We start from the raw sequence: 57,671 nt of genomic DNA on the forward strand, positions 1-57,671 counted from the left end.
TCCCATGCGTTGCAGATAGGCGATCAGCGCCACGATCTCCGCATTGCTGGCGGTTTCTATCTTATCGGTTTTAAGGCTTTTTTTGATGCTTTCGGCCTGTTCCATCAAGGCTTTGTTGGCCTGCTGATCGAATCCTTCGGGATAGGGAACGCCCATTTTCTGCATGGCCCTGATCTTGGCGGGGGTGGATGCTGTATCGATCTTATCGTCTAGCAGCCATGGATAAGCGGGCATGATAGATCCGGGGCTCATGATCCTTGGATCGAGCATGTGGTTGTAGTGCCAGCTGTCAGGATACTTGCCGCCTTCGCGCGCGAGGTCCGGGCCTGTTCTCTTCGATCCCCACTGGAAGGGGTGATCGTATACGAACTCACCTGCTTTGGAGTACTCACCATATCTCGCTACTTCATCTCTGAATGGACGGATCATTTGCGAGTGACAGGTATAGCAACCTTCTCTCACATAGATGTCACGGCCCTGTAACTCAAGCGGGGTGTAAGGTTGAACGCTGCTGATAGTTGGCACGTTCGATTTCACCAGAAAAGTGGGAATAATTTCAAGCGCACCGCCAATACCCACTACTATGAGGCTCATCACCAGCATGGTCATTGGTTTCTTCTCGATCCAGCGGTGCCAGTATTCGCGAACCGGTGAATGTTCTTTAACGATGGGAGCTGCTTCTGCTGCTTCGTTTGCAATGAACTTACCCTGCTTCACAGTTTTGTAGAGGTTGTAAACCATCATCACAGCACCAATAATGTAAAGGGTACCACCAATACTGCGGGTTACATACATTGGAATGATATGCGTAACGGTTTCGAGAAACTGGAATTTCAGTTGTCCTTCTTCTGTGAAGGTTTTCCACATCTGCGCCTGCGCAAATCCAGCCCAGTAGAGAGGAATGGCGTATACGAGTATGCCGATGGTGCCGAGCCAGAAATGGTTGTTGGCGAGTTTCTTAGAATAGAGCTGCGTGCCGTACATTTTCGGAATAAGGTAGTAGAGCATACCAAATGCCATGAAACCATTCCATCCGAGACCGCCGATATGCACGTGTGCAATGGTCCAGTCGGTGAAGTGAGAAATGGCGTTCACACTTTTGAGACTCATCATCGGCCCTTCGAAAGTGGCCATGCCATAACAGGTAACTGCCACCACAAAGAATTTGAGTACGGGTTCTTCGCGCACTTTGTCCCATGCGCCGCGGAGCGTGAACAATCCATTCAGCATACCACCCCATGATGGAGCGATGAGCATGATGGAGAATACCACACCAAGGCTCTGAGCCCAGTCTGGAAGCGCGGTGTAGAGCAGGTGGTGCGGACCAGCCCAGATGTAAATGAAGATGAGCGCCCAGAAGTGAATGATAGATAAACGATATGAATACACCGGTCTGTTAGCGGCTTTCGGCAGAAAATAATACATCAGGCCGAGAATAGGCGTAGTGAGAAAGAATGCCACGGCATTGTGGCCGTACCACCATTGCACCAATGCATCCTGCACGCCTGCATACCAGCTGTAGCTTTTCATAAAACTTACCGGCAATTCGAATGAGTTCACAATATGCAGCATGGCAACGGTAACCCAGGTGGCGATATAAAACCAGATGGCAACGTATAAATGCTTCTCTCTTCTTTTGATGATGGTACCAAACATATTGATACCGAAAACAATCCAGATGAGCGTGATGGCAATATCGATGGGCCATTCCAGTTCTGCATATTCTTTACCGGTGGTATAACCGGCCAGCAGTGTAATGGCTGCCGCAACGATAATGCCCTGCCATCCCCAGAAGTGAAGCCAGCTGAGTCTGTCGCTGTACATGCGGCTTTTGCAGAGACGCTGCAACGAATAATACACACCGGTGAAAATACAGTTGCCCACAAATGCGAAGATCACTGCATTGGTGTGCAGTGGACGAACCCTACCGAAAGTGGTGGGAGCGAGGTTGAGTGAAGTGCCGGGAGCATAGAGCTGGATGGCTGCATACAGCCCGCCGAGCATTCCTACGATACCCCAGAACAGGGTTGCATAACCGAACCATTTGACGATCTTGTTGTCGTAATAAAATTTCTCTAACTGCATAACGTTTTGTTTCAGGAGTCAGTGAGGCTGTTAAGAATTATTGGTTGTCTGAATCTGTTGCGGATGCTGGTTTATCGTCGAAGAGGATGCGCAGCGGCGGCGAATATTCATCATCGTACTGTTTGTCTTTGATGCTCCAGCAGAAGGCTGCGAGGAAGATGCCTGCAATGCTTACACTGGCGATGATCAGGAGGATTATTACACTCATACCTTCGGATTGATGCTCAAAAGTAGAATGCGGGCTATGCCTGTGAAATGATTACACTTATATGACAAACTGATTTTAATCAGGTATCTGATCGGCTCAGAGTTTCCATCGCGATGCAATGAAATTGCTGCATCCGAAAGTGAGCAGTACAATGCTGAGGCTGCTTGCAGGCATGAGTATTGCCGCGATCAATGGAGATAAGATGCCCTGTACTGCAAAGCAGATGCCGACAATATTGTAGAGGATGCTCATTATAAAGCTGGCCAGCACGATGTTTCTGTTGGCTTTGCAAAGTTGGATGAAGAGCGGGAGTTTATGCAGTTGCGATGCTTCGAGAATGGCATCGCTGGCAGGAGTGAAGTTGTTGCTGTCTTCTGTTATGGCGATACCTATATTGCTTTGTTTGAGAGCCCCGGCATCGTTGAGGCCGTCGCCGATCATCATCACCACTTGTTTCTTTTGTTGCAGTTGCTGAATGCAATGCAATTTGTCTTCGGGTTTCTGATCGAAGAGCAACAGCGCCTCATCGCCCATCAGATGCTGCAAATACTGGCGTTCAGCGCTGTTGTCTCCGGAGAGTACAGAGAGCTTCTTATGCTTGCCTAACTGGTTTACAAGATCGGGAATGCAGGGGCGGTAACGGTTCCGCACACGGAAGAAACCGGTTAATTGCCCGTCTATGGCGAGATACACCGATGTGCCTGCATTGTTTGCGGAGGTAACACCCACATGCGCGGATGAACCCAATGTAATCTGATGACCCAGCACAAAACCTTCGATGCCATATCCGGGTACTTCGCGGTACTGATGAACCGGCAGATTATTTTCTGCATTGAAATATTGTGCAATGACCTTGCTCAGCGGATGTGTTGATTGTGCAGCCAATGCTGTAACGGCTTGTTGCAGATCGAGGGGTAACAGACTTCCCTCAAATACAACATCCTGTTCTTTGGTAGTGGTGAGAGTACCGGTCTTATCGAAAACAATATGATTGGCATTGGCGATATCTTCGATGGCCTGTGCGCCACGGAGATAGAAGCGGTTGCGACCGAGAATGCGGAGCACATTGCCATTGGTGAAGCTGTTGCTCAGCAGCAATGCACAGGGGCATGCAACGATGAGCACTGCAGTGATTACATTCCAGACTTTGCTGCTGTCGGTGAAACCCCAGTAGATGGCTGCGATGGCAGTGATGCTGAAAACGATCACGGTAAACCATTTACTGAGCAGGTGTACGAAAGAGATATTTTTTTCCTGCGGTTCTTTTTTGAATTCGTCGCGGAGCCAGAGTTTGGTGAGGTATCCCTGCGCCACTTCTTTGATCACTAATAATTCAATGGCATTGCCGGTTTGCTTACCGCCGGCATAGAGCAGTTCTCCCATTTCTTTCTGCACTGGAATCGATTCTCCCGTTACGAAGCTGTAATCCACGGCTGCATTGCCTTTGGTGAGAATGCCATCGGCGGGGATGAGCTCCTGATTATGGATCAGTAAAGTATCGCCGGGTTTGATGTCGGGGAGAGCAGTAGGAATTTTCTTGCCATCTTTCAGAACAGTGACGGCAATGGGGAAGTAGGATGTGTAATCGCGGTCGAAGGAAAGTTGCTGGTAGGTTCTATCCTGCAACACACGGCCGAGCAGCATAAAGAAAACGATGCCACTCATGGAGTCGAAGTAGCCGGCGCCGGTTCCTGAGAAAACTTCGTACAAACTTCTGGAGAATGTAACCAGGATGGCGAGTGCGATCGGGGCATCGATATTGAGAAAGCGGTTTTTCAGTCCGTTCCATGCTGCGGAGAAAAACGGCTGCGCACTAAAGAAAAATACCGGCAGCGCCAGCAAAACGTTGATTGTCCGGAATGCAGACTGCAGGCTTATTTCAGCGTTCTCCAGACCAAGGTATTCCGGGAAGCTGAGCAGCATGATGTTGGCGAAAGAAAATCCAGCCACGCCCAGTTGATAGATCATGCGTTTTTTTATCCGGGGTGGCTGGTGTTGCAGATCGTGTAAAGAGATGTATGGTTCGTATCCGATTGAGTTCAATAGTTCGGCGCATTCGCGCAGTGTGATCATCCGGTGATCAAATACGATGCTCACTTCTTTGCGGGTGAAATGCACACGGGCACTGATAACACCTGGATTGAGCTTGTGCAGATTTTCGAGCAGATACAGGCAGCTGCTGCAATGGATGGAAGGAAGATAGAAAGTTACATGCGTCTGGCGATCGTCTTCAAAACTGATCAGCCGTTGCCGGATGCCGGCTTCTTCGAGGAAAGCAAATTTATCTTTTCTTATTTCGATCCGTTGGTTGATGCCCGGTTGCTGATTGAGATCGTAGTATTCGCAAAGACCATTATCATTGAGCAGACGATACACCATTTTGCATCCTTCGCAGCAGAATGTCTTCTGCTGGAATGTGATCTTTTCAGATTTGCATGCTTCGCCGCAATGAAAACAGATTATTTTGCTGGTGGTGATTGTTGCGCCCATACCGGAGATTTACGCTGCGAATGTAGCAACACAGTGGTTCTGAGGGTTTGACACCACTCACATGGTTTCCTGATTTTCGTCATATTTACCATATGATGCCGGTTAAATCTGTAATTTTAGCGCCATGAAAACGATACTGGTGATCGATGATAACAACGATATCCGCGAGAACACTGCGGAGATCCTTAGCCTGGCAGGTTATCGGACATTTACGGCGGAGAATGGCAAGAAAGGAGTGGAGCTGGCAAGCCGTGAAAAACCTGACCTAATCGTATGCGACATCATGATGCCCGAACTGGATGGATACGGCGTGCTGCATCTGCTGAAGAACAGACCGGGCACCGGGAATATTCCGTTCATCTTTCTCACAGCAAAAACGGAGCGGGGCGATTTCCGGAAAGGCATGGAAATGGGCGCCGACGATTATATCACTAAACCCTTCGATGATATCGAACTGCTGAAAGCCATCGAGACACGCCTCAAAAAAATGAGTGTGATAGAAGCGCAGTATTCGCAGGGAGAACAGGGGGCGAATGAGTTGCTGAAAGAATTGAAAACTTCCGGACTCATCACCCTCGATCCAACCGAATACGGCAGCGAACGCATCCCTAAAAAAAGTATCGTTTACAACGAAGGCAAACGCCCGAAGTTCTTATACCATCTGAAGAGTGGAAAGATCAAAACATTCCGGCTGCACGAAGATGGGAAGGAATACATCACCAATCTTTACAGTGCCGGTGACTATCTCGGCCATGTGGCGCTGCTGGAGAACAACTCCTACGATGATACCGCCGAAGTACTCGAAGAAGCGGAAGTGGTAATGATCCCCAAGGATGATTTCCTCACCGCCGTGTACAACGATATGGGCATCGCTACGCGCTTCATCAAACTGATCTCCCGCGACGTGAAGGAGAAGGAAGAAAGACTGCTGCGCCTGGCCTACGATTCGCTCCGGAAGCGGGTTGCGAGGGCATTGATTGATATTCATCAGAAGTTCAATGGTAACCAGCCGGCCCAACAGGCCATCGATATACCCCGTGAAGATATTGCCCAGTATGTGGGCACGGCAACGGAAAGCCTGATCCGCACCCTGAGCGATTTCAAATCGGAAAAACTGATCGAGATCCGGGAGGGAAAAATACGCATACTTCAGGCGGAAAAACTCAGCAACCTCTTGTTCTAAAAGTATATTTTTGCCGCATGGTTTTACTTCAGGTTTCCGGCATTCAAAAGAAGAACGAACGCGGCTTCGAATTAAAGGACGTTAGTTTCAGCCAGCAGTGGTATCAGCAGATAGCCATTGCGGGTGAAACGGGTTCAGGCAAGAGTACCCTGCTGAAAATTATTGCAGGTCTCGCGCAGCCCGATGCCGGAGAAGTGATCTACGATGGCAAAAAAGTAATTGGACCGAATGATCAGCTGATTCCCGGTCACCCAAAAATTGCCTATCTCTCACAGAATTTTGAACTGCCGCATTACCTGCGCGTGGAGCAGGTGCTTGAATACGCCAATAAACTCACTCCCAAATCTGCAGAACAATTATTTGAGATCTGCCGCATCAGCCATCTGATGAAACGCAGAACAGATCAGCTTTCCGGCGGGGAGCAGCAGCGGATTGCAGTTGCGAGGCTCCTGATCGGATCGCCCGGATTGTTGTTGCTGGATGAGCCGTATTCGAATACGGATATGATCCATAAGCAGTTGCTGAAAGCCATTATCGGAGATATTGCGGAGCAGCTGAAGATCTCGATAATGATGGTGTCGCACGATCCGGTGGACAGTCTTTCGTGGGCAGATGAAATTCTGCTGATGCGCGATGGAAGGATCATTCAGCATGGAATGCCGAAGGAAGTGTACCGGCATCCTGTAGACAATTATGCTGCAGGATTATTAGGCAAATACAATGTATGGGAGGATAAGAATGGCATGCAACGGATAGTTCGTCCGGAAGACCTGCATCTTTCCCGCAAGCATATCAGTGATGTGAAAGGAACAGTGCAGCATATAGTTTTCTGCGGAAGTTATTATGATGTGGAAGTGTATACGGAGACGAGGATGTTTACGGCGAGGATGATGAATCCGAATATCGAGGAGGGGGATATTGTGACGATCAGTCCGGCGCAGATGCTGAACCAGTAAGGGGTTCAGGTTTCATTCAAAATATTGGCTTCGCGTGCGAAGCCTTTTTTATTGCTGGTAAAAAAGAAAACCCGCCACTGACTTTCGTCTGCAGCGGGTTTTATTGCGATGATAATTATTCAGTTTTATGCACTGCAGGTTACGCAACCTTCTTCCATAGTGCAGGTTGGTCCCTGTACATCTTCACTTCCTTCGATCACTTTCAGTGAATGGCTGTCTGTAAGCGGCTCAACCATTTTACCACCTTGTTTTTCTACAGTGAACTGAACGGCTTGTGTAGCTGCTTTTGTACGCAGGTAGTACATACCGGTTTTCAGTCCGCGTTTCCATCCGTAGAAGTGCATGGAGGTGAGTTTGGCTGCAGTTGGCGTATCAACAAACAGGTTGAGAGACTGGCTCTGGCAGATATAAGCGCCGCGGTCGGCAGCCATATCGATCAGGTTACGTTGTTTGATCTCCCAAACAGTTTTGTAGATCTCCTTGATGTTATCAGGAATGCCATCGATCTTCTGAATTGAACCGTTGAGTGTGATGATCTTGTTTTTCATATCATCATTCCAGAGATTCAGTTCGATCAGATCTTTCAGCAGGTGCTTGTTCACTACTACGAACTCTCCGCTCAGTACGCGGCGAACGTAGATGTTGGAAGTGTATGGTTCGAAGCACTCGTTGTTACCGAGGATCTGAGAAGTAGAGGCTGTAGGCATCGGAGCAACCAGCAGAGAGTTGCGAACGCCGTGTTTCATCACTTCGGCTTTCAGCGTGTACCAATCCCAGCGCAGCGAAGGTTCAACGCCCCAGAGATCGAACTGGAACTGTCCTTTTGAAGCAGGAGAGCCCGCGAATGTTTCGTAAGCGCCTTCTTTGATGGCGAGGTCTTTCGATGCAGTCATTGCAGCGAAATAGATGGTCTCGAAAATATCCTTGTTGAGTTGTTTCGCTTCGTCGCTTTCGAATGGAAGGCGAAGGAGGATGAACACATCAGCAAGCCCCTGCACACCGAGACCGATTGGACGGTGACGGAGGTTGGAAGTTTCAGCTTCTTTAACAGGGTAGTAGTTATAATCGATGATCTTGTTCAGGTTCTTGGTTGCTTCGTACGTAACCTCGTAAAGTTTATCGTGGTCGAATTTGTTATCGATCACAAATCTTGGCAGTGCCAGAGAAGCGAGATTACAAACAGCAACTTCATCAGGAGAAGTGTATTCCAGGATCTCTGTGCAGAGGTTGGAACTGCGGATGGTACCGAGGTTCTGCTGATTGGATTTGCGGTTTGCAGCGTCTTTGTAAAGCAGGTAAGGTGTACCGGTTTCGATCTGTGCATCGAGGATGGCAAACCAGAGGTCCTGCGCTTTTACAACACGTCTTTGTTTGTTCTCGCTTTCGTATTTAGCGTAGAGTTTTTCAAATTCTTCGCCCCAGCATTCGTGGAGGCCTGGTGCTTCGTGCGGGCAGAACAGGCTCCAGTCGCCGTTCTCTTCCACACGTTTCATGAAGAGGTCGGGGATCCAGAGGGCGTAGAAAAGATCGCGTGCGCGGAGCTCTTCTTTACCGTGGTTCTTGCGGAGATCGAGGAATTCGAAAACATCGGCATGCCATGGTTCGAGGTAGATGGCGAAAGCGCCTTTGCGTTTGCCACCGCCCTGATCGACATAACGTGCAGTATCGTTGAATACGCGGAGCATTGGGATGATACCATTGCTGGTACCGTTGGTGCCGCCGATATAGCTGCCTGTAGAGCGGATGCCGTGGATAGACAATCCGATACCACCAGCGCTCTGAGAGATCTTGGCGGTTTGTTTGAGCGTATCGTAGATACCATCGATGCTGTCTTCTTTCATGGTGAGGAGGAAGCAGCTGCTCATCTGCGGCTTTGGAGTGCCGGCATTGAAGAGTGTGGGCGTAGCGTGTGTAAACCAGCGCTCGCTCATCAAATGGTATGTTTTGATAGCGCTATCGATATCTTCTTTGTGAATGCCGATGGCTACGCGCATGTACATATGCTGCGGGCGTTCCACCACTTTGCCATCTACTTTGAGGAGGTACGATTTTTCGAGTGTTTTGAAACCGAAGTAGTCGAAGCTGTAATCGCGATCGTAGATGATGGTAGAGTCCAGCAGTTCGTGGTGTTGCTGAATAACATCCCAGACATCGTCTGCGATGAGCGGAGCAGCTTTGCCTGCTTTGATGTCTGTGCACTCGTAGAGGAGTTTCATGGTTTCGGAGAAACTCTTTACGGTGTTCTTATGCAGGTTGCTGATGGCGATACGGCTGGCGAGCAGTGCATAATCAGGATGCTTCACGGTGAGTGAGGCAGCTGTTTCTGCAGCGAGATTATCGAGCTCGGTAGTGGTAACACCATCATAAAGGCCTTCAATCACTTTCTTCGCTACGTCGATGGAGTTTACAAAGCGTCTGTCGAGGCCGTAGCAAAGCTTCTCAACGCGAGCGGTAATCTTGTCGAATTTGACAGATTCCTTTTTTCCGTTTCTTTTAACTACAAACATGAGCTGAGGTATTAATGGTTGTAAGTAAGTATTTCCCTGTGATCCTATATGGTATGGTTAGAAGTCTTCTTCGAGAGAGAAAGTGTTTGCGTCCTTTCCTCCACCCATCACACCTGATTTCTGGTAGTCTCCCACGCGTTTTTCGAAGAAGTTTGTTTTTCCTTCGAGTGAGATCATTTCCATGAAGTCGAACGGATTGGTGGCATTGTACATTTTTTCACATCCCAGTTCCACGAGCCAGCGGTCTGCAACGAACTCGATGTATTGCTGCATGAGGCGGGCATTCATTCCGATGAGGTCTACGGGGAGTGATTCCGATACGAACTCTTTTTCGATGCGCACGGCATCTCCGATGATCTTGTACACCTGGTCTTTAGGCAGCTGGTTGTTGAGCATGCTGTAGAGCAGACAGGCGAACTCGCAGTGGAGGCCTTCGTCGCGGCTGATGAGCTCGTTGGAGAAGGTGAGGCCTGGCATGAGGCCGCGTTTCTTCATCCAGAAGATAGAGCAGAAGCTGCCGGAGAAGAAGATACCTTCAACAGCGGCGAATGCTACGAGACGTTCAGCGAAAGATCCGTTTTCGATCCAGCGCAGCGCCCATTCCGCTTTCTTTTTCACGGCTGGTACGGTATCGATGGCATGGAAGAGGTGGTATTTCTCCTGCGGATCTTTGATGTATGTATCGATGAGGAGTGCATAGGTTTCGGAGTGGATATTCTCCATCATGATCTGGAAGCCGTAGAAGCAGCGTGCTTCGGGCAGTTGCACTTCGCTCATGAAGTTAACGGCGAGGTTCTCATTCACGATACCGTCACTGGCTGCGAAAAATGCCAATACGTGTGAAATAAAGTGACGCTCTCCATCGTTCAGGGAAGCCCAGTCTTTCAGGTCTCCGCTCAGGTCAATCTCTTCGGCTGTCCAGAAACTGGCTTCGTGCTTCTTGTACATTTCCCATACACGTGGGTAGTTGATGGGAAGAATCACAAACCTGTCTTTGTTTTCCTGTAGAAGAATTTCGTTTTCGTATTGCATACTATCGCTTTTTAATTCACATTTAATTCGCGTTGGAGGTAAGTGACAGCGATAGTAATCCTATTACTTCATTTTTGGGATGAAGTACAGGTTTCTATCATAGTTATGCATTTACCTTTAATGCGAAGGATTCAGCACAGATCATACCGGCAGGTATCCTGACTTGTTATAGTCCGTTCTTAGCGGATCCACCGTTGGAGCCGGTTCTCACATGAGTGAGGCGGCCGGTGAACTTACAGTTGCGCAACAGTCCATGATTTTCACATGGTTCCCCTGAAACTGCCCAGGCTGATGAAAAGAAGCCCGGCAAACCGGTACAATTGCGTTAATGAGCCGACTGCAAACGTAGCATCCGGGGTGGCGAAAGTCAAATTAACTTAATCACATGGTGTGTATAATTATTGGGGGTAATCCGGAAGCTCAGGAATGATGCGGATTACGACTGGTGTGGGTTTGCGCGATGCATGGTGGGGGCGGTTTTGGGGGTGTGGATAAGCTGTAACGTGCATGGCTGCTGACTGATAACCGGATAGTGGTAAATAGAAACCCTTATGTCAATGTTAAGTTTTTGGTACTTTGCGGAAAATAAAGAATATACTCCCGAATTCATAACAACCTGCCTTGGAAAGAGAGGAAATTTATAGAAGATATTCTATCACTCATTTCAGCAATTCCTCCAAGTTTCTCCCCCTCTGCAATACATGCTGCTGTTTACACAGCAACAGGTTTTTTATTCAATAACTGTATCCTTTGTCTAGCGACAGGATCAACATTCTGAAATTATTTGCTATGATCAAGAAAGCCTTTGTAAGAGGTACAAGCCTCTTATTGGTGGTGCTATTCCTATATGCATCGCTGTCTAAACTCAGTGATTACGGTAAGTTCAGAACCAATATTGCTGAGTCGCCATTCATTGGGCGATTTGCAGGCGTATTAGCCTGGTTTATTCCTGCTGCGGAGATTTACATATCCATCATGTTACTGTTTGCTGTAACGAGGCTGAATGGCCTGTACGCATCGTTTGTGCTGATGCTGGCATTCTCGGTATACATCGCATTGCTGCTGGGCTCCGGATCAGAAGTTCCCTGCGAATGCGGTGGCATACTCAATGAGATGAGCTGGGAAACGCATCTCGTATTCAATTGCGTGTTTACTGCATTAAGCGGATCTGCTGCTTTGCTGGAGCGGAGACGTTTACGACAGGTGCGGCCTGCCGCGTAAAAAAAGAACCAACCCATACCGAATTCCAAAAAGCCTTGTCTTATGCAAAAAGAGATTTTTTATCGCCTGGTTCGGATAGACCAGCTGATACGCATCAAAGCCACGGGTACGCCCGTAGAGCTTGCTGATAAACTGGGAATCTCCGAACGAAGCGTATATGAATACCTCAATCTTATGAAAGAATTAGGAGCGCCGATCAAATTCAGCAGCTACCGCCAAACTTATTATTATGATGAAGAAGGAACATTCAATATTTCCTTTCTTCCAAAGGATTACAATTCCAAAGCAGGATGATTGTTAACCTTCCACTGCTGTATAACTGCGGTGGTGGAAAGTAAATTAGTAGCGGAGGAATTGCTGGTTATTAACTGAACTAAAATTTGCTGGCTATGAAAGCTGAAACAAAAACCGGGGTTAATGAATTGCCATTGGAAGAAGGCGAGAAGAAAGGGAAGGCTGAGAAGAAGGCGGGGAAAAGGATTGGGTATAATTATATAATTGTGAAGAGCCTGAAGGAACATAAGAAGAATGATGTGGTGAAGTGTTTGTATATAAAGGGCCTTACCAGGTTTGGCTTCTGTGTAATTAAAGAAGGAACGTTTGGTGATTCTAAGGATAAGCATGGCCGTGATATTAAAGATCGGCTGCTATGGCAGAAAGAGCTGCATGAAAGTCTGCATGGCAAACTTAGGTTACCGAAATATCTGGGCAGCTTTGAAGAGAATGGGAATTATTATCTGGTGATTGAGTTGATTAAGGGAAAGTCGATCGGGACACTTGTTCGAAAAGCTGGGCCTGATTTACGGAATTCACTGATTAATGGTGATAAAGACGGTCATTTGTATATAGGTTATCTGATTCAGATAGCTGCGTTGCTTGAAAAGCTTCACCGTGAAGAAATCGTTCACAGGGATGCTACCTGCGGAAATTTTATTATTTCAGGTTCGGGAAGGGTTTCAATGATCGATATGGAATTAAGTTACTCACTGCTTCGTGGTTTTCCTGATCCTCCTTTTGAGCTGGGTACGCCAGGATTTATGTCACCTCAGCAAATGGAAAATCAGGTGCTTCCCTGCAAGTCCGATGATGTTTTTGCATTCGGAGCAATGTTCCTTCAGGTATGGACGGGTATTTCTCCGTCAAAGTTAACGCGCCCACCAGCGGAAGAACTGGAAGGTAGGGTGAAGTTTTTAATACCGGATCCCGGGCTTGCAGAGCTTGTGATTAAATGTCTGCAATATGATCCATTGCAACGGCCATCGATTTCAGAAGTCAAAAAGAATCTAACAGCTTATAAAAAGTCATACTCAAAAACGAGCGCTTCATCTAATTCAGGAGCTGGGCTTCCTGCGATCGGGAAGGTGCATGAAGTTGTTCAGCAGGGAATTCACACCATGAACAGTGCATTGCTGGCAGACAAAGAGAAAGGATGGTTTGCACAAAATCAGCAAACTGTCAAAGACGATCGCAGCAAAATTGATAAAGAGTATTTTGTAAGCTTTCAGTTTGGTGTATCGGGGCCACTTTATTTTCTAGCCAAAGCAATGGTTAGTGGATTTGATGTCAGCGGTTCAATGTCGAACGTAGAAAAGGCATTGAAACTAATTGAAAAAAAATATATCAGAAGGGAAGAAGTAGCTCCTGGTTTATATTATGGAGCAGGTGGTGTTGCCATTGCATTGCAGACAGCTATTCATCATGGCCTTATTGGCGGAAGTTATGATGAGTGGATTGGTCAATTGCTGAATAATACTTCCAATGATCCTGGACTGATCAACGGAAGAGCAGGGCAGGGCCTAGCTTTATTGGGCTGCTTAACTGACAATAGAATGGAGGTCGCTTCTAAGAGATTGTCTCAGGATGCCTCTTTTCTTACTGAAGTAATTAAACCGCATGGCTATTGGTCCATTATTTATGAAAAGAAACTAAAAGCTTATCCCGGACTTCTTTTTGGGAATGCAGGTACTCTCTATTTCTTACTTGAGTATGCTAAATTTTCACAAGATGCAGCAACATTGGAGCTCGCAGAAAATGGATTAACGTGGCTGATCAAAAAAGCAGTCGCAGAGAAAGGCAAAGTTAAGTGGAAGTCACCATCTGGCCATGGTATCGGGTATGGACTTGCCGAGGGGGCGGGTGGAATAGCAATGGTGTTTTTGAAAGCCTATGAGGTAACGGGGAAACAGGTGTATCGAAACTATGCTGAAAACGCTTTATTGTCAATTCCTGCTGAATTAACTGATAACTGTCTTACACAAGATACCGGGCTCTCTGGTATTGGAGAAGTTTACCTTGAAGCATTCAAGGTGTTGAAAGATGAACAATGGAAAAACAGAGCTGGATGGATAGTACAGCTAATATTGAATACAAGCATTTCCCATGACAAATACGGCAGGTATTGGTTGGCCGATCAGGAGAGGCATCCTATAGCTGGTTTTATGATTGGTAATAGCGGCATTTTGCATTTTCTGATGAGGTATTGTTATCCGGAAAACAATGCGTTTCCCTTGCTTGATCCATCTTCTGTTAAATTATCAGTTGCAAAACCTGAAAAATTTTTACAACAACTACATCCTACATCAATATGAACTTTCTCAAACTGGCAGATGGAGTATCTGGTTTGTTTCCCAGAAAAATAAAGATCGATCTGATCAGATCTAGCACCGGACAGAAAGAGGATAGCCTGGTAATACGGGAAGATTTGATTCCTGAGACATTCAATAAGCCCACTTTGCTGGAAATAAAAAAGCATATATGGAGAGTAGTGGATGCTAAAGTTACCCGTGATGGTAGCTATTTTTTTTCAAAGCGACTTCAATTGTATGTTGAAGATCCGGATCAGTTTCAAATTGGAGATAGATTTATGGTGCCATCCCGTCCGGCAATTTTCCCATTTATGCAGGAAACTAATGTTACCGATGAACAAACAATGCTGCATATTGACGAATGGAGGGAATTTGAGTTCCTTCCAGTTAAGATGGCTTCTGCAATTCATGAAGAAATTCTTAGTATCGAAGCGATATTGAATGCAGAAACAAATGCAAACACTTTACTGGGTTATGATCGCTTTCTCAACAGGAATGCTCTTTTTGATAATGCCCTGCAGATTTCTGTTGATGATTTTATAGAAGTCACAGAGGGATTTATGAAGGGAAAAGTTTGTGTCAAAAGTAGGGGTGTCGTAGAAAATAGTTTTGTTATAGAATCAAGTTCAGCTACATATTACGGCCTCTGCACAGAAGGTATGATAACTGAATTGTCGATGTTGTATTTCGACAGCGTAGATGATGAATTAATAACCTTGCTTACTACATTTAACCTGGTGGCAATCGATTGGAGTGGGGCAAAAATTTATATGGAACCTACCAACGACAGGGAAGAAACTGCGATCAAAATTTAAGCATTATCCAATCTTGTGATACTCGCCATTAGTAAAAACTCTGTAGAATTTATTCTTCATTACCATCAAGCCCTCTGAAAAATTGTTTGCGTGATCTGTATTGACATTTATTACTTTTCCATCAAAGAAAAAGGTAATGGTTTCAAGCATGGTGTGGCCTGTAATTATATGCTTCGAGTTATAGAATTTCAGTGTGTTTTTAACTAGAGACTTGTCTGCAACTCCATTGTAATACCCGCGATACCAAAATGGTGATATGTCTGCGGAAAATAAAGTGTGCAATGTGTTATCAGAAAGGAATTCAGGGAATTTGTGGGAGTAATATGGTCTGGCCAGGGCGTTTATTTCAGATAGCGACAATCTGAGATCAAGTAATTCTCTTGATACTCCTCCGTGAACAAACAGGTAGTTGCCAATCCGTTCAATCACATTTTTTGATTGCAGCCAGCGCCAGAGTTCATCATTGGCATAGTACAGAGCGGCTGGTGGATCAGTAAGCGAAACTGTTCCGACAGCATATCGGGGGTGAACATAACGCCAATCGCCATTCATATTCATGATCTCGTGATTGCCGAGAATATAATGAACATGCCCGCCGTGCCTTTTCGCTTTTTCTTCAAGCCCGTAAATCAGCCAGAGGCATTCAGTTACTTCTTCGCCACGATCGAAGCAGTCTCCCAATATAACTACGTGTCCACTACCGTAAAGCCATTCCATTTTTTGAGAGATCACTCCTCCGGCTACCAGTAATTTAAACAAAGGAGCGAAATTGCCTTCAATGTCTGAGACTACAAACAATTGCGAAGGCGTTGAATACTCGCATGCTTCGTTTTTGGGAATTTCATGCATTCTGAAAGTAAAGTAATGCAGATCATCTTTATAGTTCGGAACCTGAATGGATATTTTGAATGGCGATACCATGGGATAAAGTTAGTTTCTGGTTTATGATCCGGAGAAGAACTCTTTCAGATCGGATTTAATAGTCTCAGGAATGGAGCTGACCCTTTTGAAAGCCTTCTCTCCTGAAGTGTAGTAAATGGTAGGCTTGTTGTTAACCAACCTTAACACTCTTGCGTGATTTATAGAATCTAAAAACAAGCGGTTTGTTATGGGAGGGATATTTCCTTTTCTGTCTTTAAAGAACTTATTCATGGAATCATATCCTTCAGTGGCTGATAAAATTATGTAATGCCGGTAAGGCAGATTGATGCCATGACTGATTATGCTGTCGATAGTTTTTTTTCTGCAGCTTGGGCAGCTTACTTCCAGGGGCAGAAGCAGAATTGCAAGAGAATCTTTTCTAACATTTTCCGGAATGATATTGTTGGTTACGGCCATAAGACCTTTGAAGATCTGTTCCTGTTTTGTTTGTTCTGTGATCAACTCAATACTGGTATGCTTTGGAGATTCTTTGCAGCATACGATGAAGAGTGTAATAGAAAAGATGAAAAGTTTCATAAAGTAACTTTTTAAGGGTTTATTTTTTGAGAGAAGCCATCCCACTACTGTCAATGTACTCTGCATATTCAACTCTAACTAAACTCACATATGGTTTTCTGTTATTGTCCACGCGCGCAAAAAGTTGTCCATCTCTCGTAAAGAACAGTGAAAATAAATCGATATGATCAGGTGCGGGTGCTTCGCTAATGATTTTGAAGTTCTGGTCGAGAATGATCATGCTTCGGGATCTGCTTCGGTTCTTTGCATATACAGACGAGTCTGAAAGTTTTTGTTTGGCCATTCTCAGGTACCATTTTTTTGCGGGGTCATAGAACACCGGTCCATACGAATAGCGAATGGAATATTCATAATAACTTTGTCCATCTTCAATATCTTTTTTGGATACAGGCTTGATGTCTTCGGTCTGGAACTTGCTTCTGGCATTATAAGATTTATGATATTCAGCAAGATTGGTTTCATAAAGGCTAGTATCAGCAGGGAAGCTGAAAACGAAGTTTCCTTTTTCATTCAGACAATAGCCATAGCGTAGAAAAGAGTACCCGTAATAATCAGAAGTATATACTTTGGGAAGGTTATAATATGATTTCTGATCGTTTAGGGAAAGATCAAATCCCTCTATCAGTTTATACCGCTTCAAAGCTGGCAATGAGTTTTCAGCCACAGCCTTGATATTATTGGTGTAAAGTATATGCCCTTTGATTATTAAAGGGGTTTCGTTTGAGAATGCCAATGATTGTCCTTTTGGTATTTCGATCTTATTCTTAATTCTGCTACTTGTATCAAAAAGAACAATATGTGTTCTTGTACATATGATAATGCTGTCGAAGTTTCTTACACAAACCGATGTTTTTTCGAGTTTAATTCCTGTAAGCCATTTTTTCAAAGGAATTGCTTTGATAATGTTACCTGAAGGAAAAGTATACAGTGTCAGGGTGAAAGTTGCCTTATCAAAGGTTGCAACATAAGAACTGTCGTTCATTGTAAAATAGCTGATCGATCCCAGCCCCGTAGTTGTTCCCTCCGCTAAAGGCAGGTTAATGGTGTCTGTGGTAGAATGTAAAGACATATTTCCATATGTTGGTACCTGATATATGGGTTGGGGTTGCAGCGCATCGGAACTACAACTATGGAGAGAATAAAACAGGGTCAAAAATATTGGCGCCAGAAATATCTTTTTCATAAAGCTGAATTTATTCTATTGTGATCTTTAATAAAGTTAAAGAGGGCTGGTGCAGTTTTAATGCAGTTGAATGTTACCTGTTATTGCAACTTGCAGGGTTCAATTCAAGTGAAAAACCTCCGGGATCTTTTTTAGTAGGAACAATCGCGGCAGTAATAGCGGACGTACTTAAGAGTTCTAAACCTAAAACCAGGAATTTGGGAATTTGCACTTTTTTCATAAGACTTTTTATAGAGCATTGGATAATTTAAAAAGGCAACTGATTGCATAGAATACAATCAGTTGCCTTTTTAAAGAAATTATCCAATCTTATGATAATCAGATTAGATTCTTACCAGGATGCTGGTAGTATCAACAGCACCAACTGTAACACTGAGAGACGTATTGCCTCTGGTTGTAACTTGTTGACCCAAACCATTAATTGCAACAGTAGTAATAGCACCACCAGTAGTACCGGTTACATTGGCAGCAGTAACAGTCTTATGGCAATGTGCAGCAACAATAAGCGTAACACAAGAGAATACATTAGCAATAGCACCGTCACCACCACTGAATTGACGCAGAGTACCATTGTTCAGTGAGTTGGCTTGCTCAGGAGCTGGTTTAGAAGGTACAATAGCAGCAGTGAGAGCAGAAGCGCCTAATAGTACGAGGCCCAGCGCAGAAAAACGACGAACTGATTTCTTTTCCATAAAATAGTTTTTTAATAATTCGGTAATTACGTTCTGTAATCAATGGCCATTAGACTACAACACGAAATTATTGTTCCTTACTGCAATTAGCTTGCAGTACAAGATTACGTTTTATGAAATTGTTACTTTCTTATTCAGGCTGCACTTAACCTGCAGTGTAATATTAAGAGAGTCAATAAAAGAAACACCCTGATACAAAAGTTTGTATCAGGGTGTTTCTTTTATGCATGCATTTTTTTTCAGAATATAGCCTGATCAGAGTTGAATGAGCATGCTGGTTGTGTCTTTCCCGTTGCCCAGAATACTCAATGATGTATTCCTGGCGGTGGTATACATACGGCCGTGAACCGTTATCATAATAGTATCATTGTTGGCATCCCAACTGGTGCCAGACACATTGTTGAGTGTTTTCGTTGCATGGCAGTTGGCAAATGCTACCAGTGTTACGCAGGAGTAAATTTGTAGGTATGGACCATCTCCTCCACTGTATTGCCGAAGGGTTCCGTTATTCAGGGAATTCAACTGATTGGCTGTGGATTCTGACCTGGCAAAATTTGTAATTATTGCTGATGCTGTCAAAAGTGCAAGTCCTAATAGTGAATAATGTTTTCCTGCTTTTTTTTTCATATGATTGCTTTTAGCTGATTCGTCAATTTCGAATGTGTAATAGAAGTTGTGCCGCACTTGCGAAATTATCCATACCCACTGCAATCAAAATGCAGTTTAATAATCACTGTTTTACGAAATTGTTATTTTTGTTTGCATCATAGATCAGGGTTAGTTTTCCTTCCTGATTGGTTCTGTAAAAACGTTTTCCGTTTATCAACAAGGCTTCAGAATTACCTGCTGCGTGATGAGTATCAGTATTGAACAATTTGCCATTGAATAAAGAAGATATTGTGTCTGAAATAATAGTATGCCCTGTAATGATATGATCAGCTTTATAGAATTTTAACGTGCTGTCTAACTGTTGTTCAGTATGATCCTTGTAATAGTAGCCTCTGTACCATGTTGGACCAACACCTTTTACAATAAGCAGGGTGTCTTCAGTTTTTCCCACATAGTTGATGTCGTAATATGGCCTGGCTATGTTGTTTATTTTTTCTACGGAATAATTCAATCGTGTTACAGCGGCCGAAACACCACCATGTACAAAAATGATATTGCCAATCTTCTCCATTATATTTTTTGATCTGAGCCATCTGCCGAGTTCGCTCTTGCTACTGTACATATCTTTCAATGTCTGTTTGGCTGCAATTGCATTGTCTAAGTATTTTTTTTGTGTGTATTTATGTTCCCCCTGAAGGTTCATTATTTCATGATTGCCAAGAATGAAATGAATATATCCACCTGCGGCTTTTGCTTTTTCTTCAAGAGCATAAATTAACCAGAGACATTCGGTTACTTGTGTACCCCGGTCAAACATATCTCCTGCAAACACCAGGTGCCCATTGCCGAAGGTCCAGTTTTGTTGATCGTCAATCACGCCATTTCCTCTCAGGAGAGCTGTGAGTACGGGAAGATTTCCTTCGATATCTGACAGTGCCAGCAACTTTTCTGGCTGAGCATATACAGATGGTTGCAATACTACTGATTGTTGAAGGGGGATGTTATAAGTCTGATTCAGGTAATTGATGGTAGAAATGCTTGTTGTTTTTTCGGCAGATAATATTTTTTTGTCTGCCTGGTTGTTTAGAAAAGACCAACTGATAATACTGTCCTTTCCTTCATGCAGAATGTAGGGGCCATCTTTCATATCAGAGAGGAGCTGATTGATCAGCGTGGTCATTCCTTTTCCCTGATCTTTTCTTGGATCCATTTGATTGACATCATAAGGAACGATTCTGCCTTGAGGATTAATCAACAGTAAGGAAGGATAGCCCTCTATTGTCAATCCTTTAATAAGGTCGTGTGTCGAACCTTTACCTTCTGTATATAGGTGAATCCCTTTGCCTGAAACATATTCTCCTTCTTCAATGCTTTTGGTCCATTGTGAAAAATTCTTATCAATGGAGATACTTACAAATACCACGTTGGTATCTTTGCTGAATTTTTCTTCAATGTTTTTCAATGCGGGTGCCATTTGTACACAACCTGTACAACCTGTGAACCAGAAATCAATTAGCGCTACTTTATTGTTGAGTTGATAATTAGAGAATTTGTTTCCGTCTTTGTCTGTCAGTGAAAATGATGGGATGTATCGGCTGCCGCTTCTTTTTCTGTATTTGACCTCTGCTTTTTTAACAGCTTCCTTGTAAGCATCATATTGTGATGTGTTATAGTAATCCTGAAGCAGTGAATCAATCCGGCTATTAAAACCCACTTCGCCAAGCAGTCCATCTTTATCCCAAAATGTAAAAGCCATCATTCTTTCTTTCATCAACCCCTGAAAGTTTTTCTTGATGTCGTTATAAATTGCAAAATAATATTCCTCCTGACTGGAGCAAGGCATTTGATCGTCTGGGCTTGTTTTGAAGAACTTATGATACTTTCGATAAACATTCAGTTTCATGATATACCAATGATAGTAGAGGTCTACCTGATTATAAGGAGTTTTCATCAACCATTGTGAGGAAGGATTGATCATAACGGAATCGTAAATATTACACAGATCTTTATTGGTCAATCCATATTTGTTGACCGCTGTATTTCCCAGTCTGATGAAGTTGAATTTCCAAAGCCTTCTTTTTTCTTCTTCCAATAAGAAAAGTCGTTTGATTTCATTGTAGGCCAATGATGTGATTTCCGGGCGATATACCTCCATAATGGAAAGTATGAGTGAGATCCTTTTATTCAGGTATTGATTCCATTTGAAAAAGTCTTCTAACGAGGTGGGGGGGTGTTTATGGCTGCTCAAGGTTCTTCGTTCTGGTAAATTTTCCAGGCTGTCCAGTACCTCCCTGAGTCTGAAGGTTAGTTCCCAGTTTGCAGCTCCCTTGCCAGTGAAACGGAGTTTATTGTTAACATGCCTGATTGAAATGCTATCGCCCGATTCAGAAATTACTCCATAAAATTTATAGTCGGCAATGAAAGGCCCTTTGATAGTTGTTGGTTTATTGGTAGGGATATTCCATTTGATTTTTCCTTCAGCGAGATTGCCTGTGACAGTATCCAAGTCATAATCTTTACTTGTTATTACATCTGAAACAAATGTATACAGTTGTTTCATTTCGGGGTTAAAACCCGATGGAAGATCTCCTTCAATGATCACCCTGTTCATTCTGGCATTGGGGAACTGAGCCGTTGTTGTGGCTGATAAAAGAATCATTGGTAGTATCAGATAGAAAAATATTCTCATGACCTGTATGGTTGATTAATAATCTTTGTTTTGCTGAAGGTTAGCATATCGAACATCCTGCAGTGGTAATGGAGATATTGCTTTATTACTTGGGTATTCAAGATTAGCGGCGCCTGAAATAAAAGCATCTTTTCTATGAACTCCCTGTTGCAATCTTTGAAGATCAAACATTCTTAAGCCTTCAAATGAGAGCTCTTTTCTTCTTTCTTTATAAATTGAATCAAGAAGAGCAGTACCAGTTGTTTCCAGAGGTACCCCCAGGGGATTGGCTCTTACTCTTATTGAGTTAAGTAATTCGCGGGAAGTTACCTCGTCTCCGGTTTTTGCTGCGGCTTCGGCAATTGTGAGAGCTACTTCGGAAGATCGGACTATGGTTTGATAATAGTCGCAAAATGGAGCAGGGTGTAGCTTGGCTACGCCAACCGGGTACTTGGTGACCACCCACATTCCATCTATTGACGTAACCCAGTTCAAACGGATGTCGTCTGGGTTTTCTGTAAGTATTTCTGTTATATCATTGGTTGCTGCGAATTGTCCGAACCTTAGATAAGCGCCCATAAAGGTTGCCCCTATTCCGGCACTGCCTTTGATGAAAACGGGCGATAATTGAAATAGAACCTCCGATTTGCCGGGAGCCTGAAGGGTAAACATTTTTTCAGGGTAACCGGCAGCAATTGACATCAGCGGAACCTTCTGATATACATCTTTTGCAAGTTTGAGGGCCATTGCATAATCTTGTTTGAACAGATATACTCTTGCGAGCAGGGCTTTGGCAGCAAGGTGATTCATCAATCTGGCGTCTGTAAATTGTTCGGGCATTAGCCTGATAGCTTCCTGCAGATCTGCAATTACACTGTTATAATTTTCTGCTACAGTGGCCCGTTGCATGGGTTTTGTAATATCTGAATTGGTAATGTATGGTATGCCAATATGAGTTGCATTTTCAGAATATGAGTAAGGTTGGGCAAAAATATTCATCAGTTTGAAATGAATCATTGCGCGCAATGCGTATACCTGGCCTTTCAGATTGTCAGATTTTTCAGAACCTTCATTTCTATATTTATTGATGTCTTCAATAACAAAATCGCAGGATCGAATGATCTGATAGCTTGATTGCCATTCACCATTCATTGCAGTAGAATTTGAGCTGACTGCATTTTCCGGATTGAGTTCTGCTTTTTGTGACCAGGAATAATGCGCCAGAAGATCGGGGTTTTCAAGGGAAACAGGCTTCACGTTGTCAGATACTATATCAGCATATAAGCTACCCAGGTTGCCCAAAAAATCTCTGTCGAGCATCAAATACACACCATTGACGAAATGCTCCATGGTATTAAGGTCTTTCACATAAGTTTGTCTGTTTAGGGAACTTGTATCTTCGAGTTCAACAAAGCTTTTGCTGCAAGACAAAAGACTCAGAATAAAGAAAAATAATATAAGCTGTTTCATTTTATTACTTTAGATCCAGAAAGATTGATTTGTAACTAAAAACCGACCATTGCTCCTATGCTGAATGAGCGTGCGAGCGGGTAAAGCAAAACGCTAGAGCCGAATGCGTTGATATTCTCGGGATCTCCGTTTGAGTATTTTGTCCATACAGCGAGGTTATTTCCCTGCACATACAATCTCAAAGAACTCATGTGAAGTTTGCTGATCATTTTTACCGGGAAAGTATAAGCTATATTAACATTCGACAATCTCAGAAAATCTCCATTATACAGGTATCTTGTTGAAGGCTCTCCGCCGTAATCAAATTCGAGACCAGGATAAGTGGGAATCTGCTTAACTCCATTCAGAAGCCGTCTGGGGTTGGGCGAGTTAGCACCGGTTTTTTTCCAGCGATTCTGTGCAGAGCTGATCTGATTCATATATGGCAAGGCTCCATCATTGATCAGTGTTCTGCCTGCTTCAAAATAAATTTCAGATCCATACTGATAATACAAGTTAAAAGAGAGTTCAAAACCTTTGTAGGTTAGTGTGTTGATCAGTGATCCAACTCCATCAGGTTGCGCATTTCCAACTATTTCTTTTTTAGCTGCCTTATAATCTTCGGTGGGTTTGCCACTGGAAGAATCTATCCATTGAGGTCTTCCGTTGCTGGGATTCACACCTGCCCATATAGGTAGATAGAAACTATTGTATTCTTTACCTACTTCGTTTACAAGATTACCATTGCCGAAAACTGTAAGGGAAGGGTAGAACGATTTGGTGAGTCTGTTTGTATTTTTACTCCAGTTTCCGGTAAGAGTCCAGCTGAAATCTCTTGTTCTAACCGGGGTAACGGAGAAACTCAGTTCAATGCCTTTATTTGAGATATCTCCAATATTGTCTGTGAATGTACTATATCCTGTTGCGCCTGGAATCAAAATATCATAGGCAATCAGGTTATTTGTTTTCCTGTTATAGAAATCAGCCTTAAGCATAACTCTATTGTCGAGCATACCTAATTCAACTCCAATGTTCATTGTTTTGGTAGATTCCCATTGAATACCAGGATTGGACGGGGAAGCACTTCCCTGAGTCCAGACCGCGGTAGATCCGAGATAATTGTAGATAACAAGGGGATCAAACCTGATTCCATCCGTGATTGCGGAAGAGTTGCCGGATGAACCGTAACTTCCACGGATCTTGAACAGATTCAACCACGGCAATGCTTTTTTTATGATTGGTTCTTCACTTACCAACCAGCCGGCTCCGACAGACCAGAATGTGCCGAATTTTGCATTCTTTCCGAATTTAGAAGCACCATCTGCGCGGATGCTTCCACTTAGAAAATATTTTTCTTTGTAACCATAAGAAAATTGTCCAAAATAAGAGAGGAGGGTTTGTCTGAATTTTTTACCAAAGGTCTGAATATTAGTACCTCCTTGTATTTCTTCAAGAGAAGGGTTAGACCCAAAGCCCTTGATATTAGAATTCAGATAGCGGTCAGTTTTAATTTGTGCTTCCTGACCGGCAAGAAGTTGAAGCTGGTGATTGGGGGCAATCTCTTGAGAAAAGAGCAAAGTGTTGGAATTGATCAGGCTTATTGATCTGTAGTTTTCATCAGTAATACGACCCAATCCTGCTGCTGTATCACCTTGAATAATAAAATCGGGATGGATCTTTTGCTTAGCCTCATTCAGGATAAAATTAAAGCCAACTTTAGAGTTGAAGGTAAGTGATTTGAAAGGAGTAATGCTTGCTGTTAACGCAGAAATACCTCCATAAGAAGTGTTTCTATTGATATTCTTTTCAGCGGCCGCTACAGGGTTGGGAAGCGAATTTCTTACACCCCCAATTCCATATCCCCAGATAAAGTTATTAATGTAGTTGCCATTCATATTTTTGATGGGGAGCAAAGGAGAAATGTACATTTCGGAACCAGTATTGTTACTGTAGTTCTGAACAGAATAAGCGAAGGAGGTATTCAATCCTAATTTGAACCAGGAGGCAAGCCTGTTTTCCACATTGAATCTCATTGATTTTCTGTCGAAATCAGTTTTGCTTACAATGCCGTTTTGTTTTGTGTATTCGAAGTTCAGATAGAAAGTAGTCTTTGCTGTACCTCCTGATATGTTGAGTTCATTCGATGTGGTGATCGCGCGATTATCATAGATTGCATCGATCCAATTGGATGCCGGATAAAAACTTGTGTCGCCAGGTGATTTTACAATGGTTGGAAATTTCTTATATAGGTCTGTTCTGATACTGTCATCAGAAGCAGTAGGGAAGGAGTTCCGGTAAGTTTCCATTATCATGTCGAGATACTGTTGCTGATTTAAGACCGAAGTGTTTTTTTCTATTCTGGTGGAAATATCAGTCTGATGTCTAAAGTTGTAATTGGTTTTACCTGCTTTACCTTTCTTGGTGGTCACAATTATTACACCATTACTTGCTTTAGAGCCATATAGTGATGCGGCAGCGGCATCTTTCAATACAGATATGCTTTCAATATCCGATGGATTAATCAATGACATCGGATTTGTTACTGAAGGGCGTCCCTGGTTTTGCATCGAACTCGAACCCATAGGGTCCTGGGTTACGGGCACTCCATCAATAACTATAAGTGGATTTCTGAACGTTTCACCAAAAAGAGGATTTCCACCCGTAGCTACTCCTCTCAGAACAAAATTAGCCGGAGCTCCACCGGGCTGGCCTGATCCGTTCGTAACTACCAACCCCGGTACTAAACCTTGTAAGCTTTTATCAAAACTTCTGTTAGGTAATGTTTGTATTTGCTCGCCCTTTACAACTGAAACTGCTCCGGTATTGGCTCTCTGGGTGGTGCTGTTGTATGCTACCACAATTGTCTCGTTCAGATTGTTTGGTGCAACTTTTAGATTCACCCTGATTTCTTCATTCTTTTTTACCGCTACTACAGCTGGTTCATAACCGATGCAGGATATCAGCAATGTAGTATTTAACGGTACATTTGTTAGAATGAAATCTCCTTTGTTATCAGTTGATGTTGCTGCTTTTTTGTTTTTTGCAACTACGGAAGCCTTGGCAATTGGTATTGACTGATCATCCGTAATAGTACCTCTGATTGTCATCAATGCAGCTTCACTTTTATTTCTCGCCGTATCCGAATATGTTTCCTTTTCTTCCCCCTTCTTCCTCACCACCACAATCTTATCCACTATACTATACGTCACCGGCTGATCCTTAAAACAAATATTCAACACATGCTCCAGACTCGCATCCTTCACATCGATACTGAGCTTCTTCGTCTCACGCATCATTTCATTATTATACACAAACGCATACTGCGTCTGCTTCTGTATCTCTTTAAAAAGCTCCTGAAGTGTAGTGTTCTTTTTCGATATGGTAATTTTGGGTGCCGGTTCCCCTGCAGATAATTTCATGCTGAGCAGCATGCTGCAGCTAACTGCCAGCAACAGTTTTAAAACCGGAATAATCAATTGAGAATTGCTACGAGCTGAACCTGGTGGAGAGGCACTAGCCTCCATTGCCGGACAGGTGATGCGGCCCATCACGAACTTGTTGAGTTGCATGTAAAGGAATGTTAACCGGAATAACCTCTTTAGTCTCTTCCGGGTGGTTAAGAAAATAGTATGTAACGTCAATAAAAAAACGAAGAAGTCATTCCCAATTGAGTGTTGGATAAGTGTTGGGCGATATAATAATCTCCCCTGTGGATGCTCACGCGAATACATGAAGGTGGTTTAATGGTTGATGGCGGCAAGAATCGCGAGCTGATCCTAACTTCTTCTTAATGTTGCATCGGTATTGATGTTCTATACCTCTGTTCTCAGGTGCTGAGACCTTTACTGCTGAACTGTTATACTGTTACTGGATTTGTCGATAATGAATTTCACCGATCCCGTCATTTCCATTACCTCTAAGAGGCGGCTGACCGGAATATCGCGGGACAGGTTCAATGAAAAGTGGCTTCCCTTATCTGTTCCTCTGTAGATCACTTTCAGTGAATACCAGCGGCTCACTTCTTCCATGATCTCTTTCAGGCCGGCATTATTGAAATTGAACATGCCATTCACCCAGGCCACTGATTCTTCCGTGTCGATACTGTTTACACTGAGCGCCGTACTTCCTTCCTGAATGGCCTGCTGGCCGGGAGAGAGCAGGGCTGTGGCTCCTGAGAGACTCACTACTTTCACTTTTCCTTCTGTAAGAGTAGTTCGTAATACAGTGTCATACGCACGTATATTGAAATGTGTTCCTTTTACTTCGATGGTGGATACCGGTAAACCTTCCGCCGATTGAACGTTTACATTGAATGGCACTCTCGTTTTGCTGTCCTTCGCATACATGGGCGCGATCTCGAAATATCCTTCGCCTTTCAATGTTACATTTCTCACTGTTCCGTCGAATGCGATGGGATAGCGAAGGCTCGATTGTGCATTCAGCCACACCTGGCTTCCATCGGGGAGCATTACACGGTACCTGCCGCCGGTGGGCGTGCTGATGGTATTGTACATCGATGTTTCGTTCTGCACATTGTCTGCCGTGTAATGATATTCCAGTTTGCCATCGGCGGTTTTGGTGATGGATACAGATTGCTGCATCATCAACTGACCATTGGTGGTAGTATCCAGAATAACTTTTTGTCCATCTGCCAGTGTGAGTACAGCCTTGTCTGTGCCGGGCTGTACATCTGTGGGTTGAACTTTGGCAGCGATGGTGGAATGATCGGTGCGGGGTTTGAAAACAAAATACAAAGTGGTACAGGCTACAAGGGTAATCACTGCAGCAACTGCTGCGTATTTTCTGAAACGATTAGGGGAGTGTTCAACAACGGGGGCTGGCTGAAGTTCGGGTATCTGTGCCGAGATCATCTGCCAGATCTTTTGTTCATCTGCTTCACGATACAAACTGCTCAATTCTCCAGAACGTATTTGTTCTACTACAGATAAGAAGTAGGCCTCATTGCCGGGCGAAGCCTGCAGCCATTGCTGCAGCTCAGCTTCCTGTTCTTCAGTAAGCTTATTGCTGATATAGGCATAGATAAGGTTGGCAATGTTGCCTGCTTGATTGCTCATGCTGCTGATCCGTTTTTTGTTCTGAGATATTTACGCCAGGCTTTCATGTGTTCTGCTACTATATAAAACCCAAACCTGTAAGTTTTGCCCACTGGGCTGGAGGATATTTTAGAAGAAAATTCAGAGATATTTTTCGGGTAATGATTTCGTAACCTTCCCGTAATAATTGAGGATTTTTTTAATGCGAACTTGATCAGCATCATCTTTTATGATACTATCTGCTCCATAGTTGTAATAAAAAAACTACAGCGCCTGTAAGGATGTAAGAAACCTTATTCACCATTCTGTTGCGGAGTATCTGAATGGCGTTCGCTTTCTGATTGCGCACTGTTTTGGCAGTGATCTGCAATTGCCCTGCTATCTCTTTTTCTGTGAGTCCCTGTAAGAACATCTGCAATATTCTTTTTCGTTGCGGAGCCAGTTCTTCAATATCCGAATGCATCAGCTGCAACAATTCTGTGGTGATCTCATGATGAAAAACTTCCACCGAATCTTCCTGCAGATAATGCAGTTCTTTTTGCGAATTGGATAACTGTTGACTGGTACGAAGGCTATTGAAACATGCATTTCTTGTAGCAATAAATAGAAATGCTTTTACATTGGACATGGTATTGAAGTCTGCACGCTTATTCCAGAGTTTTACAAAACAGATGGAAATGATATCCTCTGCTTCCTGCTGTGGAACGAGCTTGCGGGCGAAATAATATAACCCGCGGTAATATTCTTTATAGAGAGTATTGAATGCGCTGGTATCGCCATTATTGAAGGCACGCATCAGTTGATCGTTGCTACTTGCATTTTCCATCAGGCCGTTCTTTAGGGAAAAAATATGTTGGAATCAAAACCTTAGTAAACCGGGCGTAAAGGGCAGAGTATTGAATATAACGAAAAACAATATATCAGAACTTACCGATGTGAAATTAGAAACAGAATGCCTTTCTTCCAAAATTGCTGTATTGTTTTATTGCTAACAAACCTTTGCGCTTTTGCACAGGTTATGCACGGCTACTTTCGTGTGAACTGAACACATTATAAAAATTTATTGACTGATTTCACCGCATTGCTAACGTACGTTAATTACTTTTGGGCCGCCAAACAGATCCTGCCACCAGACAATCAATTTTATTCAGCAAATGAAACCAACCAGCAGTATTCTCCTATTGCATGAAGTGGGCATTAACGACATTGAACTTGTCGGAGGAAAAAATGCTTCACTGGGCGAGATGCTTCAAAACCTCACCAAACTTGGTGTTAACATCCCCGGAGGTTTTGTAATCACCGTGAACGCCTACAACGAGTTTATCAAATTCAACAATCTCGATTCAACCATCCGGGCTCTGGTGAAAGAGATCGATTACAACAATGTAGAATCGCTTCGCCGTGCAGGTTTGCAGGTGCGCAATCTTGTGCGCAACTCCAAGTTCCCTCCGGAACTTGGTCAGCAGATCATCGAAGCGTATTACACGCTCTCTGCAAAGTACGATCAGCAGAGTACCGATGTAGCCGTTCGTTCTTCTGCCACTGCAGAAGATCTGCCGGATGCTTCCTTTGCCGGTCAGCAGGAGACTTACCTCAATGTGCGTGGACCTGCCGCACTGATCGATGCCGTTCGCAACTGCTTCGCATCGCTCTTCACAGACCGCGCCATCAGCTATCGCGAGACTTTCAACTACGATCATTTCCAGGTTGGCCTTTCTGTATGCGTACAGAAAATGGTTCGCTCCGACCTCGGCAGCTCCGGCGTAGCTTTCTCGCTCGATACCGAAAGCGGTTTCAAAGATGTGATTGTGATCAACGGCTCTTACGGCCTCGGTGAAATGGTTGTACAGGGTAGCGTTTCTCCCGACGAATTCATCGTGTACAAACCAACTCTCAAGAAAGGATTCAAATCCATCATCGAAAAGAAACTGGGCGTAAAAGACCAGAAGATGGTGTATGGCGATGATCCTGACGAACGCGTTCGCATCATCCCAACAGAACGCTCTGCACAGTACCGTTTCTGTCTCACCGATGAAAACATTCTCAAGCTCTCCAGCTGGGTAGCCATCATCGAAGATTATTACACCAGCATCAAAAAACATTGGTGCCCTATGGACGTGGAATGGGCGCTGGACGGCCTTTCACAGGAGCTCTTCATTGTACAGGCACGCCCCGAAACCATCCACAGCCGCAAAAAGCACAACACCATCACCGAGTATGTGATGAAGAACAAACCTGAAGATGCCAAACCCATCGTTAAAGGTATTGCCGTTGGTGATAAGATCGGCGCCGGCAAAGTGTGCATCATGTACTCTCTCGACAAACGCGTTGAAGAAGGGCATGAGTTCAAAGAAGGCGATGTGCTTGTTACCGACATGACGGATCCCGACTGGGAACCGATCATGAAGAAAGCATCGGCCATCGTAACCAACAAAGGAGGAAGAACCTGTCACGCTGCGATTGTTGCACGCGAAATGGGTGTGCCTGCCATCGTTGGTTGCGGCAACGCTACTGAAGTTCTGCAGGAAGGACAGGATATCACCGTTTCCTGTGCAGAAGGGGACGAAGGTTTGGTGTACAACGGAAAAATCGACTTCGAAGTAACCGAAACATCCCTCGAAGATCTTCCGCAAACGGAAACGGCCCTGATGCTGAACGTGGCATCTCCGTCACTGGCTTTCCGTTTCTCGCATATCCCGAACCGTGGGGTAGGGCTTGCGCGCGAAGAGTTCATCATCAACAACTACATCGGCGTTCACCCGCTGGCGCTGCTGAAGCACCGCGAACTGAACGATCCCGAACTCACCCGCACCATCGAAAAGGTTACCAAAGGATATCAGAACGAAGAAGAGTTCTTCATTAATAAACTCTCTTACGGCATCGCAAAAATTGCGTCTGCCTTCTATCCCAACAAAGTGATCGTTCGTTTCTCCGACTTCAAGAGCAATGAGTATTTCAATCTGCTCGGTGGTAAATATTTTGAACCGCACGAAGAGAATCCGATGATCGGATGGCGCGGTGCATCACGCTACTACTCCGAAAGCTACAAACCCGCATTCGGACTGGAATGCAGAGCCATCAGCCGCGTTCGCGAAGAGATGGGCCTTACCAATGTAGTGGTGATGATCCCGTTCTGCCGCACAGTACCCGAACTGATCAAAGTGAAAGCCACCATGAAAGAGTTCGGACTGGAACAAGGCAAAGACGGACTGGAGATCTACCTCATGGCAGAGCTTCCTTCGAACATCCTCATGGCAAAAGAATTTGCTGAGCATATCGATGGTTTCTCCATCGGATCGAATGATCTTACACAGCTCACACTTGGTCTCGACCGCGATTCTGCACTCGTTGCACATCTCTACGACGAACGCAATGATGCAGTGAAACGCATGATCAGCATGCTCATCGATACCGCCAAAGCCTGCAAGGTGAAAGTTGGTATCTGTGGACAGGGACCTTCCGACTTCCCCGACTTTGCACAGTTTCTCGTAGAACGCGGCATCGACAGTATCTCTGTTACGCCCGATTCTGTGATCAAAACTATCAAAGCTATCAGCGCCATCGAATCGAAAGCTGTACCTGCGCGCTAAGCACGGTATGCTGCCTGATAAAAAAAATGAACCCCGCAGCTGTGAAAACAGCGCGGGGTTTCTTAATTCCAAACTGCTGCAAGTGGTCGCACGAACATTCATCTGCATTGAATGATCAGTTGCCTCCGGCGGATATGAGAAAATGCTTAATCGTACTTTCTTCCTTTGCTGTATATGAACTCCCTGAAAGAAAACCTGAAGCTCAGCTGCACATAATTCTCGCGCACCAGATTTTTAACAGTGGTTCCGCGTTTGCCTACTTCGAGTGCAAGGCCGTAACTCATTTTGCCTGCCAGATAGCTGCCATAGCCAATACTCACGCCAAATTCATCGATGGGTGTGTTGTTTACCTGCAAATAACTTTTGTTGAAGAATGCTCCGGTTTGGACATAACTTTTTTCCCATTGCATATCCCAGCGTTCTACCATATTGGAGAACTGTATGCCTGCAGCAAAACGATGGCTGTTGATGGTGCTCCAGTTGCGGCCCTTCATCGGATCTGTTCCCCATCCCTGAAATGAATAATCCGCACTGTAGGTAACCTGGTTCTTATTAATGAGCGAAAACCCGATATCCGCACTCATAGGGAGTTCTATCTGATCACTTTCATATACTTCGTCCTTTCTGATGATGGAGCTGCCTTGCTGAATCATCATGCTTCTTTCTCTGTTGAGTGATGTGCCGGCTGCAAATTTTCCGCCCAGCGAGTATTTCCATTTCTTGCCGAGATTGCCGAATACGATGGCTCCGTATTCGAACCTGATCTTGCTGTAGTAATCTTTTCTTTTTGTTTCTATCGGATCATCGCCTACGGGTGTGTGCAATATTTCGTCCTGATTTATGGAGCCGGAAAAGATGGATGTGCGCAAGCCCAATGCCAGGTGTTTTCCTACATTGAATGCGTTATTGATGTTAACGTTGAATATGCCGCCATCGCCTTCGTATAAAGCATCATATTGTTTGTCGGATCCTTCGATGGTGAGTTTGGTACGATAGGCATAGTTCACATAGCTGAACGGCATCAGGCTTACACCGGCAGACCAGACCTTGTTGAACTTTGTTGCGACGGAAAAATTCTTGATGAAGAAATCCTGTCCTTTACTGTTGTCGGTATTGATGGGTTCGCCCGCAAACGTGATGCTCCTTGCAACAAATGTGGCATTGCCTAAAACAAAACTTCGTTCAAGGCCGGCCATGGAAGCGGGGTTCTTGTTGAGCAAATGAAAAGGCGTACTCATCATGCCTGTGCCTGAATTGGCCATGCCCGATGTTTTGTCGTAGTTCCGGTGTTCGAGGTCTCCGATCACATAAGTGGAGTATGGTGAATTTACCGATTGTGCTGTACTGTATTGTGCCGAAAAAATCAATAGAACCATTCCGATGGTGCTGCTTCGCATAATGATGTTTATTGGGTAGTTGTCAATACGGTGAGTTTCAGAACTGATTTCCATCTCGGATGTTCATGCGTGCCAAGGATGGAGCGGTTGAGAAGCAGGCCTGTACCCGGACTTTCCTCCATCAGAAACATGCCTGGTTTTAATTGTCCCGTATACGATAATAATCCGGTGAGGTAATACGTGAGGTCGAATGTATAGTTGGTATTGAGATGATACTGGTTGTCGATTTGCGGCCAGGCTACCAGTGCATTTTTCCCGTCGCTCACCTGCTGACCGGTAATATTGGTTTCGTCTGTGTGTGCCAGATAGAGCGATTTCGACAAGGGGAAATCATATGGGTCGAAGGTGTTTTCGATTGGCCTGAGTTCCAGTTTTGCATCGAGCAGCTTCACTGTTTTTCCCAGCGATTTGATGTTTTTCAGGCTGGGGAAGGTGATCTTCGTCATCACGCCGGTTCCTGTTTGTGTGAAAACATAGGGGTATTCTTCCGAAGGGAAATATTCTTCCTGTTCGTCGTACATCTTTTTCAGCGGGGTTTTGCTGCGATCGGTGATCAGTTGATTGAACTGATATTCCGGACGGGTAAGCCTGAATTCGATGGTTTGTTTTACAGGGTAGGGGTCGTAAGTGGTGTAATGCAGTCGCATCATGGTACCGCTGTCTGTTTTGAAAGCAAATACGGCGCCTTTGTCATTGTCGTTCACCCGAATGGTGATGCCTCTGAAATAATTGAGAAAACCATCATCGGTTTTGAACTCGGCAGCTTTGTCGCGTATCTTCTGAAAGAATTCATTGGCCTTATCGCTCCGGATGCGGAAGAGCAGCGAATCGCTGCTGGGGCTGATGGTTCGTGTAACACTGCCCAGTGCATTCGGCAACCAGGGAAAAGAAGTGGTGTTGTACATATTACTGCCCAATGGAAATTCACTGATCTCTTCCATCTCATAGGCAGAAAAAGTAAGTGGTTTGGAAGTATCGCCATACCAATGGTTTTTCGCCTGCAGCACAAGTACCAGCGAATCGAACCTTGCATCTTCGGGGATCTCGGCATCTTTTGCAGAGGCAGGCAGTTCTACATTGAAATACGTTTGTGCGGAGGTAGGTCCCATCAACGGATCATCGCAGCGGCCGATGAACATAATCTTGTTGCCCGAAGTAGGAAATGAATCCAGCACCAGGGTTGAGAAGAAAGGAGTTACGGTATCGATGTACAGAATGCGGCTTACACTATCGGGCAGTTCTGCTCCGAATTGTACTTCCTTTTTGTTGCAGGCTGTTATCAGAAAACTGCAGATCACTAAGCAGATCAGGGTCTGGCGGAATAGTCGGTTCATGCGCTAAGGCTCATTTCCGCACAATTTATCCGGCAGACACCGGTGGATTTTGTTATTATATATCAGCCTGATAAAATAATCGGCAGAATGCCTTTTTATCTCTTTCAGCATCCAAATCACCTGTTGTGTGAAGGCTGTTAACCAGCAGGATTTTCTCCCGGAGACAAAAAGCGCGCATTAGTCGATTCCATCTTCTATACTATCTATTTTATCAACTTTTTTGAAAACTCCCCCAATACTTTTAGTGAAAATTATACAAATGAGACTATTGGCTTTCCTGTTCATGTTATCTAGCCCTCTGTTGTTTTCCGGCTGTACAAAAAGTACTGATAGCGAAGATCTTGTTGGTAACTGGAAATCAAGCGATGTATTCAGAGGCGACCCAAGAGGTGAGGCCGTATCATTTGTAATCAACGATAAGGCATATGTTGGCAGCGGATACTTTGGCACACTGGCCGATTACTCCGATGCTTTTTTCAAGTATGATGTAGATCGCGGCAACTGGGAGCCCGCGAGAAATCCATTCCCCGGAGGCAAGATCTATGGCGCTTCTGCATTTGTTGTTGGAGGCAAAGCCTATATCGTTGGAGGATACGATCAAACCTTGAAAAAAGCAGTGGATGATGTTTGGGAATTCGATCCCGTTGCAGAAACCTGGACTGCCAGGAACAAATTCACCGGCGGTGCGCGTCACGATGCTGTTGCATTTACGCTCGATAACAAAGGTTATATCGCCACCGGTGCCTTGGGCAACGAAAAAGGTGCGCTGTCCGATTGCTGGGAATACGATCAGGTAAACGACCGATGGGAAGCGGTTGGTTCTGTAAAAGGGAACAAACGCTCCGACGCAGTTGCCTTTGTAATAAATGGAAAAGCCTATATCTGCGGGGGCAAAAGCAATCTCACTGCGCTGAACGATCTGCAGGTGTACGACCCCAAAGAAAAGAACTGGGTGCAACTCAACAAAACCACCGATGCAACGGACGAAAGCTTTGATGATGATTACGACAATATCGCCAGATGGTCGGCTGTGGTATTCAATATCGATAACAAAATCTACCTCACTACCGGCAGCAATGGCGGATTGCTCAACAATACATGGGAGTACGATGCCGCAACGGACCGCTGGACGGAGAAAACAGGTTTCGAAGGTGTTGGCCGCACAGGCGCTGTAGCATTCACGCTCAAGAATCGCGGCTTTGTGCTCACGGGAATGAGCGGTTCCGCGAGGTTCGACAATATGCTGGAGTTCAAACCCAACGACGAACAGAACGACGACGATAACTACTAACCCGCATTTGTTATAGATAAGATAAAAAAGCGGATTTGGCAGGCGACTGCATTTTTACAATGCATCGCCTCGCTAAATTGGCGTCTCAATTCTATCATGAGAAAAGACAGTGCGCTGGATGTATTCAATTATGTGTTGGGTTTCAAGCCTGCAAAAACGGTGGTGCACCGTCTGCTGATCATTTCACTGCATATACTTGGTTGGGGATTATTCCTCACTATGCCTTTGCTGATCTATCGCATCGAAATTCTCGATACCTATTTTCTGTATCGTGAGGTGATCAACAAAGTATTTCTGATTCTGTTATTTTACTTTCATTACTATTTCCTTATCCCGCGTTTCTTTCAGAAGAAGCGTTACGGAAAATATTTTCTCTTTGTTTTTGTATCGCTGTTTGTGATCTGCATTCAGCAGCTGGTTCTCGAATCGGTTATTCAGCAAAAGTTCAGAGGCAGAATGGGGATGGTGCTCAAAGCTGGCCCAAACAGATTGTTCCATCGGCTTTCGCCTGTGGGAAAGTTGCAGATGGCGCCCATGGTGAGCATTTTTTCAAAAGCGCCGGATAGTGCCACCATACATATCGATTCGATGCCGGGTTATTCGGAAACAATAGCATATCGTTCTCCCGGAGAAGCGCCGGAAAAAGATACGGTGTTTGTTACGTCGCAGAGTATGCCGGCGGTGCCTGCCACGGCGGGTGTCGCACCCCGATATTTTGAAAAGCACGTAATGGGTGCGGGGCCTGTGATGCGGACTGCCGGTTTTGCTGTGGCAGATGAGATCAGTTCAATCCGGGTGTTCGGATCTGATATTCCACTCATGGCATTGCCATTGCTGTTGATGGATACGCTTACCTCTGCCATCATCATTTTACTGATCAGCGGATTTATCAAACTGGCAAATTCATTGCTGATCAGCGAAAAGCAAAAGAAGATCCTCGAAACCGAAAGACTGAATGCAGAGCTGAACTTTCTGAAACTGCAGATCAATCCGCATTTTCTGTTCAATACGCTCAACAGCATTTATTCGCAGGCGCATCTGAAAAGTGAAGAAACGGAATACTCCATTCTCAAGTTCTCGCAGATAATGCGATATGTGCTGTACGATACAGGAACAGAGAAGATCTCTCTGAAAAAAGACCTCGAATATGTGAGCAATTACATCGATCTTCAGAAATTGCGGTTAAGCAAGAACGTTACCGTTAAGTACGAAGTGAAGGGGCATACCGATCACCTGCTGATTGCACCTCTGTTACTGATCACTTACATTGAAAATGCATTTAAACATGGCGTGAGCTATACCATCCCTTCCGAGATCAGAATCGGCATCGACGTGATCGGCAATACACTGCTGTTCACGGTAAGCAATGCCATCACTGCTGCGCGTCAGACGGGGCGCGAAGGAGTGGGGCTGATCAATGCCCGGAGGAGGCTGGACGTTTTATATCCCGGCAGGTATATGCTGGATGTGGTAGACAATCAATCCCTCTACATTGTTAACCTCAAAATCGATTTGGACCATGAAAATTAACTGCCTCATCATCGATGATGAACCCTGGGCGCTCGATCTGATGGAAGACTTTATCCAGAAGATACCGTACCTCAGGCTGGTAGCCAGATGCGAGGGGCCGATAGCAGCCCGCCCGTATTTTGATAAGGAGGAAATTGATCTCATCTTTCTCGACATCAGAATGCCCGATCTTTCGGGCACCCAATTTCTGAAAACGCTGAACAAGAAACCATCGGTGATATTCGTAACTGCCTACAACGAATTTGCGGTGGAAGGTTTTGAACTCGATGCCGTGGATTATCTGCTGAAACCCGTACCCTTCGACCGCTTTGTTGGTGCGGTGAGCAAAGCATATGAATACATCAGTTATCGGAAGAACAGCAGAAGCCAGCAGCAGAACGATGATTTTCTATTCATCAAAACCTCCCATAAGATCCAGAAGATATTTTATGAGGATATTGTGTATCTCGAAGGACTGAAAGATTACACGCGCATACATCTCTCTGGCAGCCGCAAGCCCGTAGTAACTTTACAGACGCTTAAATATTTCGAGAGCAGATTGCCGGCTTCCAGCTTCATCAGAATACACCGCTCGTATATCGTATCGCTGAGAAAACTGGATACCGTTTCGCGCAAAACCGTTTTTCTGGGCGATACCGAGCTGCCCTGCAGTGAGCATTACCGCAATGTTCTGTATACCCTCATTGGAGAAAAACTCTGAAAATCAAACTGTTATTGTACTCCCTCATATCAAGGATGGTATTGATATGTTAAAAAATCCTTACCGGGTTCTTCATTTCCAAAATAGCGTACATTTGCCCCGGTTCAAATAGTAAAAATCCAGGATTGCCCTGATAATTCCCAGGGCAATTTTTTTTCCGTTTTCCCGTTGATAGAAAATATGCGGTAGTAGCACGCATGATTTTTTGACCGTTTAAAAATGGCTGGAGTCCAATGCAGTTTGTAAAAGTTTCCCGAAAAACCGGAATTAAGAAAAAGAGGTTAAGGCTGGCCGCAATTGTACAGGCGGCTGTGTTAGGGTTGATCATCGCCCTCCAATGGTCTTTTGTTCCATCTACTACCGATGGTACCACCTCCATCAAAGGCAGGAATCTGTTCTTTGCCCCATCTCCGATCGGCAATATCGAGTACCGTGCACTCGCATGGTCGCTTTCCAAAATGAGTGTATACGACAGTCTTCACCTCGAAGAACAGGGGTTGAGTCGTACTGTTTTTCAGATGGCGCTCAAAGGAATGGAAAAGCTCCAGAAAGCCGGACTGATCCGCGATAATATTCTCTCCATAGCAGATTTCAGCAAACCCAGCAGTGAGAAGCGTTTGTTTGTGATCGATCTCAATAACTACCAGATGTTGTTCCATAGCCTTGTAGCCCATGGCAACCGCTCAGGAAGGGAGATGGCCAGTGTGTTTTCGAATAAGCCATCGAGCAACAAGAGCAGTCTTGGGTTTTACATTACCGGCAAAACCTATCAGGGCAACAACGGTTACTCATTGAAGTTACAGGGTGTTGAGAAAGGCATCAATGATCTGGCAGACCGCAGGGCGATTGTGGTACATGGTGCAGACTATGTTTCTGATCGTTATATTCAGAGCCAGGGATTCATTGGAAGAAGCCAGGGCTGCCCCGCAGTTCCCAACGAAATCAGCCGTCCGCTGATCGATGAGATCAAAGACGGAACGGTGCTGTTCATTTATCATCCCACAACATTTTATACCTCCCGGTCCAGGTTGGTGAAATAGTCTCAAAACCGGCCTTAGTTATTCACATCCACGTACCTGTTGGTAATAAAAATCCGTTATGTAAGCGGCTGTATCGTTTATCTTTGGCCATTAAATTTTTACAATGCTAAAGGTAGGCGTATTCGGCACAGGCCATCTGGGTAAGTTCCATCTGAATAACTGGAAGGAGATGAAAGATGTAGAGCTCGTTGGGTTCTATGACCCATCAGATGATGCAGCTCAACAGGTAACGGAAAAGTATCAGCTCCCCCGGTTTCTCGATCCGGAATTACTGATGGATGCAGTGGATGCTGTAGACATCGTAGCTCCCACCACTTTCCATTTCGACCTCTGCAGAAAAGCCATCCGTAAAGGAAAGCATGTATTTGTTGAAAAGCCCCTGGCCAATACCATGGAAGAGGCGCGCGAACTGGTTAAACTCGTAAAAGAGTCGAATATCAAGTTCCAGGTAGGGCATGTGGAGCGATTCAATCCTGCATTCCTTTCGGTAGCAGAACTCGATCTGCAACCCATGTTCATCGAAGTGCATCGCCTGGCCGAATTCAACCCCAGGGGTACTGAAGTGAGCGTGATACTCGATCTGATGATCCATGATATCGATATCATTCTGAATCTGGTAAAAAGCGAAGTGAAAATGATCTCCGCCAGCGGTGTAGCCGTTATGACGGATACTCCCGATATTGCCAACGTTCGTATCGAATTCAATAATGGATGCGTAGCCAACCTTACCTCCAGCCGCATTTCGATGAAGAAGATGCGCAAAATGCGTTTGTTCCAAAAAGATGCGTATATTGGCATGGACTTCCTTAACAAGAAATCCGAAGTAATCAAGCTGAAATCTCCGCATGATGTAGATGCTTTTTCGTTTGATCTGGATACACCACACGGTAAACGCACCATAGCCGTGATCAACCCCCAGGTTCCTGAAGTTAATGCGATAAAAAAAGAATTAGAAGCTTTCCGTGATTCAATCGTCAGCAATTCACCCACAAAAGTATCTGAGGTGGATGGCTACAGGGCGATGGACGTGGCGCATCAGATACTTCAGAAAATAAAAAACAATAGTATTGTTGCATAAACCTTCAAAAGGGACAGAAAAACCAATACATAGTGCCTGGTATCTGCTTGGTGATTACCTCGCAGCAGTAACAGGCTGGGTATTGTTTTACTTTGCCCGAAGGTACTTTCTGCACGAGCGCATTGTAATAGATCATAAAGTTATTCTCAACGACCGTTTCTGGCTGGGCATCGTTATCATTCCCATCGGCTGGGTGATGTTCTACTCCATTACGGGCGCCTACAATTCGCTCTACCGCAAATCGCGGTTGAGCGAATTCTCTTCCACTTTCCTTTGTACACTCATCGGTTGTACCGTGGTATTCTTTGCGCTGGTGATCAATGATCCGCAACGGGACTACACTTATTTCTACAGCGCACTCGGAACCTATATCACCGCACAGTTTCTGCTTACCTGGGCAGCCAGGCATCTCATTCTGTCGAAAGTGAAGCGGCAGCTGACACAGGGCAATGTTTATTTCAACACCCTGCTGATCGGAGGCAATTCCGTTGCTACCAGAATTTTCAAGGAAACCCGCGATGGGCTTGCGTTGGAAGGTTTCCATTACAAAGGCTTCCTCGCTGCCGGCCAGGAGCCTAACGGCATCAGGGAATATCTTCCTCAATATGGGTCTTATCAGGATATGGCCGAAGTGATCGACGAGAACCAGATAAAACTTGTAGTGATCGCTGTAGATAAAAACGAGAAGCAACAGATCAATCACATCGTACAAGTGCTCAGTGAAAAAGATGTGGATGTGAAGATCGTTCCCGATACCCTCGATATCCTCGCAGGAGGGGTGCGTACCACCAACGTAACCGGCGCGCTGCTCTCGGATATCCGTACAGAGCTGATGCCCGAATGGCAGCAGAATATCAAGCGGCTGATAGACGTGATGGCAGCCCTGCTCAGCCTGATACTGCTTTCTCCATTTCTGGTGTACACCGCCATCCGCGTAAAACTATCCTCTGCCGGTCCTGTGTTCTATTCGCAGGAAAGACTGGGATACCGCGGACGCCGTTTTCAGATCCACAAATTCAGAAGCATGTACCATCCGGGTGAAGCCAATGGTCCGCAACTCTCCAACGACGATGATCCGCGCATTACCCGCTGGGGAAAAACCATGCGCAAATGGCGGATAGATGAACTGCCTCAGCTCTGGAATATCCTCAAAGGCGAAATGAGCCTGGTAGGGCCCAGACCCGAACGCGAACATTATATCGGCAAGATCCAGCAACTGACACCTTATTACAACTATCTGCTGAAAGTGAAGCCCGGCCTCACTTCGTGGGGAATGGTGCAGTTCGGTTATGCCAGTACTGTAGATGAAATGATCATACGCATGAAGTACGATCTCATCTACATCGAAAACATTTCACTGGCGCTCGACTTCAAGATCATGCTGCATACCCTTCGCATTCTCTTTCTGGGCAAGGGCAAGTGATTTGCTTTGTATCTCCTTTGTAATCCCTTATTTTTGATAAAAGGTACCTACGTGCACAGACTCTTACTGATACTTGGCTGCTGCTTTCTGTTTCAATCCTCTCTTTTTGCGCAATCTGCTTACTGGCAACAGGAAGTGAATTATACGATCGATGTTAGTCTTGATGACAGAGAACATGCACTCAACGGCATGATGAAACTGCAGTACGTAAACCATTCTCCCGACACGCTTCGGTTTATCTGGTTCCATCTCTGGCCGAATGCATTCAAGAACGATCGTACCGCATTCTCCGATCAGCTGCTCGAAAACGGCAAAACCGATTTTTACTTTTCCGACAGAGAGAAGCGCGGCTACATCAACCGCCTCGATTTTCGCGTGAACAATTCGCGCATACACACAGAAGATCATCCGCAGTTTATCGATGTAATAAAAGTGTGGTTGCCGGAGCCGCTGGCTCCCGGTGCAGGCACATCGATCACCACACCTTTTCATGTAAAACTGCCCGCCATATTCAGCAGAACCGGATTCAAAGGCAATGCCTATCAGATCGCATACTGGTATCCGAGACCAGCGGTGTACGACCGCAAAGGATGGCACGAAATGCCTTACCTCGATCAGGGAGAGGGCTACAGTGAATTCGGCAGCTTCGATGTACGCATCACCGTTCCCGAATACTTTGCGGTGGCCGCCACCGGCGATCTCGTAATGGGCACATACGGTGCAACAGGCACGCTCAAGGGGCCGCCGCCACCCGCAAAAAAGAAGCATCCTTTTCTCATGGAAAAGAAACCCATGAGGAAGCCTGCTGCTGCAAAGCCGGCATTCAAAAAGAGAGCTCCGGAAAAGAATCTGATCATTCACGACGATGGCACCACCATCAACGATGCATTGGCCAATGCTGCAAAGGATGCTGCCAATGCACCCGCTCAAACCCGAACGCTTCAGTTCAAACAGAGCCGTGTTCACGATTTTGCCTGGTTCGCCAATCCTGATTTTGTAGTGGAGCAGGATACGCTTGCACTCCCTTCGGGAAGGGTCATCAAAACAAATGTGTTCCGTCTTCCCCGCGAAAAAACAGCCTGGACCAGAGCCATGCACATGCTGAAGAAAAATATCCTCCATCGTTCAGAGCTGATCGGTGAATATCCATACAATGTAGTGAGCGTAGTGGAGGCTCCCATCGGATTCGAGGGAGGAATGGAATATCCTACCATCACCAGCATAGCATCTGTGAACGGTGCAAGAGAACTCAATCACCTGATCGGCCACGAAGCCGGTCACAACTGGTTCTACGGCGTTGTCGCCTCCAACGAACGCGATCATCCCTGGATGGATGAAGGGCTGAACACTTATTACGATCGCCGTACCGCCCCCAAAGCACACGACGAAAGTTCATTCATCCACAACCGCATTCCGGAAGATCAGGGCAAGATCATCATGACCATCCTCGCCAAACAACGCAGCGATCAACCCATCGAAACCCATGCGGCCGACTTCACCTGGGTCAACAATGCCGTGATACCATATATGAAAACTGCGCTCTGGCTCGAAAAACTGGAGAAGCAATTGGGCACACCGCTGTTCGACAGCTGTATGCGCACTTACTTCCGCGAGTGGCAGTTCAGGCATCCATCACCCGACGATTTCAGAAGAGAGATGGAGCAGACTTCAGGTCAGGATCTCGGCAACATATTCAGCGAGCTCAACAATAAAGGAGAGATCGATCCATACACCGGACCGAAAAAACTGAAACCTGCCTTTCTCTTCAATCTGAAGGATGCCGACAAAGTGAACTACATCAACTTTTTCCCTGCCGTAGGATACAACACGTACGACAAACTGATGGCCGGTGTGATCGTTCACAACTACATGCCGCCATTCCAGAAATTCCGTTATGTGCTTGCGCCACTCTATGCTTTTGGCAGCAAGCAGGTGAACGGAGTGGGAAGGATCGGCTACACCTTTTTTCCTCAGGGACTCAACCGCGTTGAGATCGGAGTGGGTGGCGCACGCTTTTCCACGCTTGAAGGTATCGACAGCAACAACAACAAAATATTCGGCGGATACTATCGCTTCACGCCGCAGGTGCGCGTTACATTCCGCAACAAAACTGCCCGCAATTCCATCGAGCACTGGCTTGAGTGGAAAACCTTCATCATTGGTGAGCAGGGCTTCCGTTATGCAAACAGCACTAAGGACGATCAGTTCCATCCCTACAAAGGAAAAATGGAGCAGAGCTATATCAACCAGCTCACATACAATATCACCAACTACCGCGTGCTTTATCCATACGATGTGCAGTTGCAGGTGCAGCAGGGCAATGGCTTCTATCGTGCCAGCGCCACCGGAAACTACTTCCTCAATTATGCAGATGGGGGAGGGTTGAATGTTCGCGCTTTCGCAGCCAAATTCGGTTATCTCGGAGCACGCACTACCGAAAAAGAATTCCGCACCATGCGCTATCAGCCCAAGCTGACGGCAGTACGCGGAAACGAAGACTACACCTACAGCAATTACTTCATCGGCCGCAACGATTTTGATGGTCTCGGCAGTCAGCAGATAATGATGCGCGATGGCGGACTGAAATTGCGCACCGATCTTTTTCAGGATCTGCAGGGCCGTTCAGACAACTGGATTGCTTCCATGAACTTCAGTACATCACTTCCGCTGCAGCTGTTTCCTGTTCCGCTCCCCATTAAATTTTTCCTCGATCTCGGCACCTATTCCGATGCCTGGAAAAAGAATGCAGCTACCAGCCGGTTCCTGTATGTGGGTGGCATTCAGTTCAGTCTCTTCAAAGACCTGCTGAATATTTATGCGCCGCTTGTGTACAGCAGTGAGTTCCGCGACAATCTGAAAACAGTTCCTGAAGAGAATAAATTCCTGAAGAAAATTTCCTTCAGCATCGACATTCAGCGACTCGATCTCCGCAAGCTCACCAAAATGCCTTTTTCACTCTAGTGTGATGTTCCAATGGATCGGCATCACACCATACGATACATTCTCCGCAAAGATCTCGACATTCAAAAATGGGATCGGTGCATCAGTGCATCCACTAACGGATTGCCGTATGCGTATGCAGCGCATCTCGATTACATGAGTAAAAACTGGGATGCTCTTGTGCTCAACGATTACGAAGCTGTGATGCCGCTCACTTACAATAAAAAGTACGGCATTCATTATCTCTATCAACCGGCTTTCACAGCGCAACTCGGTGTATTCGGCAACAATCTCAGTGCAACGCTCATCAAAGCTTTCGTTGCTGCCGTCCCCAAAAAATTCCGGCTGATTGAAATAGAGCTCAATCAGCACAACGATGCTGCCGAACTCACGGGGGCTACGCTACGCAACAACTACGTACTCGATCTCAACAAACCCTACGACACTATCACTGGTCTGTACCGCGACAATATCAAACGCAACATCAAAAAAGCGCAGCAGGCCAACAACCGTTACGCTACCAACATCGCCGTTGAAGAAGTTATTGCATTATCCCGTTCGCAAATGCAATCCATTTCCAATCTCACGGAAACAGATTACGACAATTTTGCAAAGCTCTTCCATCAGCTTCAGCCGCAGGGCAAAGCGCTTGCCTGTGGCGTTTATACAACGGCTAATCAGCTCATAGCGAGTTGCGTTTACTTCATCACCAACAACCGGGCCTGCTACATTATGGTGGGCAATCATCCGAATGGCAGAACTGCTGGTGCATCGCATTACCTCATCGACCGTTTCATTCACGATCACTCGAATCAACATCTGCTCCTCGATTTCGAGGGATCAGACATCCGCAATCTGGCATTCTTCTATGGAAGTTTCGGCGCTACGTTGGAAACATATCCTTCACTTCGCATCAACAGGTTGCCTGCGCTCATCCGTTGGCTCAAATGATGTTGATTATCCTTCTCATTTATGCTGTTTTCTGAAAATGATTGTATGCTAACTGAAAGGTTAGTTATTGATTGTTGTGCCGTTTCGGGTGTTGCCCGATCAGTCCGACAAATATGCCGGGCAGTATTGTAACTCCGATGATCTATGTCAGGTAGGATGGGACGATAGAGCAGGGCTCAGATTCCGTGCAACATATTCGAAGGTCCTGATCGGGCAACCCCGAAACGGAGGATCTCCCGAAGTAAACTCAGCAAGCTGCGTCGATGATGAATACCCGAAACGGGTCAAAGAGTCTGTCAACAATAATCAAGAAATTAGAAGAATGGAGGATTGTTTGGGAAACCTGGTGCGGAAATTTTACTGAATATGTTCAATGCAAAGAGGAATAAGAAGGGCCAGAGTAGCGCAGAATTGTGTGAAGCTGCTTTTCGCACCTGCCCCTTCAGCGGTTCGCCTCAAAGGGATATGCAACGCGGCCTTTGAAATATAAGCGAAGAAGCTGAATTGCATTCTACTGTCCCATCTTCCCCCACAAAAGTCAAATAATTATTCTCCCGCGGCGGTTTATTTCATCGCCCGCGTTGCATATCCCTTTGAGAAGACAAACCAAAAGCAGGAGACAAAATTCCAAACAGCAAAGCAATATTTCCTCAGCCACCAAAATATGGCTGATCGATAATTGATTGCAGATGTTCGATAAGAAATTCGCTTACGCGATCAGGTTTTATCAGTCTTCGCTGTAGATGAAAAAATATAAGTCATTCGCGAGACGCGGGCCACCGGGCAGTCGCGAAGTAAATTCGACAAACGTTCTTCAGGCAGTCGCTAAGAATGTTGAGACGCTCTGTTTTGGCAGTCTCCGGTTGATCAAAAGCAAATTCAATATGTTCCGTCGTGCTAAATTCCCATTTCGCGCTCTTCAAGGATCTTCTCTGCAATGAGAATATCTAAAGGCCGCGTAATCTTGATATTTGTCGGTTCTCCCTCCACCAGATGGATCTTTACGCCGAGGCGTTCCACCACACTGGCTTCATCGGTAAAGCTATCATCATATTCCTGCTCGAAGGCCGCTTTGATAAGATCGGAATAGAAAGTTTGCGGAGTCTGAATGATGCGCACTTTGTTACGGTCTACAGCTGCATTGCCTCCGAAGGTTTCGATACGGATGCTGTCCACTGCCGTTACCGCAGGTATTGCATTGCCGCGTTCCTGAGCGGTATCGTAACAACGACGGATCAGTTCGGGCGTAAGCAGGCAGCGAACACCGTCGTGCACAAATATGATGGAGTTCTGGTGAATATGGTCGAGTCCGTTCTTTACAGAGTGGAAGCGGGTTTCGCCTCCTGTTGTCATCCAGATGCGGTCGGGATCGGAGGTAGAACGCAGTATCTCATGCCCGGTCTGCAAATGTGCTTCCGGCAGAACGAGAATAATGGTGAGGTCATCGAATGCTTCGAGGAAGGCATTGAGTGTATACCAAAGCACGGGTTTATCGCGCAATGGCAAAAACTGCTTGGGCAACTGGGTACCCATCCTCAGGCCGGAGCCGCCGGCTACGATCACAGCAAATTTCTTCATAAGCGTTGGTTACCCGGTTAATTCTTGTTATCAGAAATCATTATCGTTGCCGCCAAGCAACTCCCTTTCGATTTCTTCCATCTGAACTATATCCCAGGCTTCACTTTCTGTGGGAGTGATGTTCAGCATATCCAGCATGTCGAGCTCTTCGAGCTTTTCACTTACAGATGGCTGAAGCTCACAGAGAACAAAGCTTGCCTGATGCTCATAGAATGTCTGATGCATCTTTAACAATTCTTCGGCAGCAGCTTCGTCCACAGATTCGATGTCTTTCAAATTAACAATTACGTTTTTAACGTCAATTTGGAGGAAAGGAAGCAGACTTTCACTCAGTTCCGCTGTCATATTGCCAGAAAGATCTGGTTCTGTGATGTAAATGACATGGAATTTTTGCTTGGTATCAATTTTGACCTTCATAACACACTTAGTACTTGTTAACAACCGTTAATAATACGGTCAGAACAGAAGTCAAAATTATTTGTTATTATTGTATAACACAACAAATTATAAAAATGGACAACAATTTTTCAGCCCAGGTGAAAGAGATCATTTCGTTTAGCAGGGAGGAAGCTTTAAGGCTGGGGAACGATTTTATCGGTACCGAACATTTGTTGCTGGGGTTGATCCGGGAAGGCGAGAACACGGCCGTCCGTATTCTGAAGAGTTTCAATGTTGACCTTTATGAGCTGAGAAAGGAAGTTGAAATGGCTGTAAAAGATAAAACCGGAAAGAACATCGCGAACATAAATAGTTTACCCCTAACCAAACAGGCGGAAAAGGTAATTCGTGTAACCGTGCTCGAAGCAAAAGCTTTGAAGAGCCCTACGGTAGAAACCGAACACTTGATGCTCTCTATTTTAAAGAACAAAGAAAACATAGCTACTCAAATCTTAAATCAATTCGACGTGGATTACGATCTTTTCAGAAATGAACTAGGCGTAGTGAAAAGCAACGACGTACGAAGTGAGTATGCTGATGAAGGTGAGGATGATTTTGATGAAGAGAAAAAATATTCGCAACAGAAACGCAGTGCATCCGGCAATGCCAAAAGCAAAACACCGGTGCTCGATAATTTCGGTCGCGACATCACCAGACTTGCAGAAAACGGATCACTCGATCCGATCGTAGGCCGTGAAGCAGAGATCGAGCGTGTATCGCAGATCCTCTCTCGCCGCAAAAAGAACAACCCGATCCTTATCGGTGAACCAGGTGTTGGTAAAACCGCTATCGTGGAAGGATTGGCGTTACGCATCGTGCAAAGAAAAGTATCACGGGTTCTGTTCGACAAACGCGTGATCTCTCTCGACCTCGCCGCTCTCGTGGCCGGTACCAAATACCGTGGTCAGTTTGAAGAAAGAATGAAAGCGATCATGAACGAGCTCGAAAAGAACAGAGACGTGATCCTCTTCATCGATGAGATCCACACCATCGTTGGCGCCGGCGGCGCTTCCGGTTCACTGGATGCATCCAACATCTTCAAACCTGCACTCGCAAGAGGCGAACTCCAATGCATCGGCGCTTCTACGCTCGACGAATACAGAATGTATATCGAGAAAGACGGAGCACTCGACCGCCGCTTCCAGAAAGTAATGGTTGAACCACCTTCTGTGGACGAAACCATTCAGATCCTCAACAATATCAAGAGCAAATACGAAGACTATCACAACGTTACTTACAGTGACGATGCCATCGAAGCCTGCGTTAAGCTCAGCGACCGATACATCACAGACCGTCTGTTGCCAGACAAGGCCATCGACGTTATGGATGAAGTAGGCGCACGCGTTCACCTCAAGAACATCAACGTTCCAAAAGAGATCCTCGATCTCGAAAAGAAGATCGAAGATGTAAAAGTTGAGAAGAACAAAGTAGTAAAGAGCCAGAAGTTTGAAGAAGCTGCTTCTCTCCGCGACACTGAAAAACGCCTCCAGGAAGAACTGGAAAAAGCCAAAGCAGGTTGGGAAGAAGAAAGCAAACACAAACGTTATCCGATAGACGACGAAGCCATTGCAGAGGTGGTGAGCATGATGACCGGTATCCCCGTTAAACGGATGGTACAGGCTGAAAGCGATAAACTCCGCCGCATGTCTGAAGATATGAAAGGCATGGTGATCGGTCAGGATGAAGCCATCGACAAAGTGGTGAAAGCCATCCAACGTAACCGCGTAGGTTTGAAAGATCCGAAGAAACCAATCGGAACCTTCATCTTCCTCGGACCTACAGGGGTTGGTAAAACAGAGCTCGCGCGTTCACTCGCCCGCTATATGTTCGACTCAGAAGATGCACTCATCCGTATCGATATGAGTGAATACATGGAGAAATTCACCGTGAGCCGCCTGATTGGTGCGCCTCCGGGATATGTAGGATACGAAGAAGGTGGTCAGCTCACCGAAAGAGTGCGCCGCAAACCTTACTCGGTGATCCTGCTCGATGAGATCGAGAAAGCACACCCGGATATCTACAATATTCTGTTGCAGGTACTCGACGATGGTCAGCTTACCGATGGTCTCGGCCGTAAGGTGGATTTCAAGAACACTACCATCATCATGACCTCCAACATCGGTGTACGCCAGTTGAAAGATTTCGGAGAAGGCGTAGGTTTCGCTACAGCAGCGCGTACGCAGAGCTCCGATGAAAACAACAAGGCGGTGATCGAGAAAGCGCTGAAACGTACTTTCTCTCCTGAGTTCCTCAACCGTATCGACGATGTGATCATCTTCAACTCACTCACCAAAGACAATATCTTCAAGATCATAGATATTCTCATGAAGGGTGTTACCAAGAGACTTCAATCACTCGGCTTTACACTGGAGCTCACAGAAGATGCGAAGAACTTCATCGCTGAAAAAGGATACGATGTACAGTTCGGTGCACGTCCGTTGCACAGAGCCATTCAGAAGTATCTCGAAGATCCGCTTGCTGAAGAAATTCTCAACATGCATATCAAAGCAGGAGATGTGATGATCGCTGACCTCGACAAAGAGAACAGCAAGATCACTTTCACTATTCAGCAGCAGCCGAGCAAAGAAAAATCAGAAGCATAAGCTTAAAATAGTTTTTCACTACAAGGAAACACTTAGGCTCCGCCGTGAGGCGGGGCCTTCTTTTTTGCGGTATATCCGGCTCGGTTATGCTAAATCGGTATAGTACCCTGCATACTCCTGCAACATTCCAGAGAAAAACGCAGTAACACACAACTTTTGCGATAAAGTGTCGTTCTATGGATAAGTCCTTCGGTTTCCATGCAGTAATATGGCCCTGGTATCTTCGCGATACTGATCCCCTCTGATTACAGGTACGAATTCATTTTCAGTACCGCACAGGAACCAGGTGACTTGACCGTAGTGAGTCCACTTTGTCGTCGTCCACTACATAATTGAGAGAGCGGGCCAGTTTACTGGTCCGCTTTCTTTTTGTGTTTATCCGCCAGGCTATTGCTGTCCTTCTTCGATAATTAACTGCCTGCGGTTACCACATCTTTCATTCTATATTTCCCGTACATGGTTCATTCATTCTGCCAAAGCAGCTGACTATGATTAACCAACTCTTTGAAGAAAAAATGATGGTGCCGCCTGTGGCAGACACCAAAGAAAAATTTGAGATCGAGAAACTTAAACTCGAGATAAAACGACTGAACAGACCTGTGTGGAAATCTGCAGGTTTCTGGACTTCCTTACTTCCCATTATCATTTCAATCGGAACACTGGTGATACTTTACCTCAATGGCACATTCGATTCCAGAGCGAGAATGCTGGAACTGAGAAAAGAAAACCTTTCTTATGAGATCAATACTTTCGAGCGAAGAAAGGAAACATTGGTGAGTGAGAATCTTTCATTGCAGTTCAAACTGATGCGGCATCAGAGGTTGTTGGATACGCTACACTTAAAGAACGCGGGCAAGGACAAGCAGCTGGCGCATTTCAGAGAGAGGTACAACAATGCCATTGAACTGATCAGGCTTACTTCGCTTCAGGACAGTCTGGAAAGAGCGGCAGGTATCCTGTTCGGATCGGCCGCCCCAGTTAAGAAAGAATTGAGTCCGGAGGATATCTGGTCTGATACCAGCTCTGTGCTGAAAAAATAATCTGAATCAGCCGGCTGAGGTTTGCCGCAACGGCTATTGCCAATTGCCGCTTTTTCTGCATTTTTGCAGCGTACCATGGATAAGAAGATCATCATCACCATCGACGGCTGGAGCAGCTGTGGCAAAAGCACCCTTGCAAAACAACTCGCAAGAGAATTAGGATATGTGTATATCGATAGCGGCGCAATGTACCGTTCCATCACACTTTATTTTCTACGTAACCATATCGACTGGACCAGCGCCGAAGCTGTTCACGAAGCGCTTGGTCATGTAAAGCTCGAATTTCACGCCAATCATAAAAACGGGCAAAGCGAAATGTTCCTCAACGGCGAGAACGTTGAATACGTTATCCGCGATCTCGTAGTGGCAGAAAAAGTAAGTGAAGTGGCAGCTATCCGCGAAGTGCGCGAATATGCCGTGAAGCAACAGCAGGAAATGGGAAGAAAAAAAGGTATTGTGATGGATGGACGTGATATCGGTACAGTAGTTTTCCCCAATGCAGAGCTCAAGATTTTTATGACGGCAGATAATGCCATCCGTGTACAACGCAGGTTCAAAGAACTCTACGAAAAAAATCCCAACGTAACCATCGAAGAAGTGCGTGCTAATCTGGAGATGCGCGATTATATCGATTCGCATCGCGAAGTAAGTCCGTTGCGTCAGGCAGAAGATGCGCTGGTGCTGGATAATTCGGGGCTTACTATTCGTCAGCAGTTGGATATTGCATTGGGGTGGGTGAAGGAGAGATTATAAGAATAGTGAACTGAAAATAACAATAATGAAAACCCGGCAGCGATGCTGGGTTTTTTCGTTTACAGATAAGCGAAAGTGATTATACTGACTGTTATTTTTTTTGAATTATTTTTTATTTGCATGTGCAAAAAATAGAGTGAGTATCCTCATTAAATTTCTGTTTAGTATTTGTACACCTAATTTCTTTTTACTAACCTTGCATATACATTAGCAATTCTCTTCAGCCCATCTTCTGTTTTTCTTTTACCTATTTACTGTAACAAACAACTTTTGTTACGAAGCACTTTTATACATTAAAATTTTTGACTGTGAAAACAAATTTCATCGTGCTTGTGGGCGTGTGTCTGTACTTAATTACCATCATTCAATTCTTTAATCGGATTTCTTAAGCCATCATTTTTTCTGCAAACAGTATTGTTTCCGAAAAAGCATTAACCGCTGTTTTATATATCTGATGTTCTCCTTATGGGGGGATAATCACTCTTATTGTTCATTTTAAATACTTATTCAAATGAAAAGAATTCTTCTTTCTGTATCAGTTGTTATTAGTGGATTTACTGCAATGTCACAATGGACCACTCTCGGAAATGGTAATGTGCATACTACCAATCTTAATACCAATGTTGGCATCAATACCAACACTCCGGGATATGCATTGGATGTGAATGGCTGGATGCATGGCAACAGCACGCTTCTTATGGATACCAAAGTTGCAGGTGATATTACTGTGCACCTCAAGGGGCCCGTTGGCAGAGGGCCAAATCTGGTACTTCAGGGTGGTGGCACTGGTCAGGTTGCCTACTGGCTTACAGGAGATAATACTGCCCTTAAAATTGGTGGTAATGGCTGGAATGAGCCTGCTATTGGCGCCATCAATGTGCTGGTAAATGGTAATGTGGGTGTGGGTACTGCAACTCCCGGATCGTTTAAACTGGCTGTGGAAGGAATGATCGGCGCCCGTGAAGTGAAGGTCACAGTAGCCAATCCCTGGCCTGATTATGTTTTCAGCAAAGAATATAAGCTGATGAGTCTGGCAAAGCTGGAGGAATTCATAAATAGAAACAAACACCTGCCCAATCTGCCATCAGCGCAAGAAGTAGAGGAACAGAAGGGGATTGAGCTTGGTGACGTCACTTCAAAATTACTAGAAAAGATAGAGGAGCTCACACTGCATGTTATTGAACTGAATAAGAAAATGGAGATGCAGGCGGAGGAGATCAACAAGCTTCGTAATAAATAATGTTCAATGAATGAAAATAATTTTTTTATGAGTCGAATCTTTAAAAACATAACAGCATTGCTGATATGCCTGATTGCAGGTAAAGCATATTCGCAGTGCGGTGATTATTCGGGAAACCTGAATGACCTGCCAGTATGTGGTTCCTATGGAGATGCCAATGGAGTATCTAACTGGAAATGGGAAATCACCGATGTGAACGACCCCGATTACTGTAAGATGTGGTATGCAAGAACCAGCAATACCAGCAATAAAACAGCAATGGGATCTCCATTTGTGAATGCTACCACACAATCCCTCGATGCTATTTCCAAAGACAAAGATTTTACAAAGGCAAAAGGGTGGGAGCTGCTTAGGCGGGAGTTCGGTTGTGATAAGGTTGTGGCTTATCCATATTTCATACTGTATAACAAATACAATGGAATGATGCGGATTTTTGTTTATCAACCAGAAAGCCAGACTTCTTATTCCGGGATTATGTTGCAAATGGAGCCAACTACGTTTTCGTATCCTGCAACTACTGCTTTTGGCGATATTCCTTCTGCTGCTACGGACAAATTTCTCGCTAATCCCAATACATATGGGAAGATGGTGGTAGCCGTAGGAGAGCCGGGCGGATCGAGTCGTTGGACTATGGCAGAATACAATATGGCGTTTGATCCTAATATTCAGAATGCGGTGTATAACGGCTCGAGACTGAGCATTAAGATTTTTGGAATCATCGTATCAGAAATCAAGAGTAAGATTACAGGCACCAGTATTACCTCAAATCAGCCTATTTCCAATTTCAGTTATAAGCCAGCCAGTTCGCCTACTACTTCAGACAACCTGAGCTATGAATTTAAAACGGCGGGAGAACGATTTACATCTTTCTCAAAAAATATATCTGGGTTTAGGTCTTCGTTAAATAAAGCAGCGACTGATGTATCAAATGCGTTAAACGGCGCTGCTGCCAGTAGCGGACTTGGAAAAATCAGAAACTTTGCAGAAAAGATCAAATCTATATCTTCAACAGATGGGGCACTGGGGCAAAGCATGGATCAATTCAGTAAGGGACTGAAAGGCTTCGGTGGTGCACTCAATCTGGTGGGGTCAGTGATTGGTATGTTCGAATCGGGAGGTGGTGGACCGTCTGCTGCTCCAACCTATACTTCCTATAATCTGGAATTGACAGGAACGCTTACCTCAAAAATAATTATCAATACACTTATTCTTGCAATTCCTGGTACTAATCAGCCAGATAACAATAATGCAACCTATTATCGTTGTCCATTAGGTATTCTCAATCTGAAAACTACTCCGGTATTGGAAAAGGTTGCTTATAACAGGTATTGTGGAATCAGCTATGGATTTGATGGCAGGGAATACGAGAACCGGAAATCATATATTTCCTATCGGGTAAAAAATAATCTGGATCTGTCCTTTAATGCATCTTTTGGCCTGGAGCTTGTATCGGCCGAAGCTGCACTTGTTGGAGAAGTGAAACCTACCACAGTAAATGGTGTAGTGAAAGCATCGTACAATCCATTTAAGCCGCATAATAACGGAAGCGGTTCTCTCGATGCATATGATTTCAATCATATGCTGGCAGATTTTGAGTCAGAGCGGCTTGAGATCAGCAATTTTGATACTGAAAAAGAGCTGCATACTTTTCAAACACCCTTTGTTCCACTCGGATGTTTTAAAGGCAGGGCAATGACTGTAAGATTTACGACTAATGTATATGTGCGTGTAAGAGCGGTATTGAAAAAGGCCAATGATCCGACTGCCAAACCAATTTTTGTTGTTAAGGATTTTCTGGTTGACATCGATCCGAACAGCATTCCTGCCAATCAGGGCTATGAAGGTTCCTCCATTGAGGTAATGCCACCCTATGCAAATTATACACTCCCGTTTCCTGCACGGTATGATGGCAATATGGACGTAAATGCGCCTTTGTTTCCTTTCAATACCACCAAGATATACGATGGTGAATACAGATCGGTCTTCAGTATCGTTTCTCCAGCTACAACCAGGCCTATCATAGTAGAGGCTGGTCAAAATATTCTATTCAGAGCAGGCGGAGAAGTAACGCTTAAACCTGGATTTGAAGTAAGATATGGAGCCGAGTTTATGGTCTCCAATGATTTCGGGCAAAGATTATCATGTGAAACTGTGAATGCGGAAGCTTATCAGAATCCATCCAACTGTTATAATACGAGTATTACTGCACTTCGGCTTGCCCCGGAAAATGCAGAGGCTGGCCCTGTTCCTGCCGCCGGTCTCAAAGTATTTCCATCCCTTAGCAAGGGTACTGTAAATATCACCAGTGATAATTTACGCAATGCAAATATTATTGTAGCCGATCAGTCAGGAAGAGTAGTGCATTCTCAACTGATCAGATCCGATAGCAGGCAAGTTGAATTGCACCTGCAACATCTTACCAATGGTTTGTATTTCATAAAAGTAAACGCCGGAGGAAAGATTACCACTACCAAAGTGATGATCAGCAAATAGCACTGTTGCTGAATGAAGCGCATGTAAGTCCATACTTTCTTTTACAGGAAGTATGGACTTCTTTTTGTCTTATATCTGCCTCATACAAAAAACTGCTCCGACACCACTTTCCCATCCTTCACCGTATACACACATAACTCCGGCATATTCATTCTTCCGGTTCCTTTCATGGTTACATCCATTCTCAACACAAACGCAAATGAATCTCCTGCAATAACCGGCTCACCCACTTCGAGGCTATGGATCTCTTCCACCATGCCATTGAACTTTTCGCCTTTGGCGATAATATTCTTCAATCCCCTCGTTTCTTTTTCGAAATTATCTGTGGCGTAAGGCTCTATGCTTACAACATCTTCAGCATACAATTCATGCTGGGCCTGAGCCCATTCGCCCTTGCGGCAGTAGTCGGCCAGCTTGCCGGCAATCTCTTTTGTTGTCATGGTTAATGCTTTGATTACAGAAAATGCAAATATTTTGCCAGCAGCTTATTATCTTGCCATTACTTATTACAGCCCCGAAACGCAGACTCCATGAGCCCCGTTACGCATATGGTTAAGGATGAACAGCAACTGCTCCACCAGATTGTGCAGGGAAGCGAACGTGCTTTCTGCTCACTCATGGCTGTTTATGAGCGTCCGTTGATACTGTTTATCGAACGCCATGTAGATAACACGCTGATGGCCGAAGAGATTGTACAGGATATCTTTCTCAAGATCTGGCTCACCCGCGAAGCGCTCGCTTCAGTAAAAAATTTCCGGTCCTGGCTTTTTGTAATTGCCCGCAACCATGCGTTGAGCTGCCTCCGGTCGCAGATACGGCTTCGCAACCGGCATTCGGCCTGGCTCGATTATGCGGGCATGCAGCCGGATGAATCGAACGCAGATGCGGCAAACTCCAACATTATCGATCTGATAGAGCAGGCCATTGCAGCGCTGCCCGATCAGCAGCGACGTGCATTTGAGCTGGCCCGTCGCAAAGGACTTACCTACAGAGCGGCCGCAGATGAGATGGGCCTTTCACCGGAGACCATCAAAAAATACCTGCAGCACGCCACCAGTTCGGTTGCTGAATTTGTGAAGGCCCGTTCGGCCGGAATACCCGATATCACCATCGCCTTGATCCTTCTGAATATTTTTTTTCATAGACCATAGCCCCGATTGCATAACTGCGGCGTCCTATGGCTACCATAACATCCGTGCATTCAAATGAAATCATCATTGAAAGAACTCTATCTGCGCTGGTTCAGCGGAAAAGCTTCTGAGCAGGAGCAGGCCGAACTGTTCAACCGGGCGGCTGATGAAGGCCCCACAGACGAGCTCAACGATGCCATGTACGAAGCATGGAATGCGCTGTTCAACGATACCGATGCCATTCAATCCGGCCGCAGCAGCATTGCGGAGCGGGTGGTGAAATTATTCCCTGCCGAAGCTCCTGTAAAGCGCATCAACCGGCGCTGGTGGGCCATTGCAGCCGCAGCAGCTGTGATAGCGCTGGTGGGTACCGGCATCTTTGTTATGCAGACTAGGCAGCCGGCAAAACAGCAGGTTGTGAACAACCGGTTACCCGATAAAGAACCTGCACAGGATGGAGCAAGGCTTCAGCTTGCAGACGGATCGGTGATTACACTCGATTCCATGTCCGACGGATTGATCACGCACGAAGGAAATACTGCCGTGAAACTATCCGGCGGAAAGCTCATATACGATGCAGGCGCCAGTACCGAACTGAAGTACAATACCATGACAACCCCGGCCGGCCGCAAATTCAGGCTCACTCTGCCAGACGGTACACAGGTTTGGCTGAATGCAGCTTCCTCTCTCAGATACCCTACTGCATTTGCAGGTGATGAGCGTCTGGTAGAAATAAAGGGTGAAGCTTATTTCGAGGTGAGCAGGGATGCAGCAAAACCATTCAGGGTAAAAACTGATGGACAGCTGATCGAAGTGCTGGGTACAAGATTCAACGTTAATGCTTACGAAGACGACCATGCCGTTAGTACAACATTATTATCCGGCAGTGTATCGGTGAAGTCAGCAGGCAATGCGCCTGTATTGCTG

General features: G+C 45.2%; 42 protein-coding genes and 1 riboswitch (2 of these 43 running past the window's edge). Of the genes, 22 read left to right on the forward strand and 20 right to left on the reverse strand.

What is annotated here, in order from left to right; all coding sequences use genetic code 11:
- The 3 genes from ccoN to HHL16_RS18915 form a co-directional block, all read right to left on the reverse strand.
- On the reverse strand, positions 1-2,085 hold the 5' portion of the coding sequence (ccoN, locus tag HHL16_RS18905) for a cytochrome-c oxidase, cbb3-type subunit I (protein WP_169426906.1). The gene continues 42 nt to the left of window position 1, outside the view; only the first 2,085 of its 2,127 coding nucleotides appear in the window; its start codon is at positions 2,083-2,085; the stop codon falls past the left edge of the window.
- A 37-nt stretch (positions 2,086-2,122) separates the two neighbouring features.
- The gene (gene ccoS, locus HHL16_RS18910; RefSeq protein ID WP_169426907.1) at positions 2,123-2,293 is read right to left on the reverse strand and encodes a cbb3-type cytochrome oxidase assembly protein CcoS; all 171 of its coding nucleotides are present in this window, start codon (positions 2,291-2,293) and stop codon (positions 2,123-2,125) included.
- 96 nt (positions 2,294-2,389) lie between these two features.
- Positions 2,390-4,783 (reverse strand): heavy metal translocating P-type ATPase metal-binding domain-containing protein, encoded by a 2,394-nt coding sequence (locus HHL16_RS18915; RefSeq protein ID WP_169426908.1) that lies wholly within the window; start codon positions 4,781-4,783, stop codon positions 2,390-2,392.
- A 124-nt stretch (positions 4,784-4,907) separates the two neighbouring features.
- Between HHL16_RS18915 and HHL16_RS18920 the strand changes: the two genes are divergently transcribed.
- Both HHL16_RS18920 and HHL16_RS18925 read left to right on the forward strand, forming a co-directional pair.
- Positions 4,908-5,966, forward strand: a complete 1,059-nt coding sequence (locus HHL16_RS18920; protein WP_169426909.1) for a response regulator — start codon at positions 4,908-4,910, stop codon at positions 5,964-5,966.
- Between the two features lie 17 nt (positions 5,967-5,983).
- Positions 5,984-6,922 carry an ABC transporter ATP-binding protein gene (locus HHL16_RS18925; RefSeq protein WP_169426910.1) on the forward strand — a complete coding sequence of 313 codons (939 nt, stop codon included), beginning with the start codon at positions 5,984-5,986 and terminating at the stop codon, positions 6,920-6,922.
- A 125-nt stretch (positions 6,923-7,047) separates the two neighbouring features.
- Here the strand turns inward: HHL16_RS18925 and HHL16_RS18930 are convergent, their stop codons facing one another.
- Entirely contained in the window at positions 7,048-9,429 is a 2,382-nt protein-coding gene (locus HHL16_RS18930) for a ribonucleoside-diphosphate reductase subunit alpha (protein ID WP_169426911.1), read from the reverse strand.
- A gap of 57 nt (positions 9,430-9,486) precedes the next feature.
- Entirely contained in the window at positions 9,487-10,461 is a 975-nt protein-coding gene (locus tag HHL16_RS18935) for a ribonucleoside-diphosphate reductase small subunit (protein WP_169426912.1), read from the reverse strand.
- A gap of 130 nt (positions 10,462-10,591) precedes the next feature.
- A riboswitch (cobalamin riboswitch) is annotated at positions 10,592-10,792 on the reverse strand.
- 458 nt (positions 10,793-11,250) lie between these two features.
- Between HHL16_RS18935 and HHL16_RS18940 the strand changes: the two genes are divergently transcribed.
- The 4 genes from HHL16_RS18940 to HHL16_RS18955 all read left to right on the forward strand — a co-directional run bounded on the left by HHL16_RS18940 (position 11,251) and on the right by HHL16_RS18955 (position 15,082).
- Complete coding sequence (locus HHL16_RS18940) at positions 11,251-11,682, forward strand: MauE/DoxX family redox-associated membrane protein (protein ID WP_169426913.1); 432 nt, start codon at positions 11,251-11,253, stop codon at positions 11,680-11,682.
- 42 nt (positions 11,683-11,724) lie between these two features.
- Complete coding sequence (locus HHL16_RS18945; RefSeq protein WP_169426914.1) at positions 11,725-11,976, forward strand: HTH domain-containing protein; 252 nt, start codon at positions 11,725-11,727, stop codon at positions 11,974-11,976.
- A 95-nt stretch (positions 11,977-12,071) separates the two neighbouring features.
- Positions 12,072-14,270: a protein kinase/lanthionine synthetase C family protein gene (locus tag HHL16_RS18950; RefSeq protein WP_169426915.1), complete on the forward strand. Its 2,199-nt coding sequence runs from the start codon at positions 12,072-12,074 to the stop codon at positions 14,268-14,270.
- The gene (locus HHL16_RS18955; RefSeq protein WP_169426916.1) at positions 14,267-15,082 is read left to right on the forward strand and encodes a hypothetical protein; all 816 of its coding nucleotides are present in this window, start codon (positions 14,267-14,269) and stop codon (positions 15,080-15,082) included. Before HHL16_RS18950 ends, HHL16_RS18955 begins: the two co-directional genes overlap by 4 nt.
- 3 nt (positions 15,083-15,085) lie before the next feature.
- Here the strand turns inward: HHL16_RS18955 and HHL16_RS18960 are convergent, their stop codons facing one another.
- From HHL16_RS18960 to HHL16_RS19005, 10 genes are all read right to left on the reverse strand, one after another.
- Positions 15,086-16,003: a metallophosphoesterase gene (locus tag HHL16_RS18960; RefSeq protein WP_169426917.1), complete on the reverse strand. Its 918-nt coding sequence runs from the start codon at positions 16,001-16,003 to the stop codon at positions 15,086-15,088.
- Between the two features lie 21 nt (positions 16,004-16,024).
- Positions 16,025-16,540, reverse strand: a complete 516-nt coding sequence (locus HHL16_RS18965; RefSeq protein ID WP_169426918.1) for a hypothetical protein — start codon at positions 16,538-16,540, stop codon at positions 16,025-16,027.
- Positions 16,541-16,559: 19 nt separating this feature from the next.
- Positions 16,560-17,609, reverse strand: a complete 1,050-nt coding sequence (locus tag HHL16_RS18970) for a DUF4221 family protein (RefSeq protein ID WP_240966268.1) — start codon at positions 17,607-17,609, stop codon at positions 16,560-16,562.
- Positions 17,610-18,046: 437 nt separating this feature from the next.
- Entirely contained in the window at positions 18,047-18,415 is a 369-nt protein-coding gene (locus HHL16_RS18975) for a hypothetical protein (RefSeq protein ID WP_169426920.1), read from the reverse strand.
- A gap of 255 nt (positions 18,416-18,670) precedes the next feature.
- Entirely contained in the window at positions 18,671-19,042 is a 372-nt protein-coding gene (locus tag HHL16_RS18980; protein WP_169426921.1) for a hypothetical protein, read from the reverse strand.
- 103 nt (positions 19,043-19,145) lie between these two features.
- Positions 19,146-21,713 (reverse strand): metallophosphoesterase, encoded by a 2,568-nt coding sequence (locus HHL16_RS18985; RefSeq protein WP_169426922.1) that lies wholly within the window; start codon positions 21,711-21,713, stop codon positions 19,146-19,148.
- Positions 21,714-21,728: 15 nt separating this feature from the next.
- On the reverse strand, positions 21,729-23,162 hold the full coding sequence (locus tag HHL16_RS18990; RefSeq protein ID WP_169426923.1) for a RagB/SusD family nutrient uptake outer membrane protein: 1,434 nt from the start codon (positions 23,160-23,162) through the stop codon (positions 21,729-21,731).
- 35 nt (positions 23,163-23,197) lie between these two features.
- Positions 23,198-26,689 (reverse strand): SusC/RagA family TonB-linked outer membrane protein, encoded by a 3,492-nt coding sequence (locus HHL16_RS18995; RefSeq protein ID WP_169426924.1) that lies wholly within the window; start codon positions 26,687-26,689, stop codon positions 23,198-23,200.
- Between the two features lie 294 nt (positions 26,690-26,983).
- Positions 26,984-28,216, reverse strand: a complete 1,233-nt coding sequence (locus HHL16_RS19000; RefSeq protein WP_169426925.1) for a FecR family protein — start codon at positions 28,214-28,216, stop codon at positions 26,984-26,986.
- A gap of 214 nt (positions 28,217-28,430) precedes the next feature.
- On the reverse strand, positions 28,431-29,021 hold the full coding sequence (locus HHL16_RS19005; protein WP_169426926.1) for a sigma-70 family RNA polymerase sigma factor: 591 nt from the start codon (positions 29,019-29,021) through the stop codon (positions 28,431-28,433).
- 328 nt (positions 29,022-29,349) lie between these two features.
- Here HHL16_RS19005 and ppsA point away from each other — a divergent pair, with 328 nt between their 5' ends.
- On the forward strand, positions 29,350-31,785 hold the full coding sequence (gene ppsA / locus HHL16_RS19010) for a phosphoenolpyruvate synthase (protein ID WP_169426927.1): 2,436 nt from the start codon (positions 29,350-29,352) through the stop codon (positions 31,783-31,785).
- Between the two features lie 146 nt (positions 31,786-31,931).
- Here the strand turns inward: ppsA and HHL16_RS19015 are convergent, their stop codons facing one another.
- Complete coding sequence (locus HHL16_RS19015; RefSeq protein WP_169426928.1) at positions 31,932-33,182, reverse strand: hypothetical protein; 1,251 nt, start codon at positions 33,180-33,182, stop codon at positions 31,932-31,934.
- Positions 33,183-33,190: 8 nt separating this feature from the next.
- The gene (locus HHL16_RS19020) at positions 33,191-34,516 is read right to left on the reverse strand and encodes a DUF4270 family protein (protein WP_169426929.1); all 1,326 of its coding nucleotides are present in this window, start codon (positions 34,514-34,516) and stop codon (positions 33,191-33,193) included.
- 259 nt (positions 34,517-34,775) lie between these two features.
- Between HHL16_RS19020 and HHL16_RS19025 the strand changes: the two genes are divergently transcribed.
- The 8 genes from HHL16_RS19025 to HHL16_RS19060 all read left to right on the forward strand — a co-directional run bounded on the left by HHL16_RS19025 (position 34,776) and on the right by HHL16_RS19060 (position 45,469).
- Positions 34,776-35,807: a kelch repeat-containing protein gene (locus HHL16_RS19025; protein ID WP_169426930.1), complete on the forward strand. Its 1,032-nt coding sequence runs from the start codon at positions 34,776-34,778 to the stop codon at positions 35,805-35,807.
- Positions 35,808-35,903: 96 nt separating this feature from the next.
- A complete protein-coding gene (locus HHL16_RS19030; RefSeq protein ID WP_169426931.1) occupies positions 35,904-37,337 on the forward strand; it encodes a sensor histidine kinase in 1,434 nt (477 codons plus the stop codon).
- Positions 37,327-38,037 (forward strand): LytTR family DNA-binding domain-containing protein, encoded by a 711-nt coding sequence (locus HHL16_RS19035; protein WP_169426932.1) that lies wholly within the window; start codon positions 37,327-37,329, stop codon positions 38,035-38,037. Before HHL16_RS19030 ends, HHL16_RS19035 begins: the two co-directional genes overlap by 11 nt.
- Before the next feature lie 233 nt (positions 38,038-38,270).
- Entirely contained in the window at positions 38,271-39,077 is an 807-nt protein-coding gene (locus HHL16_RS19040; protein ID WP_169426933.1) for a murein L,D-transpeptidase catalytic domain family protein, read from the forward strand.
- Positions 39,078-39,180: 103 nt separating this feature from the next.
- The gene (locus HHL16_RS19045) at positions 39,181-40,155 is read left to right on the forward strand and encodes a Gfo/Idh/MocA family oxidoreductase (protein WP_169426934.1); all 975 of its coding nucleotides are present in this window, start codon (positions 39,181-39,183) and stop codon (positions 40,153-40,155) included.
- The gene (locus HHL16_RS19050; RefSeq protein ID WP_169426935.1) at positions 40,148-41,578 is read left to right on the forward strand and encodes a sugar transferase; all 1,431 of its coding nucleotides are present in this window, start codon (positions 40,148-40,150) and stop codon (positions 41,576-41,578) included. The genes HHL16_RS19045 and HHL16_RS19050 overlap by 8 nt, the downstream gene beginning before the upstream one ends.
- A 51-nt stretch (positions 41,579-41,629) precedes the next feature.
- A complete protein-coding gene (locus tag HHL16_RS25350) occupies positions 41,630-44,539 on the forward strand; it encodes a M1 family metallopeptidase (RefSeq protein ID WP_169426936.1) in 2,910 nt (969 codons plus the stop codon).
- Positions 44,540-44,551: 12 nt separating this feature from the next.
- Complete coding sequence (locus tag HHL16_RS19060; RefSeq protein ID WP_169426937.1) at positions 44,552-45,469, forward strand: GNAT family N-acetyltransferase; 918 nt, start codon at positions 44,552-44,554, stop codon at positions 45,467-45,469.
- A gap of 897 nt (positions 45,470-46,366) precedes the next feature.
- On the opposite strand, the gene HHL16_RS19065 is transcribed toward HHL16_RS19060, so the two are convergent.
- Positions 46,367-47,047 carry a 2-C-methyl-D-erythritol 4-phosphate cytidylyltransferase gene (locus tag HHL16_RS19065; RefSeq protein ID WP_169426938.1) on the reverse strand — a complete coding sequence of 227 codons (681 nt, stop codon included), beginning with the start codon at positions 47,045-47,047 and terminating at the stop codon, positions 46,367-46,369.
- Between the two features lie 30 nt (positions 47,048-47,077).
- Positions 47,078-47,464: an STAS domain-containing protein gene (locus HHL16_RS19070; protein ID WP_169426939.1), complete on the reverse strand. Its 387-nt coding sequence runs from the start codon at positions 47,462-47,464 to the stop codon at positions 47,078-47,080.
- A 95-nt stretch (positions 47,465-47,559) separates the two neighbouring features.
- On the opposite strand from HHL16_RS19070, the gene HHL16_RS19075 reads away from it, so the two are divergent.
- From HHL16_RS19075 to HHL16_RS19095, 5 genes are all read left to right on the forward strand, one after another.
- Complete coding sequence (locus tag HHL16_RS19075) at positions 47,560-50,088, forward strand: ATP-dependent Clp protease ATP-binding subunit (protein WP_169426940.1); 2,529 nt, start codon at positions 47,560-47,562, stop codon at positions 50,086-50,088.
- Between the two features lie 488 nt (positions 50,089-50,576).
- Entirely contained in the window at positions 50,577-51,128 is a 552-nt protein-coding gene (locus HHL16_RS19080; RefSeq protein WP_169426941.1) for a hypothetical protein, read from the forward strand.
- Between the two features lie 75 nt (positions 51,129-51,203).
- The gene (gene cmk, locus HHL16_RS19085) at positions 51,204-51,881 is read left to right on the forward strand and encodes a (d)CMP kinase (protein WP_169426942.1); all 678 of its coding nucleotides are present in this window, start codon (positions 51,204-51,206) and stop codon (positions 51,879-51,881) included.
- A 511-nt stretch (positions 51,882-52,392) separates the two neighbouring features.
- Complete coding sequence (locus HHL16_RS19090; protein ID WP_169426943.1) at positions 52,393-53,121, forward strand: hypothetical protein; 729 nt, start codon at positions 52,393-52,395, stop codon at positions 53,119-53,121.
- Between the two features lie 27 nt (positions 53,122-53,148).
- Positions 53,149-55,614, forward strand: a complete 2,466-nt coding sequence (locus HHL16_RS19095; RefSeq protein ID WP_169426944.1) for a T9SS type A sorting domain-containing protein — start codon at positions 53,149-53,151, stop codon at positions 55,612-55,614.
- A gap of 80 nt (positions 55,615-55,694) precedes the next feature.
- On the opposite strand, the gene HHL16_RS19100 is transcribed toward HHL16_RS19095, so the two are convergent.
- Positions 55,695-56,054: a nuclear transport factor 2 family protein gene (locus tag HHL16_RS19100; protein ID WP_169426945.1), complete on the reverse strand. Its 360-nt coding sequence runs from the start codon at positions 56,052-56,054 to the stop codon at positions 55,695-55,697.
- A 90-nt stretch (positions 56,055-56,144) separates the two neighbouring features.
- Here HHL16_RS19100 and HHL16_RS19105 point away from each other — a divergent pair, with 90 nt between their 5' ends.
- Positions 56,145-56,765, forward strand: a complete 621-nt coding sequence (locus HHL16_RS19105) for a sigma-70 family RNA polymerase sigma factor (RefSeq protein ID WP_169426946.1) — start codon at positions 56,145-56,147, stop codon at positions 56,763-56,765.
- Between the two features lie 54 nt (positions 56,766-56,819).
- On the forward strand, positions 56,820-57,671 hold the 5' portion of the coding sequence (locus HHL16_RS19110; RefSeq protein WP_169426947.1) for a FecR family protein. It continues 336 nt past the right edge of the window; only the first 852 of its 1,188 coding nucleotides appear in the window; it begins with the start codon at positions 56,820-56,822; its stop codon lies off the right edge, out of view.

It is taken from the genome of Pseudoflavitalea sp. G-6-1-2, from assembly GCF_012927185.1.
Classification (GTDB): domain Bacteria; phylum Bacteroidota; class Bacteroidia; order Chitinophagales; family Chitinophagaceae; genus Pseudobacter.

Coding starts and splice junctions, on each gene's coding strand:
- HHL16_RS18915 (WP_169426908.1), bottom strand. CDS start 4,783: ATGGGCGCAACAATCACCACCAGCAAAATAATCTGTTTTCATTGCGGC.
- HHL16_RS18925 (WP_169426910.1), top strand. CDS start 5,984: ATGGTTTTACTTCAGGTTTCCGGCATTCAAAAGAAGAACGAACGCGGC.
- HHL16_RS19020 (WP_169426929.1), bottom strand. CDS start 34,516: ATGAACCGACTATTCCGCCAGACCCTGATCTGCTTAGTGATCTGCAGT.
- HHL16_RS18980 (WP_169426921.1), bottom strand. CDS start 19,042: ATGAAAAAAAAAGCAGGAAAACATTATTCACTATTAGGACTTGCACTT.
- HHL16_RS18935 (WP_169426912.1), bottom strand. CDS start 10,461: ATGCAATACGAAAACGAAATTCTTCTACAGGAAAACAAAGACAGGTTT.
- HHL16_RS18940 (WP_169426913.1), top strand. CDS start 11,251: ATGATCAAGAAAGCCTTTGTAAGAGGTACAAGCCTCTTATTGGTGGTG.
- HHL16_RS18930 (WP_169426911.1), bottom strand. CDS start 9,429: ATGTTTGTAGTTAAAAGAAACGGAAAAAAGGAATCTGTCAAATTCGAC.
- HHL16_RS19035 (WP_169426932.1), top strand. CDS start 37,327: ATGAAAATTAACTGCCTCATCATCGATGATGAACCCTGGGCGCTCGAT.
- ccoS (WP_169426907.1), bottom strand. CDS start 2,293: ATGAGTGTAATAATCCTCCTGATCATCGCCAGTGTAAGCATTGCAGGC.
- HHL16_RS18945 (WP_169426914.1), top strand. CDS start 11,725: ATGCAAAAAGAGATTTTTTATCGCCTGGTTCGGATAGACCAGCTGATA.
- HHL16_RS18955 (WP_169426916.1), top strand. CDS start 14,267: ATGAACTTTCTCAAACTGGCAGATGGAGTATCTGGTTTGTTTCCCAGA.
- HHL16_RS19045 (WP_169426934.1), top strand. CDS start 39,181: ATGCTAAAGGTAGGCGTATTCGGCACAGGCCATCTGGGTAAGTTCCAT.
- HHL16_RS19015 (WP_169426928.1), bottom strand. CDS start 33,182: ATGCGAAGCAGCACCATCGGAATGGTTCTATTGATTTTTTCGGCACAA.
- HHL16_RS18950 (WP_169426915.1), top strand. CDS start 12,072: ATGAAAGCTGAAACAAAAACCGGGGTTAATGAATTGCCATTGGAAGAA.
- HHL16_RS19090 (WP_169426943.1), top strand. CDS start 52,393: ATGAAAAGAATTCTTCTTTCTGTATCAGTTGTTATTAGTGGATTTACT.
- HHL16_RS19060 (WP_169426937.1), top strand. CDS start 44,552: ATGGATCGGCATCACACCATACGATACATTCTCCGCAAAGATCTCGAC.
- HHL16_RS18920 (WP_169426909.1), top strand. CDS start 4,908: ATGAAAACGATACTGGTGATCGATGATAACAACGATATCCGCGAGAAC.
- HHL16_RS19080 (WP_169426941.1), top strand. CDS start 50,577: ATGATTAACCAACTCTTTGAAGAAAAAATGATGGTGCCGCCTGTGGCA.
- HHL16_RS19005 (WP_169426926.1), bottom strand. CDS start 29,021: ATGGAAAATGCAAGTAGCAACGATCAACTGATGCGTGCCTTCAATAAT.
- HHL16_RS18975 (WP_169426920.1), bottom strand. CDS start 18,415: ATGGAAAAGAAATCAGTTCGTCGTTTTTCTGCGCTGGGCCTCGTACTA.
- HHL16_RS19075 (WP_169426940.1), top strand. CDS start 47,560: ATGGACAACAATTTTTCAGCCCAGGTGAAAGAGATCATTTCGTTTAGC.
- HHL16_RS19025 (WP_169426930.1), top strand. CDS start 34,776: ATGAGACTATTGGCTTTCCTGTTCATGTTATCTAGCCCTCTGTTGTTT.
- cmk (WP_169426942.1), top strand. CDS start 51,204: ATGGATAAGAAGATCATCATCACCATCGACGGCTGGAGCAGCTGTGGC.
- HHL16_RS19105 (WP_169426946.1), top strand. CDS start 56,145: ATGAGCCCCGTTACGCATATGGTTAAGGATGAACAGCAACTGCTCCAC.
- HHL16_RS18960 (WP_169426917.1), bottom strand. CDS start 16,003: ATGGTATCGCCATTCAAAATATCCATTCAGGTTCCGAACTATAAAGAT.
- HHL16_RS19065 (WP_169426938.1), bottom strand. CDS start 47,047: ATGAAGAAATTTGCTGTGATCGTAGCCGGCGGCTCCGGCCTGAGGATG.
- HHL16_RS19040 (WP_169426933.1), top strand. CDS start 38,271: ATGCAGTTTGTAAAAGTTTCCCGAAAAACCGGAATTAAGAAAAAGAGG.
- HHL16_RS19100 (WP_169426945.1), bottom strand. CDS start 56,054: ATGACAACAAAAGAGATTGCCGGCAAGCTGGCCGACTACTGCCGCAAG.
- HHL16_RS18995 (WP_169426924.1), bottom strand. CDS start 26,689: ATGGGCCGCATCACCTGTCCGGCAATGGAGGCTAGTGCCTCTCCACCA.
- HHL16_RS18970 (WP_240966268.1), bottom strand. CDS start 17,609: ATGTCTTTACATTCTACCACAGACACCATTAACCTGCCTTTAGCGGAG.
- HHL16_RS18985 (WP_169426922.1), bottom strand. CDS start 21,713: ATGAGAATATTTTTCTATCTGATACTACCAATGATTCTTTTATCAGCC.
- HHL16_RS19095 (WP_169426944.1), top strand. CDS start 53,149: ATGAGTCGAATCTTTAAAAACATAACAGCATTGCTGATATGCCTGATT.
- HHL16_RS19000 (WP_169426925.1), bottom strand. CDS start 28,216: ATGAGCAATCAAGCAGGCAACATTGCCAACCTTATCTATGCCTATATC.
- ppsA (WP_169426927.1), top strand. CDS start 29,350: ATGAAACCAACCAGCAGTATTCTCCTATTGCATGAAGTGGGCATTAAC.
- HHL16_RS19070 (WP_169426939.1), bottom strand. CDS start 47,464: ATGAAGGTCAAAATTGATACCAAGCAAAAATTCCATGTCATTTACATC.
- HHL16_RS18990 (WP_169426923.1), bottom strand. CDS start 23,162: ATGAAACAGCTTATATTATTTTTCTTTATTCTGAGTCTTTTGTCTTGC.
- HHL16_RS19030 (WP_169426931.1), top strand. CDS start 35,904: ATGAGAAAAGACAGTGCGCTGGATGTATTCAATTATGTGTTGGGTTTC.
- HHL16_RS18965 (WP_169426918.1), bottom strand. CDS start 16,540: ATGAAACTTTTCATCTTTTCTATTACACTCTTCATCGTATGCTGCAAA.